The 57,671-nt window shown below is 33.8% G+C and carries 58 protein-coding genes, 3 tRNA genes and 1 pseudogene (2 of these 62 running past the window's edge); 39 read left to right on the top strand and 23 right to left on the bottom strand.

Features of this window, described 5'->3' with window-relative positions; all coding sequences use genetic code 11:
- The 3 genes in view from AD998_13085 to AD998_13075 are tightly spaced (at most 43 nt apart) and all read left to right on the top strand, a layout consistent with a single transcriptional unit that may run on beyond the window.
- Nucleotides 1-1,629 carry the 3' portion of a DNA topoisomerase I gene (locus AD998_13085; protein KOY88198.1) on the top strand. It extends 786 nt beyond the left edge of the window, so only the last 1,629 of its 2,415 coding nucleotides appear in the window; its start codon lies off the left edge, out of view; the stop codon is at nt 1,627-1,629.
- Nucleotides 1,630-1,672: 43 nt separating this feature from the next.
- A complete protein-coding gene (locus tag AD998_13080) occupies nt 1,673-2,722 on the top strand; it encodes an alpha/beta hydrolase (GenBank protein KOY88197.1) in 1,050 nt (349 codons plus the stop codon).
- Nucleotides 2,723-2,751: 29 nt separating this feature from the next.
- Nucleotides 2,752-3,264: a hypothetical protein gene (locus tag AD998_13075; protein KOY86952.1), complete on the top strand. Its 513-nt coding sequence runs from the start codon at nt 2,752-2,754 to the stop codon at nt 3,262-3,264.
- Nucleotides 3,265-3,306: 42 nt separating this feature from the next.
- Here AD998_13075 and AD998_13070 read toward each other — a convergent pair whose 3' ends face one another.
- Both AD998_13070 and AD998_13065 read right to left on the bottom strand, forming a co-directional pair.
- A complete protein-coding gene (locus AD998_13070; protein ID KOY86951.1) occupies nt 3,307-3,873 on the bottom strand; it encodes a thymidine kinase in 567 nt (188 codons plus the stop codon).
- A gap of 39 nt (nt 3,874-3,912) precedes the next feature.
- Nucleotides 3,913-4,971 carry a 1-alkyl-2-acetylglycerophosphocholine esterase gene (locus AD998_13065; GenBank protein ID KOY86950.1) on the bottom strand — a complete coding sequence of 353 codons (1,059 nt, stop codon included), beginning with the start codon at nt 4,969-4,971 and terminating at the stop codon, nt 3,913-3,915.
- 111 nt (nt 4,972-5,082) lie between these two features.
- Here AD998_13065 and AD998_13060 point away from each other — a divergent pair, with 111 nt between their 5' ends.
- The 6 genes from AD998_13060 (at nt 5,083) to AD998_13035 (ending at nt 11,866) form a co-directional block, all read left to right on the top strand.
- A complete protein-coding gene (locus tag AD998_13060) occupies nt 5,083-5,805 on the top strand; it encodes a hypothetical protein (GenBank protein ID KOY86949.1) in 723 nt (240 codons plus the stop codon).
- Nucleotides 5,806-5,899: 94 nt separating this feature from the next.
- Nucleotides 5,900-5,972, top strand: a tRNA-Gly gene (locus AD998_13055).
- Nucleotides 5,973-6,023: 51 nt separating this feature from the next.
- Nucleotides 6,024-6,112, top strand: a tRNA-Leu gene (locus AD998_13050).
- Nucleotides 6,113-6,252: 140 nt separating this feature from the next.
- Complete coding sequence (locus AD998_13045; protein ID KOY86948.1) at nt 6,253-10,086, top strand: hypothetical protein; 3,834 nt, start codon at nt 6,253-6,255, stop codon at nt 10,084-10,086.
- A gap of 17 nt (nt 10,087-10,103) precedes the next feature.
- A complete protein-coding gene (locus AD998_13040) occupies nt 10,104-10,817 on the top strand; it encodes a hypothetical protein (protein ID KOY86947.1) in 714 nt (237 codons plus the stop codon).
- Nucleotides 10,818-10,888: 71 nt separating this feature from the next.
- Nucleotides 10,889-11,866 carry a hypothetical protein gene (locus tag AD998_13035; protein ID KOY86946.1) on the top strand — a complete coding sequence of 326 codons (978 nt, stop codon included), beginning with the start codon at nt 10,889-10,891 and terminating at the stop codon, nt 11,864-11,866.
- A 14-nt stretch (nt 11,867-11,880) separates the two neighbouring features.
- Here AD998_13035 and AD998_13030 read toward each other — a convergent pair whose 3' ends face one another.
- Nucleotides 11,881-12,540, bottom strand: a complete 660-nt coding sequence (locus tag AD998_13030; GenBank protein ID KOY86945.1) for a hypothetical protein — start codon at nt 12,538-12,540, stop codon at nt 11,881-11,883.
- A 73-nt stretch (nt 12,541-12,613) separates the two neighbouring features.
- On the opposite strand from AD998_13030, the gene AD998_13025 reads away from it, so the two are divergent.
- The 9 genes from AD998_13025 (at nt 12,614) to AD998_12985 (ending at nt 22,472) form a co-directional block, all read left to right on the top strand.
- Entirely contained in the window at nt 12,614-13,534 is a 921-nt protein-coding gene (locus tag AD998_13025; GenBank protein KOY86944.1) for an aspartate carbamoyltransferase, read from the top strand.
- 108 nt (nt 13,535-13,642) lie between these two features.
- Nucleotides 13,643-14,869 carry an alanine dehydrogenase gene (locus AD998_13020; GenBank protein KOY86943.1) on the top strand — a complete coding sequence of 409 codons (1,227 nt, stop codon included), beginning with the start codon at nt 13,643-13,645 and terminating at the stop codon, nt 14,867-14,869.
- A 120-nt stretch (nt 14,870-14,989) separates the two neighbouring features.
- Nucleotides 14,990-15,661, top strand: coding sequence for a Clp protease (locus AD998_13015; protein ID KOY86942.1), 672 nt, complete (start codon nt 14,990-14,992; stop codon nt 15,659-15,661).
- Between the two features lie 100 nt (nt 15,662-15,761).
- Nucleotides 15,762-16,997, top strand: a complete 1,236-nt coding sequence (locus tag AD998_13010) for an ATP-dependent Clp protease ATP-binding subunit ClpX (GenBank protein ID KOY86941.1) — start codon at nt 15,762-15,764, stop codon at nt 16,995-16,997.
- Between the two features lie 82 nt (nt 16,998-17,079).
- Nucleotides 17,080-18,363, top strand: a complete 1,284-nt coding sequence (locus AD998_13005) for a hypothetical protein (GenBank protein KOY86940.1) — start codon at nt 17,080-17,082, stop codon at nt 18,361-18,363.
- Nucleotides 18,364-18,384: 21 nt separating this feature from the next.
- Nucleotides 18,385-19,164, top strand: a complete 780-nt coding sequence (locus AD998_13000) for a short-chain dehydrogenase (GenBank protein ID KOY86939.1) — start codon at nt 18,385-18,387, stop codon at nt 19,162-19,164.
- Nucleotides 19,165-19,223: 59 nt separating this feature from the next.
- Nucleotides 19,224-20,240 carry an acyl-CoA reductase gene (locus AD998_12995; protein KOY86938.1) on the top strand — a complete coding sequence of 339 codons (1,017 nt, stop codon included), beginning with the start codon at nt 19,224-19,226 and terminating at the stop codon, nt 20,238-20,240.
- 57 nt (nt 20,241-20,297) lie between these two features.
- Entirely contained in the window at nt 20,298-21,665 is a 1,368-nt protein-coding gene (locus AD998_12990) for an AAA family ATPase (protein ID KOY86937.1), read from the top strand.
- Between the two features lie 63 nt (nt 21,666-21,728).
- Complete coding sequence (locus tag AD998_12985) at nt 21,729-22,472, top strand: CAAX protease (GenBank protein KOY86936.1); 744 nt, start codon at nt 21,729-21,731, stop codon at nt 22,470-22,472.
- 59 nt (nt 22,473-22,531) lie between these two features.
- Here AD998_12985 and AD998_12980 read toward each other — a convergent pair whose 3' ends face one another.
- The 3 genes from AD998_12980 to AD998_12970 form a co-directional block, all read right to left on the bottom strand.
- A complete protein-coding gene (locus tag AD998_12980) occupies nt 22,532-23,509 on the bottom strand; it encodes a hypothetical protein (protein ID KOY86935.1) in 978 nt (325 codons plus the stop codon).
- 20 nt (nt 23,510-23,529) lie between these two features.
- Nucleotides 23,530-24,288 (bottom strand): exodeoxyribonuclease III, encoded by a 759-nt coding sequence (locus AD998_12975; GenBank protein ID KOY86934.1) that lies wholly within the window; start codon nt 24,286-24,288, stop codon nt 23,530-23,532.
- A 70-nt stretch (nt 24,289-24,358) separates the two neighbouring features.
- On the bottom strand, nt 24,359-24,871 hold the full coding sequence (locus AD998_12970) for a hypothetical protein (GenBank protein ID KOY86933.1): 513 nt from the start codon (nt 24,869-24,871) through the stop codon (nt 24,359-24,361).
- A 324-nt stretch (nt 24,872-25,195) separates the two neighbouring features.
- Between AD998_12970 and AD998_12965 the strand changes: the two genes are divergently transcribed.
- The 9 genes from AD998_12965 to AD998_12925 all read left to right on the top strand — a co-directional run bounded on the left by AD998_12965 (nt 25,196) and on the right by AD998_12925 (nt 31,975).
- Entirely contained in the window at nt 25,196-26,266 is a 1,071-nt protein-coding gene (locus tag AD998_12965) for a peptide chain release factor 1 (protein ID KOY86932.1), read from the top strand.
- A gap of 91 nt (nt 26,267-26,357) precedes the next feature.
- A complete protein-coding gene (locus tag AD998_12960) occupies nt 26,358-26,546 on the top strand; it encodes a hypothetical protein (protein ID KOY86931.1) in 189 nt (62 codons plus the stop codon).
- Nucleotides 26,547-26,552: 6 nt separating this feature from the next.
- Nucleotides 26,553-26,756: a hypothetical protein gene (locus AD998_12955; GenBank protein ID KOY86930.1), complete on the top strand. Its 204-nt coding sequence runs from the start codon at nt 26,553-26,555 to the stop codon at nt 26,754-26,756.
- Nucleotides 26,728-27,843 (top strand): alanine dehydrogenase, encoded by a 1,116-nt coding sequence (locus tag AD998_12950; GenBank protein KOY86929.1) that lies wholly within the window; start codon nt 26,728-26,730, stop codon nt 27,841-27,843. The genes AD998_12955 and AD998_12950 overlap by 29 nt, the downstream gene beginning before the upstream one ends.
- A gap of 54 nt (nt 27,844-27,897) precedes the next feature.
- Nucleotides 27,898-28,824 (top strand): GTPase RsgA, encoded by a 927-nt coding sequence (locus tag AD998_12945; GenBank protein ID KOY86928.1) that lies wholly within the window; start codon nt 27,898-27,900, stop codon nt 28,822-28,824.
- 215 nt (nt 28,825-29,039) lie between these two features.
- Nucleotides 29,040-29,669, top strand: a complete 630-nt coding sequence (locus AD998_12940) for a hypothetical protein (GenBank protein ID KOY86927.1) — start codon at nt 29,040-29,042, stop codon at nt 29,667-29,669.
- Nucleotides 29,662-30,309, top strand: a complete 648-nt coding sequence (locus AD998_12935; GenBank protein ID KOY86926.1) for a hypothetical protein — start codon at nt 29,662-29,664, stop codon at nt 30,307-30,309. Before AD998_12940 ends, AD998_12935 begins: the two co-directional genes overlap by 8 nt.
- A 59-nt stretch (nt 30,310-30,368) precedes the next feature.
- A complete protein-coding gene (locus tag AD998_12930; protein KOY86925.1) occupies nt 30,369-31,256 on the top strand; it encodes an ACP S-malonyltransferase in 888 nt (295 codons plus the stop codon).
- A gap of 86 nt (nt 31,257-31,342) precedes the next feature.
- Nucleotides 31,343-31,975 carry a translation factor Sua5 gene (locus AD998_12925; protein KOY88196.1) on the top strand — a complete coding sequence of 211 codons (633 nt, stop codon included), beginning with the start codon at nt 31,343-31,345 and terminating at the stop codon, nt 31,973-31,975.
- A gap of 39 nt (nt 31,976-32,014) precedes the next feature.
- Here the strand turns inward: AD998_12925 and AD998_12920 are convergent, their stop codons facing one another.
- Nucleotides 32,015-32,509: a polyketide cyclase/dehydrase gene (locus tag AD998_12920; GenBank protein KOY86924.1), complete on the bottom strand. Its 495-nt coding sequence runs from the start codon at nt 32,507-32,509 to the stop codon at nt 32,015-32,017.
- 198 nt (nt 32,510-32,707) lie between these two features.
- On the opposite strand from AD998_12920, the gene AD998_12915 reads away from it, so the two are divergent.
- Both AD998_12915 and AD998_12910 read left to right on the top strand, forming a co-directional pair.
- The gene (locus AD998_12915) at nt 32,708-33,037 is read left to right on the top strand and encodes a hypothetical protein (GenBank protein ID KOY86923.1); all 330 of its coding nucleotides are present in this window, start codon (nt 32,708-32,710) and stop codon (nt 33,035-33,037) included.
- Nucleotides 33,038-33,128: 91 nt separating this feature from the next.
- Complete coding sequence (locus AD998_12910; GenBank protein KOY86922.1) at nt 33,129-33,611, top strand: hypothetical protein; 483 nt, start codon at nt 33,129-33,131, stop codon at nt 33,609-33,611.
- Between the two features lie 7 nt (nt 33,612-33,618).
- Here AD998_12910 and AD998_12905 read toward each other — a convergent pair.
- Nucleotides 33,619-33,693: transfer RNA gene (locus AD998_12905), tRNA-Arg, on the bottom strand.
- Between the two features lie 93 nt (nt 33,694-33,786).
- Between AD998_12905 and AD998_12900 the strand changes: the two genes are divergently transcribed.
- The 4 genes from AD998_12900 to AD998_12885 all read left to right on the top strand — a co-directional run bounded on the left by AD998_12900 (nt 33,787) and on the right by AD998_12885 (nt 40,246).
- Nucleotides 33,787-34,620 carry a hypothetical protein gene (locus tag AD998_12900; protein ID KOY86921.1) on the top strand — a complete coding sequence of 278 codons (834 nt, stop codon included), beginning with the start codon at nt 33,787-33,789 and terminating at the stop codon, nt 34,618-34,620.
- 48 nt (nt 34,621-34,668) lie between these two features.
- Nucleotides 34,669-38,085 (top strand): hypothetical protein, encoded by a 3,417-nt coding sequence (locus tag AD998_12895; GenBank protein KOY86920.1) that lies wholly within the window; start codon nt 34,669-34,671, stop codon nt 38,083-38,085.
- 117 nt (nt 38,086-38,202) lie between these two features.
- Nucleotides 38,203-39,402, top strand: a complete 1,200-nt coding sequence (locus AD998_12890; protein KOY86919.1) for a hypothetical protein — start codon at nt 38,203-38,205, stop codon at nt 39,400-39,402.
- A 79-nt stretch (nt 39,403-39,481) separates the two neighbouring features.
- Nucleotides 39,482-40,246, top strand: a complete 765-nt coding sequence (locus AD998_12885) for a hypothetical protein (GenBank protein ID KOY86918.1) — start codon at nt 39,482-39,484, stop codon at nt 40,244-40,246.
- A 20-nt stretch (nt 40,247-40,266) separates the two neighbouring features.
- On the opposite strand, the gene AD998_12880 is transcribed toward AD998_12885, so the two are convergent.
- From AD998_12880 to AD998_12860, 5 genes are all read right to left on the bottom strand, one after another.
- Nucleotides 40,267-41,523, bottom strand: a complete 1,257-nt coding sequence (locus tag AD998_12880) for a hypothetical protein (protein ID KOY88195.1) — start codon at nt 41,521-41,523, stop codon at nt 40,267-40,269.
- 22 nt (nt 41,524-41,545) lie between these two features.
- Complete coding sequence (locus AD998_12875) at nt 41,546-43,921, bottom strand: hypothetical protein (GenBank protein KOY88194.1); 2,376 nt, start codon at nt 43,919-43,921, stop codon at nt 41,546-41,548.
- 175 nt (nt 43,922-44,096) lie between these two features.
- Nucleotides 44,097-45,122: a hypothetical protein gene (locus AD998_12870; protein ID KOY88193.1), complete on the bottom strand. Its 1,026-nt coding sequence runs from the start codon at nt 45,120-45,122 to the stop codon at nt 44,097-44,099.
- A gap of 445 nt (nt 45,123-45,567) precedes the next feature.
- Entirely contained in the window at nt 45,568-46,338 is a 771-nt protein-coding gene (locus AD998_12865) for a short-chain dehydrogenase (GenBank protein KOY86917.1), read from the bottom strand.
- An 84-nt stretch (nt 46,339-46,422) separates the two neighbouring features.
- A complete protein-coding gene (locus tag AD998_12860; GenBank protein KOY86916.1) occupies nt 46,423-47,079 on the bottom strand; it encodes a hypothetical protein in 657 nt (218 codons plus the stop codon).
- 152 nt (nt 47,080-47,231) lie between these two features.
- Between AD998_12860 and AD998_12855 the strand changes: the two genes are divergently transcribed.
- The gene (locus AD998_12855) at nt 47,232-47,744 is read left to right on the top strand and encodes a hypothetical protein (protein KOY86915.1); all 513 of its coding nucleotides are present in this window, start codon (nt 47,232-47,234) and stop codon (nt 47,742-47,744) included.
- A 40-nt stretch (nt 47,745-47,784) separates the two neighbouring features.
- On the opposite strand, the gene AD998_12850 is transcribed toward AD998_12855, so the two are convergent.
- From AD998_12850 to AD998_12815, 8 genes and pseudogenes are all read right to left on the bottom strand, one after another.
- Nucleotides 47,785-48,324 carry a hypothetical protein gene (locus AD998_12850; GenBank protein ID KOY86914.1) on the bottom strand — a complete coding sequence of 180 codons (540 nt, stop codon included), beginning with the start codon at nt 48,322-48,324 and terminating at the stop codon, nt 47,785-47,787.
- A 17-nt stretch (nt 48,325-48,341) separates the two neighbouring features.
- Nucleotides 48,342-48,842, bottom strand: a complete 501-nt coding sequence (locus AD998_12845; GenBank protein KOY86913.1) for an ATP F0F1 synthase subunit B — start codon at nt 48,840-48,842, stop codon at nt 48,342-48,344.
- 113 nt (nt 48,843-48,955) lie between these two features.
- Nucleotides 48,956-49,204: an ATP synthase F0 subunit C gene (locus AD998_12840; GenBank protein KOY86912.1), complete on the bottom strand. Its 249-nt coding sequence runs from the start codon at nt 49,202-49,204 to the stop codon at nt 48,956-48,958.
- Nucleotides 49,205-49,247: 43 nt separating this feature from the next.
- Nucleotides 49,248-49,772 (bottom strand): hypothetical protein, encoded by a 525-nt coding sequence (locus AD998_12835; GenBank protein ID KOY86911.1) that lies wholly within the window; start codon nt 49,770-49,772, stop codon nt 49,248-49,250.
- Nucleotides 49,773-49,781: 9 nt separating this feature from the next.
- A complete protein-coding gene (locus AD998_12830; protein ID KOY86910.1) occupies nt 49,782-50,873 on the bottom strand; it encodes an ATP synthase F0 subunit A in 1,092 nt (363 codons plus the stop codon).
- Between the two features lie 20 nt (nt 50,874-50,893).
- Nucleotides 50,894-51,100, bottom strand: a pseudogene (locus AD998_12825) (hypothetical protein).
- Between the two features lie 202 nt (nt 51,101-51,302).
- Nucleotides 51,303-51,512 carry a hypothetical protein gene (locus AD998_12820; protein KOY86909.1) on the bottom strand — a complete coding sequence of 70 codons (210 nt, stop codon included), beginning with the start codon at nt 51,510-51,512 and terminating at the stop codon, nt 51,303-51,305.
- A gap of 111 nt (nt 51,513-51,623) precedes the next feature.
- On the bottom strand, nt 51,624-52,595 hold the full coding sequence (locus AD998_12815; GenBank protein ID KOY86908.1) for a deoxyhypusine synthase: 972 nt from the start codon (nt 52,593-52,595) through the stop codon (nt 51,624-51,626).
- A 116-nt stretch (nt 52,596-52,711) separates the two neighbouring features.
- Between AD998_12815 and AD998_12810 the strand changes: the two genes are divergently transcribed.
- The gene (locus tag AD998_12810; GenBank protein ID KOY86907.1) at nt 52,712-53,368 is read left to right on the top strand and encodes a hypothetical protein; all 657 of its coding nucleotides are present in this window, start codon (nt 52,712-52,714) and stop codon (nt 53,366-53,368) included.
- On the opposite strand, the gene AD998_12805 is transcribed toward AD998_12810, so the two are convergent.
- Nucleotides 53,365-54,150: a nicotinamidase gene (locus tag AD998_12805; GenBank protein KOY86906.1), complete on the bottom strand. Its 786-nt coding sequence runs from the start codon at nt 54,148-54,150 to the stop codon at nt 53,365-53,367. The genes AD998_12810 and AD998_12805 overlap by 4 nt on opposite strands.
- A gap of 18 nt (nt 54,151-54,168) precedes the next feature.
- Nucleotides 54,169-54,627, bottom strand: a complete 459-nt coding sequence (locus AD998_12800; GenBank protein KOY86905.1) for a hypothetical protein — start codon at nt 54,625-54,627, stop codon at nt 54,169-54,171.
- Nucleotides 54,628-54,805: 178 nt separating this feature from the next.
- Between AD998_12800 and AD998_12795 the strand changes: the two genes are divergently transcribed.
- The 4 genes from AD998_12795 to AD998_12780 form a co-directional block, all read left to right on the top strand.
- A complete protein-coding gene (locus AD998_12795) occupies nt 54,806-55,570 on the top strand; it encodes a 3-deoxy-manno-octulosonate cytidylyltransferase (GenBank protein ID KOY86904.1) in 765 nt (254 codons plus the stop codon).
- Between the two features lie 24 nt (nt 55,571-55,594).
- Nucleotides 55,595-56,485, top strand: a complete 891-nt coding sequence (locus AD998_12790) for an ABC transporter ATP-binding protein (protein ID KOY86903.1) — start codon at nt 55,595-55,597, stop codon at nt 56,483-56,485.
- 3 nt (nt 56,486-56,488) lie between these two features.
- A complete protein-coding gene (locus AD998_12785) occupies nt 56,489-57,295 on the top strand; it encodes a hypothetical protein (protein KOY86902.1) in 807 nt (268 codons plus the stop codon).
- A 357-nt stretch (nt 57,296-57,652) separates the two neighbouring features.
- Nucleotides 57,653-57,671, top strand: partial view of a hypothetical protein gene (locus AD998_12780; protein ID KOY86901.1) — the start only. It continues 1,307 nt past the right edge of the window; only the first 19 of its 1,326 coding nucleotides appear in the window; its start codon is at nt 57,653-57,655; the stop codon falls past the right edge of the window.

The raw sequence follows: 57,671 nt of genomic DNA, 5'->3' as shown, positions 1-57,671 counted from the left end.
AGTTTTTCGGTGCAACAAACCATGACACTTGCTCAAAAACTCTATGAAGCGGGTAAAATAACTTATATGCGTACCGACTCAACAGCCCTTTCACAAGATGCTATTAAATCGGCTACAGCAGAAATAGAAAGTTTATACGGAAAACAATTTGTACAAACACGCCAATACAAAACTAAATCCGAATCGGCTCAGGAGGCTCACGAAGCCATTCGCCCAACGGATTTTTCGGTACACCAAGCAGGAGCAGATAACAATGAAAAACGTTTGTACGAACTGATTTGGAAAAGAGCTATTGCATCACAAATGGCTGATGCTCAGTTAGAAAGAACGATTGCAACGATTGATATTTCTACCAATAAATCAATGTTGTACGCTGAAGGTGAGGTTATTAAGTTTGAAGGTTTCTTGAAAGTATATTTGGAAGACAAAGATGATGATGGAGAAGATGAAGAAAATAAAAAAATGCTTCCACCTATCAAAGTTGGACAGATTCTAAATCTTTCAGAAATGAAGGCTTTAGAACGCTTCACAAGACCCGCAGCTCGTTATACAGAAGCCAGTTTGGTAAAAAAACTTGAAGAATTAGGGATTGGAAGACCTTCAACGTACGCACCAACCATTTCAACAGTTCAGAAAAGGGGATATGTGGTAAAAGAAAATAGAGATGGGAAAGAGCGAAAGTATCAAGAATTAACCTTAAAAGTCGATAAAATTACGACCAAAACCAAAACGGAAATCACAGGAGCGGAAAAATCAAAACTGTTTCCAACAGATGTGGCAATGGTAGTTAATGACTTTCTACAATCTCATTTTGAAACAATTATGGATTACTCTTTTACTGCCAAAGTAGAAAAAGAGTTTGACGAAATTGCAGAAGGAAAGAAAAATTGGGCAAAAATGATAGATGGATTTTATCAGAAATTCCATCAGAAAGTAGAAGAAACTCAGGATATAAAACGTAGTGAAGTAAACACAGGTAGAGAGTTGGGTACACACCCCGATACAGGTGAAAAAATATTTGCCAAACTTGGTAAATATGGAGCTTATGTGCAAGTTGGGGAGGCAACAGACGATAAAAAACCTGCTTTTGCTAAACTTAAAAAAGGACAATTTTTAGAAACTATCACTCTTGAAGAAGCTTTAGATTTGTTTAAATTGCCCAGAGATATAGGCACTTACGATAATGAAACCATGACAGTTGCCATTGGACGTTTTGGTCCTTATGTCAAACTTGGAAGTGCATTTTATTCTCTTACCAAAGACGATGATCCTTACAGCATCACAGAAAGCAGAGCCATTGAAATTATTGAGGCGAAAAGAAAAGCGGATTCAGAAAAAATGATTTTGACATTCGATGAAAACCCTGAAGTTCAGGTACTCAATGGACGTTATGGAGCTTATATCAAGGTTGGAAAACAAAATGTACGTATTCCTAAAAATAAAGACCCTAAAACACTTACTCTGGATGAATGTTTGAGTCTTGCTGAAGAACAAGCAGGTGATTCTAAAACAAAAACAGCCACCAAGAGTTCATCTAAAAGTACTACGAAATCTACTACCAAAACAACAAATGCTAAGGTTACTACAAAAAATGCAAGTAAAACTACTACAAAAAAGAGTTCTAAATAATTTTTTTGTATATTGAAATAAAATGTATAAACAAACCAATTCTATGGCAAAAAAAGGAACACCTGTCGCAAAAAAAAATCCAAATGAAAGGCACTTGTCTGTGGCTTTACAAGGTGGAGGTTCTCATGGAGCTTTTACTTGGGGAGTTTTAGATAGACTCTTAGAAGAGGAAGACCTTTGTTTAGATGGTTTTTGTGGAACAAGTGCTGGGGCAATGAATGCTACGGTACTTGCTTATGGTTTGATGTTGGGAGGTAAAGAGAAAGCTAGAGAGCTTTTAAGAACTTTTTGGGAAAAAATATCTCATTCATCTCGAAATTCTGTTTTACAACCTACTTGGCTCGATAAAATGACAAGTAAAGGTAATATGGATTACTCACCAGGGTTTCTGTATTTTGAGTTTCTTGCTATGTTTGCTTCACCACAACAATTCAATCCCACAGACATCAATCCTTTGAGAGATGTTTTGTTGGAAATTGTAGATTTTGAAAAATTAAAATCTTGTAAGCAAACTAAATTATTTGTATGTGCTACCAATGTTCGTACAGGCAGAGCCAAAGTATTTGATTTGAAAAATATTTCTGTTGATGCTGTGATGGCTTCGGGGTGTTTACCTTATATTTTCAAAACAGTAACCATAGATGGTGAAGACTACTGGGATGGAGGTTATATGGGAAATCCACCTATGTTTCCGCTTATTGATGATACCAGTTGCAACGATATTTTAATAGTCCAGATAAATCCTATCAATATAGAGGAAAGCCCTACAGAAGCCAATTCTATCAAAGACCGTGTCAATGAAATTAGTTTCAATACACCTTTGATGCTTGAAATGCGTAAAATCGCATTCATAGATAAACTTTTGGATATGGGAATCAATCCTGAGGGGAAATTCAGAAAAATATATATGCACATGATTAACCCAGAACGTGACATAGCGGACTTTAATGTTTCAAGTAAGCTGAATGCAACTTGGGAATTTATTGACCACTTGTTCCAATTAGGTAGAGAATATGCTGATAAATGGCTCAATGAAAATTATGATGATATTGGACAACGTTCTACTTGTGATATTAAAGAAACTTTTTTATAATCGCAATCTCAAACAATCAAATCAAAATTATGGACAGAGACTTTCCCTTGAATCCCCAAAACTATGACTTAGATAATATGTTCTTTGAGGCAGATAATCTGATTAAAGACAATAAAATTGGAGATGCTTATCAAACATTACTTAAAATTGTAGAAATAGACCCCACGTATGGTCGAGCCTATAATCATTTGGGTTGGCTATTTGAAACAAAATATAAAAACCTTGATAAAGCGGAAGAACATTACAAAAAGGCTTTACAACATAGTCCAGAATATTTGCCTATTTACCTCAATTATTCTATTTGTCTTTCAACTATGGCAAAATATGATGAATTGAAAGTATTTTTAGACAAAGCTCTAAATGTTTCTGGAGTAAATAAAGCATCTATTTACAACGAATATGGTATTATGTATGAGATGCAAAGTGATTTCCCAACAGCTATTGAATACTACCAAAAAGCTGTAAATCACTCACTCAATAACAATGATATCAATATTTATCAAGAATCTATCGAGCGTTGTGCAAGAAAAAGAGGAAGATAAAAACAACCATAAAAAAAGCCCAAATTTCTATTTGGGCTTTTTTTATGCTTTATGAAAACAACTTCTACAACGAGCTTCGTATTTTTCTGTTTCTCCTAAAAGTACTTTTTCCTCAGAATGCACCAGACGATATGAATAATTGGCAACCCCACCACATTGCATACAAATAGCATGTACTTTGGTTACATATTCGGCAATAGCCATAAGTGTGGGCATCACTCCAAAAGGACTTCCCTTAAAATCCATATCTAAACCTGCTATAATCACTCTTTTCCCTGCATCAGCAAGTTTTGTACAAACCTCTACAATTTGTTCATCAAAAAACTGAGCTTCATCAATACCTACTACATCACAATCGCTTACATACAAATAAATTTCTGAGGATGTATGTACTGGCGTAGAACGAATAGAAGTAGAATTATGCGAAACAACATCTTCTTCGTGGTAACGAGTATCAATGGCAGGTTTAAAAATTTCAACTTTTTGTTTGGCAATATTGGCTCTTTTGAGCCTACGGATTAACTCTTCTGTTTTTCCTGAAAACATAGAGCCACAAATGACTTCTATCCAACCAGCCTCTTTCTGATGAATATGAGGTTCTACAAACATAAATAATGCTAAATGTTAAATGCTAAATTGTTCATTATCTTAACTCATTTCTCCACACAAAGAAATCTGTAATTTACTTTGAATTTCTTTATAAGAGAGATCTTGCCCGAGCAAATACATCAATTTGGTTACAGACGCTTCTGTGGTCATGTCTTTACCACTAATTACGCCAATTTGAGCCAAATGATGACTTGTTTCGTATTTTCCTTGCATCACCATGCCTCCATAACACTGCGAAATGTTGAGCAAAATTATATCTTTCTGAATGCTTTTTTCCAGAATATTCAAAAATTTTCTGTCAGTAGGAGCATTGCCAGAACCATACGTTTCTAAAACGATGGCTTTTAAAGAGGTATCCAACAACATTTTTTCAAGAAGATTCAACGACATTCCAGGGAATATTTTTACCAAACCAACATCACTGTGCATATTTTTGGCTACTTTGAAAGCCTTTTTCGGTAATGAATTGATTACATTGGTATTGTATTGAATATCAATGCCTACTTCTGCCAAATGAGGATAATTTTGTGAGCTAAAAGCATCAAAATGCCTACTCTCAACTTTTCTTGCTCTGTTGCCTCTCCACAGAAAATAATCGAAATAAATACACACTTCAGGGACAATGGCATTACCTTTTTCGTCTTTTGTTCCTGCAATTTCGAGGGCTGTAATAAAATTAGTTCGAGCATCATTACGAGCTTCACCAATTGGTAATTGAGCACCTGTAAAAATAACAGGCTTGGCTAAATTTTCCAACAAAAAGCTAAGAGCTGAAGCACTGTAAGCCATCGTATCTGTTCCATGCAAAATAACAAAACCATCAAATTGTTTGTAATTTTCTTCAATAATTTGAGCCAACGAAAGCCAATGTTGAGGCTCAATATTCGATGAATCCAATGGCTCATCAAACGAAATGACTGTAATTTCATAGTCAAAACGGCTCAATTCTGGAATTCTTTTTTGGATATTCTCAAAATTGAAGGGAGCCAATACGCCTTGTTTATTGTAGCTCATACCAAGTGTTCCTCCTGTATAAATCACCATAATAGAGGCTTTGTGTGGCTGTGGAGTGGCTGTATTGATGGTAATGCGTTTCATACGGGTTTGGACGTTGTTACAACAAAAGTTTTACAAAGAAACAAAAATATTTAAAAATTCTTGCGAAATATCTAAGAGATAGATATGTTTGGCTTATAACTATTGAAACCTATGTATCCTACATCTTTTATCAAACACCAAACTGACTTTGTCAGAATGGGACTGGAGCATTGGCTCTGGATTTTTTTTTATGGCGTTGTTTTTACCATTCTTTGGATTTGGTATGGAAGAAACCAAACTGACCCTAAAAAGCAACAAAAAATAGGCTTCTATCATGGATTGTTTGGCATAATCAGTTGGGGACTTACAACACTTGTCATTTATGATATAGATGGGCTTCAATTGACTTCTTTACTTCCTTTTCATGTCTGTTATTTTCTAAACCTTGTCTTACCATTTATACACAAGTATCGTTCTTTTCAGGTATTTGATATTTGTTATTATTGGGTAATGGTTGCATGCCTGCAAGGTGTTTTCACACCTGATTTGGAGGAAGCCTTTCCACATTTTTACAATGTTCGTTATTTTATTGTGCATATTGGGTTGGTACAAAGTATTTTGTATGCACTTTTTGTATATCGTTTCAAACCTACATGGAAAGGTATTTTGAAGGCTTTGCTGGCTGGCAATATTTATCTAGGCTTCACGCACCTCATCAATACAAATTTAGAAACAAATTTTATGTACACCATGCGAAAGCCACCCAACACCATATTGGATGCTTTAGGCGAATATTACCTTTTTGAAGCTCAATTTTTGGCTTTGGTTTTGTTTGGTGTAGTATATCTTCCATTTTTTTTCAAAAAAAGAGCATTGAAAAACAATGATTTGTGAATTTTTTTGAAAAAAAATGAAAAAAAGTTTTGCAAAAACTTGACATGAGTAATCAAACCCACTATATTTGTACCCACATTCAGCAACACACCAAGCGAAAGTAGCTCAGTTGGTAGAGCACGACCTTGCCAAGGTCGGGGTCGCGAGTTCGAATCTCGTCTTTCGCTCTTTTTTATTGCCTATACTTTAAGCAATAAACAACTACAAAAGTAGTTGAAACCGGAGTGGTGGAACTGGTAGACACGCAGGACTTAAAATCCTGTGGCACTCAAATGCCGTATGGGTTCGATTCCCATCTCTGGTACAAACGCTACAAAAGCAATTTTGTAGCGTTTTTTTATGACTCTTCTTTTTTTATTATCTTATTACAAAATATACATATATTTCTTGATATTTTTTTTGAAAAATAAGCAAAATTTACAAAATTGCATAAAATAAGCAATATTCATGTCAGACTTTGAGTACAAGGATTATAGTTCTAATGACTGGGGGCATTCTCAAGATGACCACTCTGACAAAGAACTATCCAAATACGTTGGAGATGGCTCTGAAAAAAAGCTTTCTAAAGAAGAGAAAAAACAAGCCTTAAAACTTCAAAAAGAAGCCAAAGCCAAAGCTCAATCAGAAAGAAGACAAAAAAGACTGGCTGAACTCCTTGCTATGGAGGAGACTGAAAAGAAGAATACTCCCCAGAATAAAAAACAAGAAAAGAACGATAAAAAACTTGTTCCTGAAGATAAACAACCACAAGAAACACAAACATCTGAAACTCCTTCTGGAGAAACTACTGAAAATAAAACTTCCTCTTCAGAACAACCCACACAAGAAGTTACTCCTAAAACAGAGGTAAAAGCTAAAAAAGAGAGTGAGAAAGAAAAAGCGAAAGACAAAGAGGGAGAAGACTCTGAAAAAAAGAAGCAAGCAGAAAAACCAGAAGATACTAAAGACAAATTAGAAGCTACTTCTCAGGAAAGCCTTGAACAGGCTGGTCAAAGGCTTACTGACCTCACTGACCCCAGCAAGGATGGAGGAGTAGAAAGAGTCCAGAATACCCTCACAGAAACCAAAGACAAGGCTTCTACTGAACTTTTCCAAAATTCTGAAGAAAAACTTCAAGGCAAGAAAAACAGTATTTTGTTCCTTAAAAAGAATGAACAACACAAAGAAACAGCCTCCACCAAAAGAAAGAAATCTGAGCAGGCTGTCAATGAGAAACCCACTGAAAAACAGGCTGAAGTTCAGAACAAGAAGGTAAAGGAGGTGGCTACCACCAAAGAACCTCTTTTGCAAAAAGAAGCTTCTCAAGACCTCTTGAGGCAAAAGATGAAAAATGCCATGCCCACCACCATGGAGCAGGTGGATGAGTTCAAGGAAAATAAAGATTTAGGGGAAGTCAATGAGATGGTGAAAGGGAAAATCACAGAAGAAACTGTGAAAGTCCAACAGACCTATCAAACCATTGAAAACCCTGAAAAAGCAGATACTCCCAAAGCAGGAACACCTTTGCCTCAAAAAACAGAACCAGCCCTTCCCACAAACGAATTGGGCTTGGGCAAGGATTTACTCACACCCATCTGTGATGAGACCTTAGATACCTCTCAGTTTACTGAAGAGGCTCAAAATCTTTTGGATAAAGAAGGAATCACCAAAGAACAACTCTCTGAAGTGAAATCTGGAGATTTGTTGGAAGCTAAAAAAGAATTAGACACCATTGATGAAACTGCCAAAGTAGAACCTTCCAAAATCAAAAAGACTGAAAAACAAGAACATGCCTCTATCAACCAACAACTTAAGAGCAAAGAACAGACTGAAAAAGACAAGATGCGAAAAGAGCGTGAGGCTGGTCTTAGAAATGCTCAATCCACACAAAAAGATACCAAAGATACTTTAGAGAAGAAAAAAGAAGAAGTTTCCAAAAACATCAATGGCATTTATGAGAGGGTCAATAAGTCTGTTTTAGACCGTCTGGCTCGTTTGGAAAAGGACATCGTCAGAAAATTTGATGCTGTCCAAGCCAAAGCCATGCAAGATTTTGAGAAGAATGTCAATAAGAAAATTGATGCCTACAAAAAAGAAAGATATGGAGATAGTTGGTTTTCTTGGAAGAAAATCAAGGATTGGTGGACAGGTATTGACAATCATCCAAGAGTAAAGCAAATTTTTGAAGAAGAAACCAAAACTTTTGTTGAAACCATTGACAGAGCCATCAATGATTTGATGAATGAAAGTAAGAGGGTGATAGAGGGTTGTAAACAAGAAGTGGCTAAAGCCAAACAAGAAATTGCTGAATATGTAAAAAGCTTACCTCTGACACTGCAAGCCACAGGAAAAGAGGCTCAGGAGAAGATTAACAAACAATTAGAAGAATTAGACAAGAAAATAGACAAAGTTGCCAAACAATTGGAGGCAACCCTTCAAGAAAAACGCAAAAAAGCCATTGAAGCTCTCAATGAGAAGATTGAGAAGATGAAAGAGAATTTGGGAAGTGCTTTGAGTAAGGCTGGAAAATTCCTGCTCGATGCTGCTTTCAAATTCTTCAAGGCTGTTTTGGAGGGAATGGGTTATAGTATGGATGACATCATGCCTTACATCAACAAAGGCAAGAAAATCCTTACTTCCATTGTGACTGAGCCAGGTAATTTCTTTTCAAATCTTGGAAAAGGTGTGGGTGGAGGAATTTCTAACTTTACTACCAACATTGGAACACACCTCCAGACAGGTGTTTTTGACTGGCTCACAGGTTCAATGGGTGGAACAGGCATCCAACTCCCCATTGCTTGGGATTTGGGTGGAGTGATATTCTTTGTGAGTCAATTACTGGGTGTAGGTTGGGAACAAATCAAGATGAAGTTAGGTGCTCAGGTAGGACAAGAAAACATGGCTCATCTGGAAACTGCCATTGCTCAGGGTGAGGAGGGAATGGAAACTGTGAAGAAAGTTCAGAAAGAAGGGGTTTCTGGGGCTATGGAAGTGGTGCAAGACCAAGCCACTGAAATCAAGGAAACGGCAGTGAGTGAAGTGAAAAACTGGGCAATTACAGCCATTATTCAGGCTGCCATTCCTAAAATACTTTCGATGTTCAATCCTGCTGGGGCAATTGTACAGGCAATTCTTGCCATTTACAAGGCTGTGACATGGTTTGTGATGAATTTTGAGAGAATTATTCAGTGGGCAAAAGCAGTTTTTGATTCCATTGCTCATATTGCTTCTGGAGCGATTGGAGAAGCAACCAAGAAAGTAGAAGAAACGATGGGTAGAAGTTTGGGACTGGTGATTACCTTCCTTGCTTCTCAAATTGGATTGGGTAAAGTGGGTGATGCCATCAAGAAAGTCATTCAAAAAGTCAGACAACCCATTGAAAAAGTGGTAGATAAAGTTGTGAAGTGGATTGCTGATAAAGCAAAGAAACTGTTTAAAAAGGTGAAAGGGTTGTTTGGGAAGAATGATAAGAAAAAAGAAAAGGATAAAGATAACCAAGAACATATAGATAAATCGCCTGTTGAAAGATTAACTTTGGCAAAAGAAAGCTTATATAAGGAACTCCGACATAACCTATATACTCCAGAAAATGTTCAACCTTTTTTAGACAGATTAAAGAAAAAGTATTCCATTAAAAGATTAGAGATTAGAAAAGTAGGTGATAACAAAGCTGTGTTATTTGGAGAGATAAACCCCACAATAGAAGACTTTATAGAGGTAATTAGAGATGATTTTGCAGATGGTGTTCAAGAAATAGATGATAATTCAGAAGAATTATATTCTTTATTTCGTGCTATGACTATAGAAGAACTTGATGCAATGCGAATATCAAAAAAACTTACTATTAGAACACATGAAAAAGATAATAAAAAGAAAAAAGTAAAAAAAGGAGACCCAAAAGGACAACCATTCTTAACAACCGATGCTGAATATTCTAAAAAACTAATGAAACGCAAATGGGAATTGGGTGAAAAAGAAGGAAACGAAGCAACAAAAAAGATGTATGAATATTTGGTTCAAATAGATTTTATTAAAGGAACAGAAGAAATTTTACAAGATACTAATATAGCCCGATATGAAAGAGGTGACACTTCCACAAAAAATGCTTTTAGAAAACACGAAGCTCGAAAACCAGATGAAAGGGGGATTATAGTACTCAAACTTGAACCTAAAGCTGAAACAGGTAATGAGAAAGTACTAAATTATGGGATTACACCAAAAAATTGGTCTGAAACAGACCCTCTACAGATTGTTAATGCTAGAATTGCTAAAATAACTGTTATTGCAAGAATTAAGAACTAGCGAATAGACATAAAAAAATGGAGATTATAAAAAATATTATAGAAAAACTAAAAAATACTGAGTATAATTTTGATAAAGAATCAGAGTATTTAGATGAAATAGTCAATTTACCAGTAGAATTAGAAAAGGAAATTATTGATTACGTATCTTTCTTATCTGAAAATATAGATGAGGATAATGAATATTATTTTGTGTTTTTATTGGATGCTTTGCATAGGAGGGGAAGTAAGAAAGCTATTTTTGATTTAGGATCAAAAGCTATATTATCTGACGAATTTGAAGATAAAGAATTTTATGCAACTCTTTTAATTAAAAATGATTTTTTAGGCACAGAAAAAATTTTGATTAAAAGCTTAGAAATAATTGAATCCTTTGATGAATTTGGAGGGTATGCTCAAGAAAAAATATTAGAGTATTTGATTGAAAAAGAAGTAGAAGAAGCCTATCCTCAAGTAATTAAATGTTTATCTGATGTAGCCGCAAGAGTTAGGGCAACAGCACTCCATTTTATAAGAAAATTTGATAAACAAGAATCAAGCTTGTATTTGGTAGAAATGCTTGAAGCAGAAGATTGGGAATATAATATTCTATTTATTTTAGATTTATTGAAAAAATGGAAAAAAGCAGATTTTTTACCTCAAATAATAGAGTATTCCAAAGAGGAATGGGTTAAAGAGAATATAGAAATTAATGATGCTTTTAAAAATCTTATAAATCATCTCTCTACATAATCTTTTCACTCTGTCAGGTATTGATAAATATTTACTCAAACATAAAAATTATTAAGCAAAAAATAGAATCCATGTACCTCTCCAAACTTCTTTACTTGCAACCTTCTCAAAATGAGGAGGTAGAGGCTTCTGAGTGGCAGTTACGAGTGTGTAACTGGTTTGTGGAGGAGTTTGGAGTGGAGTTCAATTTTTTTGATGATACCTATTTTATTCAAGATATAGAAAACATGATTAGTCGTGTTTCTGTAACTTCAGAAGGTGTAGATATAGACCTTATTACCAACAAAGAATTAGATTTTTTTGCATTGGGCATAGATGTAAAAAATGAAGCCTACCAAAGTTTTGCCCAAGAAATTTATGAGAATATAGAAGGCTATACCTTAGAAGAAATTATTGAAAGCATTCAAGAAACAGAGCCAGATACTTATGCCATAAGCATACGAAAAATATGGCTTATCAATGCAAGTCTCAATGGTGTAAAAGTGCCAAATTATACAGTGGTGCGTTTGCTTCAAGAAGAGTTGCGTTCTTCCAATCCAACCAATAGAATAAACGCCATGTATGCTGTGTTTGTAAACCCTTTGTACAGAAGGTATTTACTACCAATTATTCAGGATTTAGCACAAAACGATACAGACCGAGAAGTACAAAAACATGCTCAAGAAGTCATTTCACAGTTTACAAAAGAAGAAATCCATGAAGTATTGGTGCTTTCTGCTCAAAAATTAGAGCTTTTAAGCCCCTCAAGTCCTTACAAGCTCCCACCCGAAATTTTAAAAATCCATACTGAAGATATTATTGAGCAAAAAGAGCAAATTGTTCTTGCTAATATTGTTTCTTATTATCAAATCTCAAAAATTGACATCAGGGAAATATACAAAGTAGAAAATGTACGCTTATTTGTAAAGAGTATCAACAAATCCAAACAACTTTATACTTTTGAAAATCTTGAGCCTTTTATGGTAGTTTGGGATGAAAAAGCCCAACACTTCCCAAAAAAAATGCAAATGATTGTGGCAAAGGCATCGTTGTACGAGAATGTACAATAATATTTGAAAAACATTTATTTCTCAAAAACACTCCATTGTTGTTTGAGCCAATCAAATTGTTCTAAAGCACTAAAGTTCTTTTTGTAATCGTAAAAAGAAGAGGCTTTAAAAGCATAGCCTAAATACAAATATTTCTTTCCTAAAGTTTTAGCAAATTCTATTTCTTTGAGTAATGTATAAATTCCTAAACTGTACGAATAATAGGTAGTATCGAACATAGCATACACACTCGAAAAAGAAAATTCGGCAACATCTACAAAACTAACAGCAATAAGTTTTCTTTTGTTGTAGACAGCTACTTCATAGGTGTTTGTGGGATATTTTGCAGGGTTTTTAGATAAAAAAGAATAAATATTTTCAGGAGTATTATGAACAAAACGCTGTTTGTGCAAATTAAAAAGCTTCTTTTTGGTAGAAGTGATGGTGGCTTCCTGAAAAACAGTTCTAAAAACTTCGTTTTTCTTGAGTATTTTTCTCTGACTTTTAGAAAATTCAAAACGTTCAAGGTTAATTCTTAGAGGAATAATCTGCGAAAATTCTTCTGTTTCAGGAATCAAGCCATTGTCATATCTAAAAAAATACGTCCCAAAATGCCTCCAAGCATGAGCCAAAAGATAATCCAATTGTAAGGGAGTAACTGCTTCTGCAAAGAAATATTCGTTGATTGACTCCATAGTTTGTTAGTTTTAAGCGAAAATATTTTCTTTTGGTGAAAGTAGGTTTATATTTGCACAAAAAAATAAAAAAATGCTTTCTACTCCTCATCTTTTAGGCATAAAAAATATCCAAAAGGAAGATATAGAACTGATTTTTGAAACTGCTCATAATTTTAAAGAGGTCATTAATCGCCCTATTAAAAAAGTACCTTCTTTAAGAGATGTTACCATTGCCAATGTTTTTTTTGAAAACTCAACACGAACACGCCTTTCTTTTGAACTTGCCGAAAAACGACTTTCTGCTGATGTAATCAATTTTTCTTCTTCAAGTAGCTCTGTGAAAAAAGGAGAAACTTTACTCGATACGGTCAATAATATTTTGGCAATGAAAGTAGATATGATTGTGATGCGACACAGTAGCGTGGGTTCACCTCATTTTTTATCGAAGAGAGTAAAAGCTCAGATTGTAAATGCAGGAGATGGCACACATGAGCATCCCACACAAGCTCTTTTGGATGGATTTTCAATCAAAGAAAAATTGGGAGAAGTAGGAGGGAAAAAAATAGCCATTATTGGTGATATTTTACATTCGAGAGTGGCTCTTTCAAATATTTTTGCTCTGAAAAAATTGGGTGCAGAAGTAATGGTTTGTGGGCCTACAACCCTTATACCCAAATACATAGAAAGTCTGGGTGTGAAAGTAGAAACTGATGTTCGTAAAGCTCTTGCATGGTGTGATGTAGCCAATGTGTTACGTATTCAGCTTGAAAGACAGCAAATTAAGTATTTTCCATCTCTCAGAGAATATACGCTCTATTTTGGAATTAATAAGCAAATGCTTGAAGGCCTTGATAAGCAAATTGTAATTATGCACCCTGGACCTATCAATAGAGGAATAGAACTAAGTAGTGATGTAGCTGATTCTGAGCATTCTATTATCTTAGACCAAGTTGAAAATGGTGTGGCGGTACGTATGGCAATTTTGTATTTATTAGCTGAAAGAGGACTTTAAAATTAATAAAAATAAGAAGTGTTTTGAATAGCTATTGAAAACTGATAATGACATTCATTGTTTTTTGCAAAAAAAATGTAACTTTGTAGATGTTCAAACTTTTTTTCTATGAGTAAGCAACTCAAATCAGCCGATTTTGAGCAATTAGCCAAAGAGCACTATTTCTATCCTCAAGAACAACTCGCTGAGTTAGAAAAACATCATCATTCTTTAAGAATTGGAATTCCCAAAGAAAGTGAACCTTTTGAACATCGGGTAGCACTTACTCCAGAAGGTGTAGCTGTTTTAGTTGCAAACGGACACGAAGTAATAGTAGAAACAGGAGCAGGTGAAGATGCTCATTTTTATGATAGAGAATATGGAGAGGCTGGAGCAAAAATAGAATACAACAAAGAGCAAGTTTTTGCTTCTGAAGTTGTCCTAAAAGTAGAAGCTCCTACACTTGAGGAATTAGAAATGTTAAAGCCGAATAAAACGCTCATTTCTACACTTCCTATGGCAAAAATTACTTCTGAGTTTTTGCAAGAATTGAACAAAAAACGCATTACAGCTATTGCTTACGAATATATCCAAGATAAAGCTGGAGGAATGCCAGTGGTAAGAGCTATGAGTGAAATAGCAGGTAGTACAGTAATGCTGATTGCTGCAGAATATTTGAGTTCTGTAAATAAAGGACGTGGAGTAATTTTGGGAGGTATTACGGGCGTTCCACCTACCAAAGTCGTGATTTTGGGAGCTGGTACAGTTGCCGAATATGCTGCAAGAGCAGCTTTAGGCTTAGGAGCTGAAATAAAAATATTTGATAATCACCTTTATAAATTACGTAGACTCAAATACGCATTGGGACATCAGGTCTTTACATCCACACTCAACACACTTGCTCTTACAGAAGCTCTAAGTCGAGCAGATGTAGCTATTGGTGCTGTCAGGGCTGAAGAAGGTAAGACACAATGTATTGTTACAGAAGAAATGGTAGCCCAAATGAAGCCCAATTCTGTGATTATAGATGTAACCATAGACCAAGGAGGCTGTTTTGAAACTTCTGAAATAGCAACACATCAGAATCCTGTATTTAAAAAACATGGTGTCATTCATTATTGTGTACCCAATGTTGCTTCAAGAGTAGCTCATACATCAAGTATTGCATTAAGTAATATTTTTGTACCAATTCTCATGAAAACAGCCGATTATGGCGGTTTTGAGAAAATGATGCTCAATCATAAATGGGCAACCAAAGGAGTTTATGCATATCGAGGCAAAATTACGAATGCGGCCATAGGTCGTAAATTAGAGATGCCTTACAGCGATATAGCACTTTTATTAGCGGGTTTATAACGCTGAAAAAAATTATCAAATTATTTGTGTCTTACCTGCGAATATGTTTAAATTGAACCAACTTAGTAACATAAGTGTTTAGTTCAATAGAATCATATTCATAAATCAACACTCGTATATATGTTTTCATCTGATGAATTTAGAAAATTTGCTGTAAAGCATCAAGGAATCAATGGTTTAGCTTTTGACCAATATGTAAATACTGTAACAAATCTTACCCCCAATATCATAGAAGAACGTCGCATGAATGCTGTTGCAATGGATGTTTTTTCTCGTTTGATGATGGATAGAATCATTTTTTTGGGCGTACCCATTGATGATTATGTAGCCAATATTGTAGTAGCTCAGTTATTATTTTTAGAGTCCGTAGATGCCAAAAAAGATATTTTGATGTATATCAACTGTCCTGGAGGCTCTGTATATGCAGGTATGGGAATGTATGATACTATGCAATACGTTCGTCCTGATGTAGCTACCATCTGTACTGGTTTGGCTGCTTCTTTTGGTGCTGTACTTCTTACAGCAGGTACAAAAGGTAAACGTACTTCATTAAAACATTCAAGAATTATGATTCACCAACCTTTGGGTGGTGCAGGTGGAAAAGCCTCTGACATAGAAATTACTGCAAAGCAGATTTTAGAGTTAAGAGATGAATTAAATGAGATATTGGCACATCATAGTGGAAAAACTGTGGAGCAAATAGCTAAAGACTCAGACAGAGATTACTGGATGAGATCTGATCAGGCTTTAGAATATGGTTTGATTGACGAAGTACTCATTCGCAAACCTTAATCAATACATTTTTAATTAAAACTTAAAACTTTCTATTATTTGGTGCAAATATACAGCATTTTTATCGTATATTTGCACCTATATTTTAATTTAATATACTATGGCACAACCTCTTAGTTGCTCATTTTGTGGAAGAACCAAGAAAGATGGAGCTTTTATCATTACAGGTGTAAAGGCAAATATCTGTGAGCAATGTGTGATGCAGGCTCACCAAATTGTTACTGAGGAGTTTAAGATGAATAAACCTGCAACACCCTCAAAATTAAACTTAATGAAGCCCATTGAGATAAAGAAATTTTTAGATCAATATGTAGTAGGACAAGATGATGCTAAAAAAGTTCTTTCAGTGGCAGTTTACAATCATTATAAGCGTTTATTACAAACTGAAAATAAACAATATAAAGAAGATATAACGATTGAAAAATCGAATATCATCATGGTTGGACGTACAGGAACGGGTAAAACCTATTTGGCTCGTACTCTTGCCAATATGCTACAAGTACCTTTTGCCATTGCTGATGCTACTGTACTTACAGAGGCTGGTTATGTTGGAGAAGATGTGGAGAGTATTTTATCACGCTTATTGCAAGCAGCTGATTTTAATGTAAAAGCAGCTGAAAAAGGTATTGTTTATATTGATGAAATAGATAAAATAGCTCGTAAATCTGATAATCCTTCTATTACACGCGATGTGAGTGGAGAGGGTGTTCAGCAAGGTTTATTAAAACTTTTAGAAGGTTCGGTAGTGAATGTACCTCCACAAGGTGGTAGAAAGCACCCAGAACAAAAAATGATAGCCGTAAATACTGAAAATATTTTATTTATTTGTGGAGGTGCTTTTGATGGGATAGAACGTATTATTGCTAGTCGAATGAATACCAATCCGATTGGCTTTAATAATGATAAAAACAATTTGGTAGATGATACAGAAGCTCTTTTGCAGTTTGTTACGCCACAAGACCTTAAAACCTTTGGCTTGATACCAGAACTCATTGGGCGTTTGCCTGTGGTTACATATCTTGACCCACTTTCTAAAGAAACGTTAAAGAAAATTCTCTTTGAACCTAAAAATGCTTTGGTAAAACAATATCAAAAGCTCTTTGAAATGGAAAATATTCAACTTTCTTTTGATGATAGTGCATTGGATTATATTGCAGAAAAAGCTATTAATTTAAAGTTAGGAGCTAGAGGGTTGCGTTCTATTTGTGAGGCTATTATCAATGATGCCATGTTTGAGTTGCCTTCTCAGAAAGATGTAAAATCTTTAGAAATAGATGTAGAATATGCTACTGAGAAATTTGAAAAATCAAAGCTTGCAAGACTAAAAGTTGCATAAATAAGAAACATTCAAAACACATTTAAGTTGATAACTTAGATGTGTTTTTATATAAAACACTACTCAAAGTTATTTTATCAACATGAAATTTTCTTCTGATAAGTTCAACATCTTGTATTTAGATGATGAACAAAGCAACTTAGAAATTTTTAGAATTTCTTTTAAACGCGATTATAATGTTTTTGCCGTAACAGAGCCTGATGAAGCATTTGATGTACTTAGAAATCAACCAATTCATGTGATTCTAACTGACCAGCAAATGCCAATTATGAAAGGAACAGAATTTCTAGAAAAAACGCTAGAAGGTTATCCTGATGCAATACGCATGATTCTAACAGGCTATGCAGATATTAATGTGGTTATGGAAGCTATCAATAAGTGTGGTATTTATAAATATATTACAAAGCCTTGGGAACGAAGTGATGTAAAATTAGTGATTGATAAAGCCCTTGAAACCCATAAAATTAGAATGGAGAACAAGTGGATGATGGATAATTTGGAGAAAAACCTAACCAATTTAGAAAATAAATATTTTGAACAACTTAAACAAGCTAAAGAGTATTCAAGAAGACTTGAAAAGAAGAATCAGGAAATCAGTGCTATTCGTAAAAAAATAGATAATAATATTCATTATGCCAGTAAAATACAACATGCTCTCTTGCCAACAGAAGAAGATTTATCAGGTTTTTTTAAAGATTCCTTTGATATTGTAGCTCCTTTAGATGTGGTTTCTGGGGATTTTTACTGGTTCTCAAAAATATCAGATACTGAGGCTTACTTAGCTGTAGTAGATTGCACGGGACATGGTGTTTCAGGTTCACTCATGAGTATTATTGGACATAATCTTTTCTCCAAAGCTATTAGAGAACATAATTTAAGAGAACCTAAAGATATTTTAGAAGATATTCATCAAGAGTTAAGCAATCATATTTTTGGAGGAACTACTAATACTGATGGTATGGATGCTGCTCTTTGTTACTTTAAAAAATTGGATGATGATCAATATAAACTTGTATTCTCAGGAGCAAAACGACCACTTTATGTTATTGAAGATAATTTTCTTTTAGAAATACAAGGTAGTCGTAAAAGTATTGGAGGATTGCAAATACATCCAAATGGTGAATATACCCAACATACTATTTATTTACAAAAAGGCGATCAAATATATCTATTTACAGATGGTTGGACAGATATAGCCAATGAAGATAGAAAAAAATATGGATTGAAGCGTCTCAAGGAATTGATTGCAAATACAAAAGATTTGCCTGCTGAAGAGCAAAAAATCATGATGATGCAAGATTTGGCAGAGTATAAACAGGATACTCCACAAAGAGATGATATTTTATTAGTTTCAGTAAGGCTTTAATAATACAAACTTTTATTTTTCATGCAGATTCATTTAACAGGAAAAACAGCTTTGGTAGCAGGTAGTACACAAGGAATAGGCAGAGCCACTGCCATCGAACTATCCAAAGCAGGAGCAAGTATTATTTTATTGGCTCGTAATGAAGCCAAACTTCAAGAAACAATACAAGCATTAGATACATCTCAAAATCAGCAACATCAATATCTTGTAGCTGATTTTTCAAATTCTGAGAGCTTAAAAACCAGTTTAGAGAAACTGCAAACAGATATTCATATTCTAATCAACAACACAGGTGGGCCCCCAGCAGGGCAGGCTATCAGTGCTCAAACACAAGAGTTTATACAAGCATTCAACAATCACCTGATTTGTAATCAGATATTGGTTCAGAAAGTATTGGACTCCATGAAAAAAGCTCAATATGGTAGAATTATCAATATTATTTCTACTTCTGTAAAACAACCTATCAAAGGACTTGGTGTTTCCAACACTATCAGAGGGGCAGTAGCCAATTGGGCAAAAACACTTTCAGTAGAGCTTGCACCCTTTGGTATTACTGTTAATAATGTACTTCCTGGAGCTACATTGACAGGTAGATTGGAAGCAATCATTGAAAAAACATCTCAAAATAAACAAATTTCACAAGAAGAAGCCAGTCAAGAAATGCAGAAAGAAATTCCTTGTGGCAGATTTGGAACACCCGAAGAAATAGCCTATGGAGTAGTTTTTTTGGCTTCTCTGCAAGCAGCATACATCAATGGTACAAACTTGGTGATAGATGGTGGTAGAACGCAAAGTCTATAAAACAATAAACAATGAATCATATTCATTGAATAATGATAACTGATAATTGAAAATAAACTGTGTTAGATTTACAAAAAAGAATACAAGCCTTTGAAAAATTGGGAGAATATCTGAAAAATCTCTCTTCTGATGAACTTCAACATCTCAAATCGTTAGCCAGATCCAAGAATAATTGGTTTACTCCTGAAAGCATTGATAAAGCTTTAGAAGGAATCCAAACTTATTTAGATAAAACTGATTTGGAGCAATGGACAACCAAATATCCTAAAATCTCAGAGGTAACACCCAAAAAAGTAGCCATTGTGATGGCAGGAAATATTCCTGCTGTAGGTTTTCACGATTTTTTGAGTGTCCTCATATCAGGGCATACAGTGCTTGCTCGACCCAGTAGTGAAGATGAGGCAATTATCAAGAAAATTGGACAAATTCTTATTGAAATGGAGCCACAATTTGCAGAACGTATTGAATTTGTAGAAAAAATCAATGCTGCTGATGCTATTATTGCTACAGGAAGCGATAATACAGCTCGTTATTTCGAATATTATTTTGCAAAAAAGCCTCATATTATCAGAAAAAATAGAGTAAGTGTGGCTATTTTGGATGGCTCAGAGACTAAAGAAGATTTTGAAAACTTAGGAAAAGACATTTTTACCTATTTTGGTTTGGGTTGCAGGAATGTTTCTAAATTGTATGTTCCTGAAAATTATAAATTTGATCCCTTTTTTGAAGGAATTCAAAGTTTTGAATTGATGGCCAATCATAACAAGTATTTTAATAACTACGAATACAACAAATCAGTTTATTTACTAAAACCTATTGTTCATTTTGATAATGGCTTTTTGTTACTCTCAGAAAGTTCTGAGATAGCTTCGCCTGTGGCTTGTATGTTTTATGAGACATATCAGAACAAAGAAAATTTACAAGAAAAGCTTTCCAAACATCAAGAAAAAATACAGTGTATAGTTTCTAAACAAGCGTCATGGAAGGATAGTTATGCATTTGGGGATGCTCAAAATCCACGCCTTTGGGACTATGCCGATAATGTTGATACAATGGAATTTTTGACTTCTATTTAAAAAATGTATTTTTGAATTAAATTTCTAAATACTCACTACTAATATCTCCTTACTAAAATGCGTATCCTGATTGTAGATGATGATGAAGATATATTGTTGGCTGCCAAAATGTTTCTTAAAAAACATGCCAAAGAGGTAGTCATTGAATCCAATCCAAAAAAGATACCTTTTTTGCTCAATCAGTCACGTTATGACGTGATTTTGCTTGATATGAATTTTACGGAAGATACTACTTCTGGTAAAGAGGGTTTCTATTGGCTGGAACAAATCCTGACTCAAGACCCACAAGCTGTAGTAGTCATGATTACAGCCTTTGGGGATGTAGAGATGGCCGTAAAAGCTCTTAAAATTGGGGCAACTGATTTTGTCCTAAAACCTTGGCAAAACGAAAAATTGCTGGCTACTATTTTGGCTGCTGCCAAACTCAAAGCATCTTATAATCAGGTAGAAACACTCCAAAAAACCAATCAACAACTCATAGAAGCAACCAGCACCAGTGGTGATATTATTGGAGAAAGCAAGGCAATACAGAAAGTGTTGCAAATGATAGAAAAAGTAGCTAAAACAGATGCTAATATCTTGATTCTTGGTGAAAATGGAACTGGTAAAGAGCTTATTGCCAAAGCGATACATAAGCAATCTGCTAGAGTTAAAGAAACCTATGTGGGTGTAGATATGGGGGCTATCAGTGAAAACTTGTTTGAAAGTGAGCTTTTTGGACACAAAAAAGGAGCTTTTACAGATGCCAAAGATGATAGAATGGGACGTTTTGAACTTGCCCATAAAGGAACACTTTTTTTAGATGAAATTGGAAATTTACCTTTTACACATCAGTCAAAACTACTTGCTGTATTGCAAAACAGACAGGTAACGCCTGTTGGTGGCAATAAAAGTACAGCTATAGATATTCGTTTGATTTGTGCAACAAACCTCAATATTCATCAGGCAGTAACAGAAGGAGAGTTTAGACAAGATTTGCTGTATCGTATCAACACGGTTGAATTGTATTTGCCACCACTCCGAGAACGTGTAGGAGATGTACCTATTTTGGCAAAGTATTTTCTTGCTAAATATGCTAAAAAATACCACCGAAATGCTCCTAAATTAGCAGATTCGGCACTTAAATTTTTGGAAACTTATACGTTCCCTGGTAATGTTCGTGAGTTGGAGCATGCTCTCGAAAGAGCTATGATTATGAGTGATGGGGATTATTTGGAACAAGATGATTTTCAGTTCTTAACTGTTCAGAAAGCCCCTGCACTGACTATTCAGTTGGATAACAACACCATGAATCTGGATGAAATTGAAAAAGATATGATTCAGAAAGCTGTGGACAAACACAATGGCAATATCTCCAAAGCAGCCAAAGAACTCGGACTTACAAGAGCCTCTTTGTACAGAAGGCTGGAGAAATATGGGTTGTAGAATTTATTAATAGAAACCTTTTTATTATCTCATGATATAAATCGAAATAAGAAATACTAAAGTATGGACAGAGAATTGAAATCGTTTTGGAATAAGTTTTTTGATTTTAATTGGAAACTTGGAATTTTTCTAATTCTCATTGTATGTATTCCTCGATTTATTTTGGTGCTAAATGCAAACTCTTCAGGAAACTATGGTTTTATTGGACTAATCATGACAATTTCTGCAATCGCACCATTCATTTTTTTGACCAAATATGGACGCAAAGAGATAGGTATTACAAAACCGAAAAATTACAAATGGTTATTCATTGCTTTTGCTTGTGGACTAATTGCAAGTATAACCCTTCACTTTATTGGACAAATCCTGTATGATAATTCATATCAAAATTGGTATCAATATGTTGGAAAATCATATAAAATTCCAGCAACTATTAATCAAACTGATAGAAATGTAATGTTTATTATTATGGCAATTATAGGAATGACTTTTAGCCCAATTGGAGAAGAGCTATTTTTCAGGGGAATAGTTCATTCAAGTTTTGCAAAATCCATAGGCGAAAAAAAAGCATCATTAGTTGAAAGTTCAGCATTTGCATTAACTCATATTTCACACTTTGGTTTGGTGTTTATCAATAATAAGTGGGATTTTTTTACTATTCCAACTATAATTTGGGTGACAAGCATGTTTTTGGTGAGTTTGTTATTCTTTACTTTCCGAAAAAAAACAGACTCAATTTTAGGAGCAATCTTTTGTCATTCGGCATTTAATTTAGGTATGATTTATTGCATATTTTATCTGCTATAATCAAATAAAATTGTATATTGCTTGTTCTTAGTATTAATCATAAAACATAACAGTAAGAACTAAAAAATAGGCAATTTCCTGTATGCCCATTTGCGTTCATCTACATCACGTTGGGGAGCAAATGAAAGACTGATTTCGTGTCCGCCACCCAAACCATTTAAACCACCAATCACCATTCCATAGCTGTAATTTAAACGAAAACCTTCATGCTTAATGCCTGTTTGGATATTGATAGAACTACTTCCTTGTGTTTGGATGGGCAAATTTCTATACCAAATCCCTGCCTGAAAAACTTCTGTTTCAAAAAAAGCACCTGCATCAAGCAAATGAATTCCTCCCTGACTTCTAAAAATAAGAGCAGGGCTAACAAATTGTCTTTCAAATTCATTAATGGGAATTTTGATGCCCAAATGTCCCGAAAGACGCATGGGTACTTTATACTGTGTTCCCAAAAAATCGAGAGTGGGTTGGCTTAGATGATGAGCAGAAAAACCTATCCAAGCATATTCGTTGTATGCTAAAAAACCTGATGCAACATCCAAATAATCAATGCTTTGAGAAGCTAAAACATTGTCTTGTGTAGGATTGTTGGTTACGCCTGTTTGGCTTAATTGGTCGCCATAAATCAGATTAAAATAATTTAAGTTTTTGCTACCATATCCCACACTCAAACCCATCTTGATACGCCAATATTCGCCAGCAGGCAATAAATATGAATACAAAGCATTGACTTGCAGACTTCTAAATCCACCACCACTACCCACACCAATTCTATCAGACTGAATAAACATACCAATACTGTTTCTTTGTGAAGGTAAATTATAATCCAATCCGAAATAACTGGAATTTAGCGTATTAGGAGAATTAGGATATTGAACTCTATACAAAAAGCTTGCCTTCCAAGCATCTGCTGTGCCTGTAAAGGCAGGATTGAGAGCTAGAGATGTGGAAGAAAACTGATTGGGATAAATATCTTGTGCTTTGATACACAAAACATTTATAAGAAGAAATAAAGTAATCAAAAACTGTTTCATCATGTTATTTTGAGATATTAAAACTAATCTTCCAATTCTATCATACTGGGAGCATGGTCAGAATGGTACGCTTCAGAAAGTATAACGGCTCGTTGTAATTTTGTCTCTAAATTCTTACTTACAAGCTGATAATCTATCCGCCAGCCCAAATTCTTACTTCTTGCACCCGTCCGAACGTTCCACCAAGTGTAATGGTGAGGTTCTGTATTGAGGTGTCGGAAAGTATCTAACAAACCTAATTCCAAAAATTCAGTAAACCAATTTCTTTCTTCAGGCAAAAAACCAGGGCTTTTTGCATTGGATTTCGGATTATGAATATCTATTGCCTGATGACAAATATTAAAATCGCCACAAATTATCAGATTTTTGTCTTTTTTTGCTTCTACAAAAGTATAAAAATCTTTCAAGAATTGTATTTTAAAATCTTGTCTTTCTTCACTACTAGAGCCTGAAGGTAAATACACACTCATTAGCGTAAAATCTTCAAAAACGGCTTGTAAAATTCTACCTTCTTTGTCATATTCTTCTATCTCACAACCTTTTATAATTTCTTTAGGAGTAGTTTTTGTAAGAATCGCTGTTCCACTATAACCTGCTTTTTCAGCTGGAAACACAATACACTCATAGCCTAAGTTTTCGAATAACGAATATGGAAATTGTAAACTATCAATCTTGATTTCCTGAAGGCAAATCATATCTGCTTGGGTAGCCTCCAGCCATTCCACAAAACCTTTTTTAATGGCAGCCCTGATACCATTAACGTTGTAAGTAATAATTTTCATGATATGTTTTTTTGCACAAAAAAAGGATTTTGCTATCAGCAAAATCCCTTCAATATATAATTTTTTTTGATTATCTCACAGGAATTGCAATTCTTGAAAGCTGACTTGATACTTTCAAACCGCTAGCATCTACAAGAGGATTATTCATTTCAATTTTCCATTTACCATCTCTCAAAATAAAGTTGATATGGCTACCTTGTTTAGCTAAACCGTTCTTTTCTGTAACAATCAAAGTGGATTTACCTTGCAGTTTTTGTTTAATAGCTGCTAAGTTTGCACTCTGAGGGTTGGGAATAAATAGAATATGAGGGTTTTCAATATTTGCCAAAGCTTTATATTGTTTTACTACAATCTTCTGAGAACCAACAGTTTTATTAGCAGTTGCATTTCTAAGTTGAGCTGTGATAGGTGATGTACCATAAACGGCAATCACAAAATCGCCAGACTGATAAGCTGCAGGCCATTGAATATATTTGGTAAAGTTATAAACATATACTGTATGCGACTTATAGTCCCCTAATTGAGCTTTTGCTACAAATGAGAATAGTATTCCTATTAATGTTAGAGTTATATATTTCTTCATCGGATTTTTTTTTGAAGCAAATATATATGATTTTTTAAAATGGCAAAATAGTTTTTTTCTAAAAATAGTATATTTATATGTTAAACATTTAATTTACAGAAAAAAATGAGATAATTCATAAAGATTAAAGCGAAAATAATTATTCTGTTTTTTATGATAAAAATAATTTTAGACACAAGCCAAAAATTTCGTATTTTTGCAAAAAATGATAAATTAAATTATTAAAGAAATAACAATGGTGTTCATTAGATACTGTTAGCTTCTGTGTAAGAGTTTCTTTTACAAGTTATTAGTTAATACAAAATTAAATATTGATATACTTTTATGATAGACAAATTAGAGGCCATTAAGGTACGCTTTGAAGAGGTAAGCAATCTGATTACAGACCCTGCTGCCCTTAGCGATATGAAGACTTATGCCAAACTGAATAAAGAATACAAAGACCTTCAGAAAATTGTAGATAAATACAATGAGTATATGCTCATTTTAGGAAATATTGATAATGCTAAACAAGTAATTGCCACTGAAAAAGATCAAGAATTTAGAGAAATGGCAAAATATGAGTTGGATGAATTGTTCCCTAAAAGAGACCAAGTAGAAGAAGACATCAAACAATTGCTGATTCCTAAAGACCCCAATGATAGCAAAAATGTTATTTTGGAGATTAGAGCAGGTTCGGGTGGCGATGAGGCATCTATATTTGCTGGTGATTTATTTGAAATGTATCAGCGTTTTGCACAAAGTCAAGGATGGCAATTTGAGGTACTCGACTACACTGAAGGCACTGCAGGTGGATACAAAGAAATTATTGCCAGTGTAAAAGGTGAAGATGTATATGGTAAAATGAAATATGAATCAGGTGTACACCGAGTACAGCGTGTCCCTGATACCGAAACGCAAGGGCGTGTACATACTTCGGCTGCTGCTGTTACGGTACTTCCTGAGGCTGAAGAAGTGGACGTTGAACTGAACCCTGGCGATATTGAACTTCAAACATCACGTTCTGGTGGTGCGGGAGGTCAAAACGTAAACAAAGTAGAAACCAAAGTACAACTTACACACAAACCCACAGGTATTGTCGTAATTTGTCAGGTAGAACGTTCTCAGCTTGGTAACCGTGAAAGAGCCATGCAAATGTTACGTACAAAACTTTATGAATTGGAGTTTGAGAAACAAAATCAAGAATTGATTAGTCAAAGAAAATCGCAAATTCGTTCTGGCGACCGTTCTGAGAAAATTCGTACCTACAATTATCCTCAAAGTCGTGTAACAGACCATCGTATCGGCTTGACAGTCTATAACTTAGATGCTGTAATGGCTGGTGATATTGGACAGTTTATTGAAGAACTCCGTATAGCAGAAAATGCAGAAAGATTGAAAGAAGGAGTAAGTTAATTATAAATGATGAATTATAAGTGATAAGAGAGTCTTTTGTAACTTATAATTCATCACTCATAATTTATAATTCACAACTCATCACTATTTTATGTGTGGCATCCGTTTTAATCACGAAGAATTTTCTCAGCAATGTTACGCTTGTGGAAAACTCTCTTTAGATGAAGAACTTACATTTTATACACAATGGGGTGTATGGTTGTGTGAAGACTGCAAAGAAAAAGCAGAGAAAGACTCTCATTTTTTAGAGAAAATCAAGAAAAGTAAGCAGATTCAATAATTTTAAATGCAATTATCTCATATTTTAGAGAAGAGAGTATGGAAGAAGGATTTTAGAGATTTCTTGCTCTCTTTTTCCTTCTTCTTTATTGAGAAAAGAAACTTCTCTTTGTCAATAAAAAATTCTACTTTATCACAAAATTATTATATTTGGGCTTTCAAAAACAAAACAACAAAATCTTATGATAGTTGGCGTACCAAAAGAAATTAAAAATAACGAAAACAGAGTAGCTTTGACACCAGCAGGTGTTGCAGAATTTCGTAAAAATGGTCATCAAGTGTATGTACAAAAATCGGCTGGCGAGGGAAGTGGTTTTACAGATGAAGAATATCGTTTGGCAGGTGCTACTGTTTTAGATACCATGGAAGAAGTTTATAACATTGCTGAAATGGTAATGAAAGTAAAAGAGCCTATTGAACAAGAATATAGCCTAATTAAGCCTCATCATTTGTTATTTACATATTTTCATTTTGCTTCTTATGAGCCTCTTACCAAAGCCATGATTGCAGGTAAAGCAACTTGTTTGGCTTATGAGACAGTAGAAAAAACTGATAGAAGCTTACCTTTATTAGTTCCAATGTCTGAGGTAGCAGGTAGAATGGCTATTCAACAAGGAGCCAAGTTTTTAGAAAAACCCTTGAAAGGTCGTGGTATTCTTTTAGGAGGCGTACCAGGTGTGAAACCTGCTAATGTGCTTGTTTTAGGTGGTGGTATAGTGGGTACACATGCAGCTCAAATGGCTGCTGGTTTGGGTGCTCATGTAACCATTATGGATATTAGCTTGCCTCGTTTGCGTTATTTGGATGAAATCATGCCTGCAAACGTTCAGACTATCATGTCAAACGAATACAACATTCGTGAGGCTGTAAAAGTATCTGATTTGATTGTAGGTGCAGTACTTATCCCAGGTGCAAAAGCTCCACATCTTGTGACTCGTGAAATGCTAAAAACCATGCGTCCAGGTACTGTACTTGTGGATGTAGCCGTTGACCAAGGTGGTTGTATCGAAACTTGTAAACCTACCACACACGAAGACCCTATTTACATCATTGATGATGTAATCCATTATTGTGTGGCAAATATGCCTGGTGCTGTGCCTTATACTTCAACAGTAGCACTTACCAACGCAACATTACCTTATGCAATTCAGTTGGCTAACAAAGGCTGGAAACAAGCTTGTAAAGACAACAAAGAATTACTTTTAGGTTTGAACATCATCAACGGAGATGTAGTGTATAAAGGCGTAGCTGATACATTTAATTTGCCTTTGGTAGATGTCAATAAATTCTTGAACTAATTTACTCACATACAAGCCCCTTATTGTAAGGGGCTTTTTGATAAAACATACTGAATGCAAGGAACAATCATCCGTTCTACTGGGTCTTGGTACGAACTCCAGACCGAAACCAAAAAAATCGTTACTTGCCGCCTAAGGGGCAAGTTTAAAACCAAAGACCTCAAAGTTACCAATCCAATAGCCGTAGGCGATAAAGTAGAATGGAATTGGGAAAACCAAGAGGAAAAAGTAGGTATTATTACTGATATCCTTCCACGAGAAAACTACATTATTCGTAAATCTGTTCATAAGACAGGACATGGACATCTCATTGCAGCCAATCTTGACCAAGCTATTATCATTGTTACACTTACATTCCCTCGTACATCACTAGGCTTTATTGATAGATTTTTGGTAACAGCTGAAGCCTACCGAATACCTGCTGTTGTTGTATTCAATAAAATAGATTTATTGGATGAAGAAGCAAGAGTATACCAACATGAACTTATGGAGATTTATGAGGAGATAGGCTATAATTGCCTAGAAACTTCTGTTTTGGAAAATGCAGGTATAGAAGAGTTTAGAAATATTCTACAAGGCAAAGTGAGTTTGATTTCAGGACATTCGGGTGTAGGTAAATCAAGTTTGGTGAATGCCCTCAATAACACCTTAAATCTCAAAACTTCTGAAATTTCTACTTTTGCCAACAAGGGCGTACATACAACTACATTTGCTGAAATGTTTGAGCTTTCAGAAGATACATATATTATTGATACCCCAGGAATTAAAGAACTTGGTATTGCAGAAATCGAACCTGATGAACTTTCTCATTATTTCCCTGAAATGCGTGATTTTTTGGGGCAGTGTAAGTTTGGAGGTAGATGTACCCATACTCATGAACCTAAATGCAAAGTAATTGAGGCTGTAGAAAAAGGTGAAATAGCTTTATTTCGTTATGAAAGCTATTTAAGCATGCTCTCTCAAGAAGATAATCGTAGATAGTGATAAATGATGAGTGATAAGTTTTGAAGTTATTAAAAATAATTCAAACGTTTAATAACAGTAAGATTTCCTTTTCTGCAAAAAAGAGCATTGGACTGAAAATTCAGCGAGGGCGGGTAGATTTTGTGTGTGGAAGCATTGAATTTTCTTGATTTTTTGGTTCTTTTGTATTAAGGCAAAAGAACAATAAACACCTTATTTATTGATACAGAGTTATGAAACAAATAGTTCTATCTTTGGTAGCTATTTTATTGCTATCTAACACAATTTGGGCTCAAAATGATAAAAAAGTAGCCATCAAAGAAATTAAAGAGCATCAAAAAGAGCTGAATAAAGCATACAAAGACCCTGAAAAAAGCCCTTTAGACCCAGCAGATTTAAAGAAATTTAAAAAACATGATTTCTTTCCCATCAATTTAGAATACAGAGTAAAAGCAAAGCTTATAGTTACTGAAAATGAAGGCTTTTTTGATATGGTTACGACCACTACCCGAAGACCCAAATACAGAAAATATGGCATCATTGAGTTTGAAATAGAAGGTAAAAAATATCAATTAAGTGTTTATCAATCACAAGATTTACAAGGAAAAATAGTGTATAAAGATTATTTGTTTTTGCCTTTCAAAGATTTGACAAATGGGATAGATACCTATAAAGTAGGGCGTTATATAGAGCTTGCCATTCCAAAAGAAGGCAATGAAATCATTGTAGATTTTAACAAAGCATACAATCCATATTGTGCTTATAGTAACGATTATTCTTGCCCAATTGTACCTTCCGAAAACCATCTGAATGTACGCATCCCAGCAGGAATACGTTATAAAAAGAAAAAAGAAGATGAATAAAACCATCTATTTTTTGAGTGGTTTGGGTGCAGATGAAAGAGTATTTCAGTATTTAGAGTTACCTAACTATACACTCAAACATATCCAATGGATAGAACCAACAGCATTTCAAGAAAGTATGGAAGATTATGCCAAAAGACTTCTAGAACAAATAGAAGGTGAGAACCCAATTCTTCTAGGGCTTTCGTTTGGCGGAATGATGGCAATGGAAATAGCTAAACAAATACCTACCTCAAAAATTATTTTAATATCTTCTGCCAAAACCAAATATGAAGTACCTTTTTATTATCGTTGGCTTGGAAAATTAAGAATAAATAGAATATTGCCAATAAGTATTTTAATGAATGTAAATATAATTACCTATTGGTTTTTTGATATGAAGACGAAAAGTGAAAAAGATTTGCTCAAAGCTATTGTAAAAGATAGTAGTAAAAATTTCTATGCATGGGCTGTAGATAAGATTCTACATTGGAAAAATACTACAATACATCAAAACTTAAAGCATATTCATGGTACTACAGATAGAATTCTACCATTGAAATTTATCAAAGTTGATAAAAAGATAGAAAAAGGTGGGCATTTGATGACACTCAATAAATCCAAAGAAATTAGCAAAGAAATCTTAGATTTTCTTCAATAAAACAAAGAATTTGAGTTTATTTGCCTGATTAAAAACATAAACAAAATTCAATTTTTTACATGAAAGCATACGTTTTCCCTGGACAAGGTTCGCAATTTAGTGGTATGGGTAAAGATTTGTACGAGAACAATCCCAAAGCCAAAGAAATTTTTGAAAATGCCAATGATATTCTTGGATTTAGACTTACAGATGTAATGTTTTCGGGTACAGACGAAGAACTGAAGCAAACAAAAGTTACACAACCTGCTATTTTTTTACACTCTGTAGTGTTAGCCCTAACAAGCCCTAATTTATTACCTGATATGGTCGCTGGGCATTCTTTAGGAGAGTTTTCGGCATTGGTTGCCAATGGTACACTTGCTTTTGAAGATGCTTTGCGTTTGGTTGCTAAAAGAGCTGAGGCAATGCAAAAAGCTTGTGAATTACAGCCCTCTACGATGGCTGCTGTTTTGGGTTTGGATGATGAAAAAGTAGAAACCATTTGTCAGGAAATCACCAAAGAAAATGAAGCAAATTTGGTAGTAGCTGCCAATTATAATTGCCCTGGGCAACTCGTTATTTCGGGTACTGTGGCAGGGATTGAGGTAGCTTGTCAGCGACTTAAAGACGCTGGTGCTAAAAGAGCTTTGGTTTTGCAAGTAGGTGGAGCATTCCATTCACCACTTATGGAGCCAGCTCGTCAGGATTTACAAAAGGCAATAGAAAGTACCAATTTTAAAAACCCTAATTGTCCTATTTATCAGAATGTAACAGCATCAGCAGTAAATAATCCTGCAGAAATACAGAAAAACTTGATAGCTCAATTGACAGCTCCCGTTCGTTGGACACAATCTGTACAAGCTATGACACTTGGAGGGGCAAAAGAATATATTGAGTGTGGACCAGGTAAAGTTTTACAGGGTTTGGTGAAGAAAATCAGCCCTGAGGTAATAGCCCAAAGTATATAAAAAATAAAGAAAGGTTGATAAAATTGCAGATACTTCTTAGAAGTTATCTGCAATTTTTGTATATTGTAGTTTATGATACAACTTTTATGAGTGCTTTATTTCTTGAAATTCATCCAAAAAACCCTGAAGAACGTAAAATCAAGCAGGTGATAGACTGCCTTCGAGATGGAGGAGTGATTATTTATCCCACAGACACCATTTATGGGATGGGTTGTGATTTGCATAACCAAAGAGCTATCGAAAAGATTTGTCAAATTAAAGGAATCAAGCCCAAAAAAGCCAATTTTGCATTTATCTGCAACGATTTAAGCCACATTTCCGAATATGCTCGTAGCCTTAGCAATGCTACATTCAGATTGATGAAAAAGGCTTTACCAGGGGCTTTTACATTTATTCTGGAGGCAACCAACAAAGTTCCCAAAATTCTAGATAACAACCGAAAAACCATTGGTATTCGTGTTCCTGATCATCCTATTCCACGCATCATCGTTGAAAAACTTGGAAACCCTCTTATTACAACATCCATCCATAATGATGAAGATGAGTACATTGAGTATACCACAGACCCTGAACTCATGTACGAAAAGTTTAAAAACACAGTAGATATTGTGATTGATGGAGGAGTTGGAGGCATCAAGCCCTCTACCATTGTAGATTGTACCAATGACGATTTTGAAATCATTAGACAGGGAGCAGGTATTTTAGAGGATTTTATGTAAAAAATCAATAATTATTTGAAAAGATAATTATGAAAAAACTCATTTATTGGATTCAGTATAGTTTTTAATTTCTAAATTCATTGTTTCAAAACCTGTGGGAGCATTTTTCATCATGGGTAAGTTTTTAATTATCAGAGATAAGATGCCTCTATATTCTTCTCTATTGATGAGTAAAGTTGTATTATTTCCTAAATTTTTGAGTTCAAAAAAATGTTCCCCATCAAAAATTCGTGGTAAACCTGTTATGGCAATCCAAGCAAATTTTTTATTTTCTTCCCAATGTGAAATCTTGGGTTTAAACTCATAAGGTGCTGTTCCTGAAACAGACAATTTTAGATGTAAATCACCATTAGGCTTGATGTCTCCGCCTAAATAAGCAAGTTGTGTATTCCAATGTTTATAGTTTTGAAAATCTATAATAACCTTCCAAACATTTTCGGGAGACTGGTTAATTACAATTTCTTTTCTTATCTCAAATTTTGTAAATGATAGTGCAAAAAGCACAAAAACAATTATTAGCAAAGCTATCCACATATTCTTTAGTTTTATTTTAAAAATCATTTTTGAAAGGAAATTAAGAGATTACGAATGAATTATTGAAAATATAATTATATGGTTCTTTGTACTTTTATATTCTATTGCAAAGTTGGATACATTACTTTATATTTGCAAGTAGTTACAAAAATGTGAAGTAGTAACATAAAGTAAATCTTTGTTGATAATCAGTTTTTTATGAAGAAAGAAAATTTTGAAAAAATCGAAAAACATTCTTGTCCAGTTAGAACAACCTTAGATATGATAGGAGGAAAATGGTCATTTTCTATTATTTATGCTTTGTTATATGGCACTAAAAGGTTTAAGGAATTAGAACGTTCTATTGAAGGTATCAATACCAGAATGTTGGTAAAAGAATTAAAATCATTAGAAGAGTGGGGTATTGTAAACAGACAGGCTTATGCAACTGTACCCCCAACAGTGGAGTATTCTTTGACTGAAAAAGGTTTAGAGTTACAACCCATTCTAACTGAAATTCAGAATTGGGGAGTTAAATATGTAAAGTAACTTATAAAGTACACCTACATGAATTTTAAAATTCAAACAAAAAGCCTACTCAAAAAGTATATGAAGAGCAAACTATAAAACACTTTATTTTATGGCACTTCATCAGCTTAAAAGAACTCAAATATTACCTATTTCTTTAGAAAAGGCTTGGGATTTCTTTTCATCTCCCTTTAATCTCAAAGAAATCACGCCTCCTGATATGGGTTTTGAGGTAAAACTTATTGAAGAAAATCAGAAAATGTATCAGGGAATGATCGTTGCCTATGAGTTACGTCCATTACTCAAAATACCCATTTCATGGGTTACAGAAATTACGCATGTCCAAGAACCTTATTATTTTGTAGATGAACAACGTTTTGGACCTTATAGCTTGTGGCATCATCAACACCATTTCAGAGAAGTAGAAGGAGGGGTAGAAATGATAGATTTGGTAAGTTATAAAGTTCCTTTGGGTATTTTAGGAGATTTTGCCAACTGGATTTTTGTTAGAAAGCGATTGGAGTATATTTTTGACTACCGTTACAAGCTTTTAGAATATATTTTTCCTACAACAATCGAAAAAGTGTATTCTTAGAAGTAATTTGTACCCACGAAGAGATTCGAACTCCCATCTTCAGAACCGGAATCTGACATTCTATCCATTGAACTACGCAGGCATTTTCATAAATTTGCTTACAAAAGTAATTTTTTTACACTAACTTAGCAAAAAAAATAAAAATATAGACTTTACACCCTTCCAACTATTTTATATGATTGCCGATAATGAAATAAAAGCTCTCATAGCACTTTTGGATGATGAGGATACAGAAATAACCCATCATGTAGAAAGCAAATTGCTTTCTTTGGGCGAATCTGTGTTGCCTTTTTTGGAGAGTGAATGGGAAAATAACATGAACCCCACACTTCAAACTAAACTTGAAAACTTAATTCATACACTTCAATTCCAAACAACGAAACAACGCCTTAGAGACTGGAAAGAAAATGAGCCTGATAATTTGTTGAGAGGAATGTGGGTGGTGGCTTCTTATCAATATCCAGAGGTTACCTACGAAGAGCTACAAGAAAAAATAGACCAACTCTATTATAATACTTGGGTGCATTTCAAAGATGGATTGAATCCCTACGACCAAGTAAAAATACTCAATTATGCACTTTTTGATGAGTATAAACTAAGTGCAAATACCAAAAATTTTCACTCACCAGCCAACAATATGCTCAATATTGTTTTTGAAGGCAAAAAAGGAAATCCTATTTCTTTGTGTGTTGTGTATATGCTTTTGGCTCAAAAATTAAAGTTACCCATTCATGGTGTCAATTTGCCTAATTTATTTATTCTTATTTATGATTGGGAGAATAAACCATTTTATATCAATGCATTTAATAAGGGTTTGGTTTTTACTAAAGCAGATATTGACAATTACATCGAACAACTCGGCTTACAAAAACAAGAAAGTTTTTATAGACCTTGCTCTCATATCGAAATTGTAAAACGTATTTTTAGAAATTTGATAGTAGCTTATGAACAACTCGGAGAAGCTGACAAAATGGATGAAATCCATGAATTGTTGGATATGTTGGAATAAAAAAGGTTACTAAATTGTTTAAAAAGGAATTTATCATAAAAATAAACTATGAGATATTTAGTTTTTATTTTCTATTTTATTGTTTTTCAGTCTTTTGCTCAAAATTCAGTACTCAGTTCGGGTAATTGGTATAAAATAGCCATTACAGAATCTGGAATACATAAACTTACTGCTCAAAATCTTCGTGATTTAGGAATCAATATAAATGAAATCAATCCTAAAAACATTGCTATTTATGGTAATGGAGGAGGTATGTTGCCACAAGCCAACAATACTGCTCGTATAGCCGATTTACAAGAAAACTCTATTTTGGTAGCAGGTGAAGAAGACGGCAGATTCAATGATTCCGATTATATCCTTTTTTATGCTCAAGGAGCTAATAAATGGAATTATAATGCTTCTAATCAAAGATTTATACACGAAAAAAATCTGTATGATGATAAAAACTATTATTTTATCACTATTAAAAGTTCGCAAGGGTTTCGTGTTCAAACACAAAATTCTGTAGCAGGAGCAACACAAACCATCAATACATTTGATGAATATTTTTTTCATGAAAAAGATGAAAAGAATATTTTGAGTCAAATTGGGCGAGGTGGTTCAGGAAGAGAATGGTATGGAGAATTTTTCAATGGCTCTAATCAAGTACAAGTCAATAATTATAATGTAGAGGGTATTGTGGCTGGCTCAAACCTGATTTTTACATCATCAGTTTTAAGTCAGGCTTTTTCCAATTCTACTTTTCAGGTAAACATCAATGGAAACACAGTTGGTACACATAATGTATCAGCTATTATAGATGCTACTTATGCAAGTAAAGGAGCTATCGGAACAGAAACATTTGTAATCAATAGTAATCAACTGCCACAGTTACCACAACTTAACGTAACTTATAGTTATAGCCAACAAGGAACAGGTACAAGAGGATATTTGAATTATTTTAGAGTACAATATGAAAAGCAACTTCAATTGTATGGAAATCAAACAAAATTTCAGTCCATCAAAAGTTTAAATGCTGGTATTTCAAATTTTACAGTAGGTAATACAGATGGAAATTCAAGAATTTGGGACATTACAAGCCCGTTAAATCCTGTAAATCAAGAATATAATTTATCTGGTAATCAAGCTGTTTTTGGAGTAAATACAAATACTTTGAAAGAATTTGTAGTATGGCAAGGAGCAGACTTTCCAAGTCCACAGCTTGTTGGAGGAATGGAAAATCAGAATTTGAGAGCATTGAATCCTGCAAACTTAATCATCATTACACATCCCAATTTCAGAGAACAAGCAGAACAGTTAGCCAGTTTTAGAAGAGACTATGATAAGCTATCTGTAATGGTGGTAGATGTATTTCAAATATACAATGAATTTTCATCAGGTAAACAAGATGTATCAGCCTTGCGAGATTTTGTAAAACACATCTATCAAAAGAACCCAACAGAAGTGAAATATTTATTACTTTTCGGGGCTGCTTCTTACGATTATAAAAATCGTTTAACTAATAATACCAATTACATTCCTATTTATGAGTCAAGAGAGTCGTTGCATCCTATTTATAGCTACTCATCGGATGATTATTTTGGATTTATGGAAGCAACAGAAGGAGAATGGCTAGAAACATTCAATAATGTTCCTACTTTCGACCATACCATAGATGTTGCTGTGGGACGTATACCTGCCCGAACAGCTCAAGAAGCTCAGGATGTAGTAGATAAACTGATTCATTATACCAATAAAGAAACTTTAGGTAGCTGGCGAAAAAATGTAGTTTTTTTGGCTGATGACGGAGATGTAAACCAACACCAATCTGATGCAGATAAATTGACAGACAAGGTAGAAACAGTTTATTCTAATTATAATATTGAAAAAATCTATTTAGATGCATTTCAGCAAGTTAGTACAGGAGGGAGTGAACGTTCGCCTGCTTGTAAAGATGCTTTTACAAAATCTATTGAAAAAGGTGCTTTGATTATCAATTACACAGGACATGGTGGAGAAGTTGGTTGGATGCAAGAAGAAGTCTTGAGGACCCCCGACATCAAAACATGGAAAAATTATAATCATTTGCCTCTTATGATTACAGCAACCTGCGAATTTGGTAGATATGATGAGCCTTCCATTGTTTCAGGAGCTGAAGTAGCTGTTTTACAACCTAAAGCAGGAGCAATAGGCTTAATAACCACGACTAGACCAGTATTTTCAAGTACCAATTTTATACTCAATACTCAAATCTATAATTTTATTTTTGAACCTATTTCAGGAAAAATGCCTCGATTGGGAGATGTGATGCGTTTGACTAAAAATAACAGTTTAAGTGGTTCTATCAATAGAAATTTCTCGTTATTGGGAGATCCTTCCATGCGTTTGGCTTATCCAAAAGAAAATATAGTTATTACAAAACTCAACAACAAAGATATATTAGTATCTCAGGATACTCTTAAAGCATTGAGTAAAGTAACCATTGAAGGCGAAATTAGAGATGAAAATGATGCCATTATCCCTAATTTTCAAGGTGTTTTGGAAACCATTATTTTTGACAAACTAAACTTAAAAACTACTCTTGGAACGCAGTCATCTCCTAAATTTAATTTCTCTACACGAGAAAATAGACTGTTTAATGGAAAAGCAAGTGTGAAGAATGGGAAGTTCTACTTTGAAACGGTTATTCCCAAAGATATTGTTTATGCTTATGGAGAAGGAAAAATAAGCTTTTATGCCTCTGATACCACTCAAAACAGAGATGCTGGCTCAGGAAAAACAGATATAATTGTAGGAGGGAGCAACGCAAACCCTATAGCAGACAATACACCTCCAAAAATACGTTTGTTTATGAATGATACTACATTTGTAGATGGTGGGCTTGTGGGACAAAACCCTATTTTGCTAGCAAAAATCTATGATGAAAATGGTATCAACATTTCATCAGCAGGGGTAGGACATGATATTACAGCTTATTTGAACGATAGCACAACCTCTCCAAGAATTTTAAATAATTTTTATACTGCAAACATAGATACCTATAAAAGTGGAGATGTATTGTATCAGTTTAGAAGTTTACCCAATGGCAACTATACACTTACACTCAAGGCATGGGATACTTATAACAATTCAGCAGAAGAAAAAATTAGTTTTATAGTAGCCTCAACGGCTCAAATGGCCCTTAAGAATGTGTTTAATTACCCTAATCCATTTAGTGATAAAACAATTTTTAGTTTTGAACATAATAGATTTGAAGAAGATTTGGAAGTTGAAATACAAATCATAAATTCGCAAGGGAAAAAAGTATGGGAAGCAAAAAAAGCTTTGGAGGCAAATACTTCGGTAGTAAGACAACTAGAAATCGTTTTAAAAGAAAATGGCACGGATTTTGCTAATGGAGTCTATATTTACCGCATTTCCGTTCGTTCTCTAAAAGATAACAGCCAAAATACAGTTACCAATCGGCTTGTAATATTGAAGCAATAAAGCATAGTAAATCAAATAAGTACAAAAAAATATATTTTCAATCCTAAAAAATACAACCTTATGGAATGAATTTTACTAAATATTTGTATTTTTGTAAAATTTCTAATTAATAATTCAATGAAAAAAATAATTTTCTTTTGCTTTACAATCACTTTAAGTAGCTTATCATTTTTATCATCGGCTCAGGTGGATACAACAGGACGTCGCCCTATTACAACGGCAGTTCCTTTTCTTCAAATCTCTCCTGATTCTCGTGCTGCTGGGATGGGGGATGCTGGTAGTGCAGTTTCTGCTGATGCAAATGCTACTTTTTGGAATCCAGCAAAAATAGCTTTTTCTGATAAAAATATAGGTGTAGCCTTGTCATATACTCCTTGGTTACGCCAACTTGTAAATGATATGTCTATTTCTTATTTAAGTGGTTATTATAAATGGGATGACAGACATGCTGTAACACTTGCAATGACTTATTTTGACTTAGGTGATATTAATTTTACAGATGCTCAAGGTAATGGTATTGGAGATTATAGACCTAGAGAATTTGCGATTCGTTCACATTATTCTCGCAGATTGACAGATAATTTAGGACTTGCTGTAGGAGCATTCTTTGTAAATAGTAATATTGCGAACCTTTACTTTACATCAAGTGGTTCAACAGGACAGGCTCGTGCAGGTGTAACAGGTGGTGTAGATATTTCTGCTTTCTATAATAAAAAAGATTTGAATATTGGTGGTTTACAAACAGATTTGGCTTTTGGTGCAGCTATTTCAAACTTAGGAGCAAAAATATCTTATACAGGTGAAAATCAAAGAGATTTTATCCCTACCAACCTACGTTTAGGTGGTGCTGGTACTGCTCAAATTGATGAGTTTAATAAAGTTACATTGGCTTTGGATCTGAACAAATTACTTGTTCCTTCTCCTCCCTTAAGAGATTCGCAAGGAGTTATTGTGAGTGGTAAAAATCCTCGTGATATAAGTCTTTTGAGTGGTATTTTCTCTTCTTTTAGTGATGCCCCTGATGGTTTCAAAGAAGAAATGCAAGAGTGGATGGTCAATATTGGAGGTGAGTATAATTATAATGATATGTTTATGGCTCGTTTGGGTATGGCTTTAGAAAATAAAAACAAAGGTGATAGAAAATATGCTACTGTTGGTATTGGAGCGAGATATCAGATATTTGGATTAGATGCAGCTTACATGATTCCTTTCAAAAAAGGAAATCCTCTTGCAGAAACATTCCGTATTACTTTATCTTTAAATTTTGGAGGCAAACAGACAGCTTCTGCAACACCTGATACAGATTCTACAAATTAAGAGAAAAATTAAATCTTTTATAAAGACAACAAGGAGGCTAGCCCTCCTTGTATTTTTTTAAGACTTACCTCATACATTTATGTTTGCAATTATACAACGTAAAATAAAAAAATGGTTTGAACCTAAACTTGTTTTAGAAATTAAACCACTCAAAGAGCAGATTCATGTGGGTACAGAATATGGTGGTTATACCTTACCAATCAAACTCTTGAATGAAAACTCTATTTACTATGCAGTAGGAGCAGGGGAAGATATTTCTTTAGATATTGAAATTGCTAATAAATATAATCCTCATGTTTTTATATTTGACCCAACTCCAAGAGCCAAAGCTCATTTTGATACGCTTAAAGAAAATACAACCAAAGGAATTCTAACACCTTTGTATAAAAACTATACATATCCAACTACTCCAACTACTTTTCAAAAAATAAATTTTGAACTTTTAGGGCTTTGGAACGAAAAAACAACCATGAAATTTTTTGTTCCTGCCAACGAAACGCATGTTTCTCATTCGTTGCTTAATATGCAAAGTACCGAAAAATATATTGAAGTACAGGTAGATACACTTGAACATCTCATGCAAGAAAGAAGCCATCAAACTATTGATATGCTTAAAATGGATATAGAAGGGGCAGAATTTGCAGTAATTGATGATATTCTTGATAAAAAATTAGATGTAAAACTGATTTGTCTGGAATACCATAGGCAAGGAGAAAAACCCATTGAAAAAATACAAGAAAGCATCAATAAACTGCTGAAAAACAATTATATCGCTATTCAAGGAGATAAAAATATGTTGACGTTCTCGTTTTTGAGAAAAGATGTGTATGATCGTTTAAAATAAGTTTTTACTTCAATATTTGACTATAAAGATTTCACATAGTCTGTGAGTAAGGTAAAAACCTCTTTGTATTTGGTAAGGGGCAATGTTTCAGGCTTGTCATAAACATCGTGATACGCCTTGATACCTCCCATAGTATAAATAAAAAAAGCTTTTACTCCTTTTTCAGAAAAGAAATAATGGTCGGAATTGGCTGCTTTTCCACGTTTAACAACCTTTGGAAGCAATTTTTTAGCATCATTGAGTTCTACAAATTTCTGAAAATCTTTCTCGAAAACAGCCCCATTAACAATCGTAATGCCTTCATCTCCAGTACCTACCAAATCTAAATTGATAAGAACTTTTATCTTTTTCAAATCGAAAACTGGGTTTTCTGTATAAAATTTAGAGCCTATTAGTCCTGCTTCTTCAGCAGCAAAAGCCATAAAAACAACAGTATAAGCAGGTGGATTTTGGGCATAATAATGAGCAAGTTCCATCAGCATACTGATTCCGCTTGCGTTGTCATTTGCACCAATAAAACAAGCTCCACCCATGTTGCCCAAGTGGTCGTAATGCCCTGTAAAAACTACCATGCTATCAGATTTGGAAGTGCCCTGAATGTAGCCAATGATATTCTGCGTTTGGTATTTTTCAATAAATTTAGCCCTAATGTTATAACTGATTTTCTTGGCTTTGTAGTCCCAAGATGAACGGAGAGCCATGACTTCAGCTTTTTCATCTTGATTTGTTGAAACGCTGGCAGTCAGTTTATCGTGCAGAGAAACCCAAAGAATCGTTTCATGGAGTATTTTTTGGGTTTCTTGAGAATTAAGTTTTGAGAATTGTTTTTCGTATTTAGCTGGATACACAAAAGCTTTTTTTCTAAAGTCTTGTTTGAAAAAAGCCGATTTCCTTTCAGGATTATCAAATATTAAAGTATCCAAGTAAATAATGGAAGCTTTGCCAAATACAGAAGGCGAACCACTACCTACAATAAAATCTTCTCCAATTTTTAATTTCTTTTTTCCTAAAGAAATCTGAATGGGTTGTGGAAATGTATTAACACTCAAATTAAATGGCTGAAAATAAGAATTATTAAAAGTTTTTAAACCTATTTTTTGCCATTCTTGAGCTATCCATTGAGCAGCAATCGAATCGCCTTTGCCTACATAGCCTCGTCCATTAAATTTAGGAGAACAAAGAGTCATTAAATTACTTTTTACTCTTGTAATATCTTGAGCAAGAGAATTTTGTAAAATAACAAATAGACTAACCAGTAAAATAGATTTTCTACACATAGTTACAATTTGATTTTTGAAACTATAAATTTTCCTTTGGAGTATGCTCATTCTGAATCTCTTGTTCATTCTGTTCAATATACTCATCTTCTGTCTTTTTGGGCTTTTGCTCATCAAAAGAAATAAGTAACGCAGGTAAAATAGTAAGGTTTGTAAGCAATGCTACAAACAATGTAATGGAAGTAAGTGAACCCAAAGCGATTGTTCCACCAAACTCTGAAGCAATAAAGGTAGCAAAACCAGCAAACAGTACCACAGAAGTATAAATCATGCTAAAGCCTGTTTCTCTGATACTGACCATAACAGCATGAATATGATCTGTATCCTCATCCAATTGCATTCTATAATGAGCTAAAAAGTGAACAGTATTGTCTACGGCAATTCCAAGGACAATACTAAAGATAATCATGGTACTTGGTTTGAGAGGGATTCCCAAAAAACCCATCAGACCTGCTGTTACAAGCATGGGTATAATGTTGGGAATCAGAGATATAATGATAATTTTGAGGTTGGTAAACAGAAATGCATGAGCAATAGCTACTAAAAATATAGCCATGAGCATCCCTGAAAGCAAACTATCTATCAAATATTTATTGCCTTTTACAAAAATAGCAGATGTGCCTGTAATAGAGACTGTTGCATCAGTATTCTTAAAGATTTCATCAATAGCAGGGCGAACCTGTGTATTGATAAGTTTTGCCATTTCAATAGAACCCACATCCGCTACTTTAAAAGAAATTCTCATTTTCTGTTCTAAGGAATCAACAAAAAAGCGTGAAATATTATCTTGTCCATCAACGGGTTTTGAAATATATTTTTCTAAGAAAACAAAATTTCTGGCATCAGGAAGTGCATAAAAAGCAGAATCTCCATTAAAATATACCTGATTGATGCTTTTTAGATAATCTACAATAGATAGAGGTTTTCCAATTTCTGGAAGGCGAGCCAATCTTTTTTCTAAAGAATCTATTTTAGGCAATAAACCCTTTTTTCTTAACCCTTTAGGTCTTTTAGTATCAACCACAAGCTCTAAAGGCATAATACCTTTAAAATTAGATTCAAAGAATTTCAAATCACTTCTTACACCACTGGTTTCAGGGAGGTCATCAACTAAATATGCAAGAGGTTTGAGTAAAAACATTCCTCCAATACTAATAATCACAGCAATAATATTAACAGCATAAATGGTTTTACGTCTTTTGAGAGACAATCGAACCAAAAACTCCAATATTTTTTTCATGTACTTAAACTCCAAATGCTCCACAGATTTGGTATTGGGAGCAGGTAAGTACGAATAAAAAATAGGAATGAGTAAAATGCTCAAAACAAATGTAATACAAGTGTTTAAACTAATTACAAGACCAAATTCTGATAAAATCTCTACATTACCAAATACAAAAACAATGAAACCAATGGCTGTTGTAACGTTTACAATGACAGTTACAAACCCAATTTTAACAATCACATTTTTAAGGGCAATATTTTTATCCTGATAATCTAGATATTCTTGTTGATACTTGTTAATCAAGTAGATACAATTTGGAACGGCAATGACGACCAAAATAGGAGGCATTAGACCTGTAAGGGCTGTGATCTGATAATTGAGTAAGTCCATTGTACCCAAAGACCACAAAACAGCAGCTACAATCACCAAAAAAGCTATGAGAACGGGCTGCCAAGACCTAAAGAAAATCAGCATAACCACACAAGTAACAGCAATTGAGATGAATAAAAACAATTGTAATTCATTTTTGACTTTGCCTGTTACGATACTGCGTACATAAGGTAAACCTCCAAAATGGACTTTTACACCAGTTTCTTTTTCAAATTTTTCTGCAAGAGCTATAATTTTTGGAGTAAGAGCAAGTCTTTTGGCAGAATTGAGATAATCTTTTTCTATAGTAATACCAACAAGAGTAGCCAAATTATTTTTGTTGAATAACTGCCCTTCATAGAGTTTAATATTTCTGATAACAGCCAAATTTTTATCCAATTCGGCTTGTGTTGTAGGCATCTGATTAAAAATGGGGCGAGAATAGAAGCGTTTGAGGGAATCATCTTTCATGATTTCTTTGAGAGCAGCCAATGAAAGAACCTGATTGACACCTTCTATTTTACCTAATTCTTGGCAGAATTGATAATATTTCTGAAAAACACCGATTTCATAAATTTTTTTATCATGGAAGCCCAAAGCAAACACATTTCCATCTTCTCCAAAGGTTTTCTTAAAATTTCTGAAAAGAATCATGTCTGAATCTGTTTCAGGAACTACAGGTGTATATTCGTATTTTAAAGTTACTTTGGTAGCCAGAAACCCCATTCCAACAGTAGAGATAATAACTATAATAAGAATAGGTAAACGATACTTTAAAATAAAATCAGCAAATTTTGACCAAATATCTTTAATTGAACGTAACCTTCTGAGAAATACCTGCATGAATATAATATATTATAACAATAAAAAACGTTGCAAACTTACACTTTAAAACCAAAAAACAGAAATTTTTAAAAATAAAAAGAAGGTTTCTATAAAATAAAAAAGAAACCTTCTTTGAGAAAACAAATATTTTATACTATTGATTTTTAAGCATCCATTCTGCAATTTCTTTCCAGTTTTTACCCAATACAGAACGCCCCATAAATAAACCAATATGTCCAGCCTGTGCAAGCCCTTTGCCAATATTAGCTTTAGGTGTACCAATATACTTCTCAGCATCAAATACTTGTTCAGGAAGGGTAATATCATCTTTGTCGCCAGCCAACAGGTACATAGGACATTTGATATCTTTTGGACTTACATTTCTACCCAAAGCTACAAACTGGTCATTTACAAAGTTATTATTTCTGAAAAGCTCATCAATAACCTGCTCATACCACTTACCAGGTAAATTGATGGTGTTTTCGTACCAAATTTCAAAATTTTCGTAACGCTCAAGACCAGCCTCATCATTTTTAGCACCTTTTACCATTTTATATAAATTCTGGTATTTTTCGATATAATGTTGCATAGGATTCATATTCTTGAAACCTTGCACCATCATCTTACCATCCATTACACCTTGCCCCATTTTCACTAAATTCTTAAAAAATGTAGGATTGGCATTATCAACCGTATTTTCAAGGTGTCCATCTCCAGCTTTGGTATCGAATGGAGAGCCTGCAATTACCAAAGTTTTTACTTTTTGAGGGAAGCGAGCTGTATAAATAGAGCCAAACCAACCACCTTGACACAAGCCAATCAAATTCACATTATCACCAATATCATCTACAAATACATCTACTTGAGCCAAATAATCATCAATATCATAATATTGCATTTCTTTAGTGGCACTATGATAATCCAAACTGTACACATTTGGAATGCCATAATCCATCAAGTGGCGTATTAAACTTTGTTTTTCTGAAAAATCTGCAATGGTGGAATAATGTCCTGCAAATGGAGGAAGTACCAAAGTAGCAGACTTTGTTTTGTCTATGATAGGAGAGAACTGCCTCAAATCAAAGCATTTAAGTTTGCCAACTACCACATTGGGAGTAGTCCATTCTGGTTTTTTATTCAGAGCTACTGTCGCATAATCCATAAACTCTTTGAAATCCAAAAGATGTTGAGACATTTCCAAAACTGCGTCAGCAGTATTGCGGATAGGTTTTTGTAAATCAGCACTATCCAAATAATTTTGGATAGATTTATTTACTTCCTCTGAGCTTTTTTCCATAAAAGCCTTGCTCAAATCTTGCCACCATTGTTGCCACTCACCAAACTGCGAAGCTGAAAATAGTTCAAATGGATTTGAATTTGCTTTTTTAGAAGAATTAAATTTTTCACTCCATTGTTCTTGCCATTTTTCAAAGAAAGAACTATTAAAGAAATTGCCAAAAGGAGTCAATTCTCTTTCATTTGATTCTTTGGTATGGTTGTTACTTCCATTGACAGAAGAATCTTTTTTAGTAGTTTTAGTGCTTTTAGTTTCCATTTCTATGAAAAGTTAGTTGATACAAATATACAATTTTGAATAACAAGGATGTTAAGAGAAAATCAAATTTTTAAACACCCATAATATGATAGCCACCATCTACATAAAATACATCTCCAGTAATGTATTGAGCTTCTTCAGAAACTAAAAAAGCTGCCATTTTACCTACATCTTCAATAGTAGGCAATCGTTTGAGAGGGGTGGTTTCTTCTGTTTTTTTCATTAATTCATCAAAATTTGCTAAGCCTCCTGCTGCTCTTGTAGCAATTGTGCCTGGCGAAATAGCATTGACATTGATACCTTTTTCGCCCAACTCAAATGCCAAATACCTGACAGCACTTTCTAAGGCTGCTTTTACAGGTCCCATAATAGCGTAGCTCTGAACTACTTTTTCTGAACCATAATAACTCATAGCAAGTAAAGAGCCTTGCCCTACAGACAAAAGAGGTTCTGAGTGATGAGCCAGCCTAATAAATGAGTGGCAACTCACATCCATTGCCAATTTAAAGCCTTCTAAAGAGCAATCAAGCAATCTTCCTTTTAAATCTTCGAGAGGAGCAAAAGCTATTGAATGAATAAGAAAATCCAATTTGCCCCATTTCTGCTTAATTTCCTCAAAAACTTTAACGACTTCCTGCTCATTTTGTACATCCATCTGAGCAATAATTTCAGCATTTACTTCCTCTGCAAGTGGTCGCACAAACTTTTCAGCCTTTTCGTTGAGATAAGTAATGGCTAAACTTGCTCCATGTTGAGCTAAAGTTTTGGCACATCCATAAGCAATTGATTTGTCGTTGGCTACTCCAACAATCAGTCCTTTTTGATTTGATAAATCGAGCATAAAGTTTGGTGTTTCTTTGTGTTAAAGCTACATAAGATTTTCAATATGCTCTATGAGTTAAGTCAGTGAAAAAGAATATAATAATCACCAAAACCATTTTTTTTCAATAGCTATTTTAGTAGCTTCTTGTTTGTTTTTTACGTGAAGTTTCTCAAATATATTTTTTACATGTGTTCTTACAGTTCCATAGCTAATAAAGAGACGTTCACCAATTTCAGGATATGAAATGCCTTCTATTACTAACTGCAAAATCTCCATTTCCCTATTGGTAAGGCTTGTTTCTTGCTGTGTTTTTTTTGCTTGTGGTGGAGAAACACTAAAAAAGTTAAGAGCTTTTCGGGCTATGGAAGGAGACATTAAAGAGCCTCCAGCTTTTAGAATTTCAATAGCTTCAAAGATTTTCTCAATTTTCTCATCTTTAAGTAAATAGCCTCCAGCTCCTGATTTGATAGCCTCAAAAATTTTTTCATCATTGTCAAAAACTGTTAGCATCAAAACTTCTATTTGTGGAAATCGCTCTTTGAGACGGGCAGTTGCTTCAATTCCATTCATCTTATCCATTTCAATATCCATCAAAATCACTTCAGGAATATTATCCAATGTAGTTTTCTCTAATTTTTCAAGAACTTCTTTCCCATTTGAGGCTGTAAATACTACTTCTAAAGTGTCGTAGCGTACAATCCTCTCTAAAAGATTTTGAAGTAGTTTATAATTATCCTCAACAACTGCAATGCGTATCATAGGTAGTAAGTTTTAGAGTGTTTGGGATAAGAAAATTGGATAAAAAGCATCATATAACCTATACGCTGAAAGGCGTATTTTTTATAAAGATAAAAAATTTTGAAAAACTATAGAAATTACCGAAATTGGCTATTATTTTTAAATAAAACTATATGAAAATTAACCTCATTTTGAAATTTTTAGTATTAGTAGCTATTTTCACATTTTCTTGTAAAAAGAAATCAGAGCCTACACCCAAAGATTTATTAACTGCTCATATCTGGATAGGGGTGAATCTGAATTATAATGTAAATACCTTTGGTTTTTCAGATGCTCAGATTGTAAATACGGACTCAACAGCTGTGGAATTTACAAAAGATAACATAGTTATTTTTTATACCAGAGATGTAAATACAGGCTTGCTTACAGAAAGAAATAGACAGACTTATACATTAAGTTCTGATAGTAAAAAAATAGAAATTTCAAGTACAGATGGTTTGCTAAGTCCTGAAATACAGGCATCTTTATCTGTTTTTGGGATAACTGTTCCGACAAGCATCAATATTGAAAAGATTACAACAACTGAACTCATTTTAAAAGGTTCATTACAACAAAATATCAACATTCCTCAACTACCAATTCCTGTTCCTCTTACAGCTAATTATACATGGACTTACAGAAATTAAAGTAATAAAAAAGGTCTGAATTGAGTTCAGACCTTTTTTATTATAATGAAAATTCTTTTGCTATCAGTTTCATTTTAGTTCTAACAGAAGCATCAATTTGCTTATCGTTATCGAATGTGATTGTAAAACCACCAATCAAATCAGGATTCACTCTTTCTTTGAGTTTGATAGTCTTTCCAGTAGATTGTTCAATCAGTTTGATAACTTTACTACGAAAATCATCTGTAATAGGTGCAGCAGAAGTAAGAGTTACTCTTAAAATGCCTTTAAAATTTTCGTAAAGTGTTTCAAATTCTCTAGCTGCTGCGTACAAAACTTCTTCTCTGTTCTTTCTTGCAATAATTTCAAAAAAACTCATTGTAAGAGAGCTTAATTTCCCAGTAAATATTTTCTTTAAAATAACCTGCTTATCATAACTATACATGATAGGGTTACGCATAACAGCTTTTAAATGAGGGTTTTCATCAAGAGTTTTTTCAAAAAACTCCATATCATTATACACTTCATCTAATGAGCCTCTTTCATGAGCTAAATCTAAGATAGACTGTGCGTAGCGAATAGCTACACGACGTTCTGACATACTACTGACCATATTGCTTAGTTAGACTTAATTTCGTTAAGAAGTTGTTCTGCTAATGTTTTTTGAGCATCATTGTTTGAAAGCTCTTTTCTGATAAGTTTGCCAGCAATTTCTAAAGAAAGCTTTGAAATTTCTTTCTTCATTTCAGCCATTGCGGATTTCTTCTCACTACTGATAAGCTGACGAGCTTCCTCTAAAATTTTATTAGCTTCTTTTGTTGCATTTTCTTTTGCTTCCTCTACCAATTCTTTGGCTGTTTGTTGAGCTTTTTTAAGCATTTCATCTTTTTCTGCACGAGCTTGGTTCAAAAGTTTTTCGTTATCAGCAGAAATTTTAGCCATTTCTGATTTTGCTTTTTCGGCAGAAGCAAGAGCATCAGTAATAGAAGCTTCACGTTCTTTGATACCTTGTAAAATAGGCTTCCATGCAAATTTACCCAATACAAATAGCAAAAGTAAAAAGACTATGGCTTGCCAAAAAATTAAACCAAGTTCTGGGGTAATAAGATTAAGTAACATAATGAGTAGCGTAAATTGTAAAATTATTGAATAATAATAACTCCTAATTTCTAATGTTAAACTGTAAAAACTTCTGCTTTAGCCAATCGCTAAAACAGAAGTTTTGTGTGTGCTTAGGCTACTTTCAAAGCCATTAACAAACCAACTACTACGCCGAATAGAGCAGCACCTTCAATCAAGGCAGCAGCAACGATCATAGCACCTTGGATTTTGCCACTTGCTTCAGGTTGACGAGCAATAGCGTCCATAGCCTGACCACCGATACGACCGATACCCAAACCAGCACCTAATACAGCCAAACCAGCAGCTAAACCAGCTCCGATACCTGCAATCTCTGCTAAAAGCACTAAAAGTTGTAACATAAAAATTGAAATTAAGGGTTAAACAAAAAGGTTTTAAATTATATTATCGTCTGTCGTTTATATTATCTTTCCAAAGTAATTTCAAAGAATTGAAGTAATCATCACCAAAACTAATGACTCTTACTGTATCAAAACTAAATTCGTAGTCAAATTCACTATCAAGTAAGCCTTGTGGGTCAATAGAACTAATAAAAAAAGTATCTTCCTCTTGCTTTACTTCTCGTATTTTCCCAAAAAAGGTTTCACCTTCTATATCATCTTGAAAACCAACTATTTCATAATTATCTTCTACCCATTTCATAATCTCTTGGGTTGTTCCAAAAGTGAAATTTTGAGGTATTTGAGACTCATATTTTTTTAATTTGAGAACACGCTCTATTTGATAAGCTTCTGAATCACGTTCTCTTTTAACGATTTCATTTTTATTTAAAACTTTGAAGCCATCTATAATATAGTCTAATGGTAAAGTTTGAATAAGTACCCAATTTGGACTTTCTGCCAAAACAATTCCCCATGTACTATTACTTCCCCAATCTTCAAAGAAAAATTGCTCAACTACAATATTCATCCTATATTTTTATGCGTGATGTACTTCGTGTTTGCCATCATGGTGATGTTCCTCATGATGATGTTCTTCTACTGCTCCACCAAAATACATCGCTGAAAGTAAGGTAAATACATAAGCTTGTAAAAGAGCTACAAATAATTCTAAGCAGTTCATTACTACAGCAAATGCCACACTTACAGGAGCTACTGCATAACTCTTAAACAAAAATATTAGTGAAAGTAAACTCAAAATAATGATGTGTCCTGCGGTGATGTTTGCAAAAAGACGAACCATTAAAGAGAATGGCTTCGTAAATACACCAATCAATTCTACAAGAGGCATAATAGGCACCAAAGTTTTTAACCACCAAGGTACACCAGGAGTATTGAAGATGTGTTGCCAGTAGTATTTATTTGAGCTAAATAAAGTAACAACAAGTGTTAAGATAGCTAAAGTAAATGTAACAGCTATATTTCCTGTAAGGTTAGCTCCACCAGGCATCAAGCCTAATAAGTTGTTAAACCAAATGAAGAAGAATACAGTCATTAAATACGGCATGAAACGCTCATGTTTTTTACCAATATTTGGGACAGCAATTTCATCACGAATAAATACAAAAATAGGCTCAAAGAAGGATTGCATTCCTTTAGGAGCTTTACCAGCATTTTTCTTGTAAGCACCAGCAACACTAAAGAATACTACTAAAAGTAAAATAGCACTTATAAATAAAGAAGCTACATTTTTAGTAACGGAAAAGTCATATAATTTTCCACCATTTTCTAAAGTTATGTGGTCATGAGTCATCACATAAGTACCTTTTTCTCTTTTAAGAACTACAGCGTGTTCTTTTTCTCCCTTTTCATTTGTGATTTCTTTTTTCTCTGCATGATGAAATTCTGAAGAAGAAAATATATCAAGACCATTATCTGTATAAAGGATTACAGGCAAAGGAAGTGTGATATGAGTTTCACCAGCAGTTGCAAAATGCCACTCATGAGAGTCAGCAATGTGATGAAGAATCAAATCTCCAGCATTAAATTCTTTTTCTTCGTGTTGGGCAAAAGTATTAAGCGAAAAAGTAAGCAAAATACCAACTAAAAACAAGCGAATAGCAGCGTACATATCTATATATTGAGACAGAATTAAAAGTTTAAATTTTGGGCTTGTTGCTCTTCTTCAGGGCTTTTTCCTGAATTGGCTCGCAAGTTATATAATAACGAATAAATTTCAAACGATACAAAGCAAAAATATAAAATAAAAAATGTGCCTACAAACAAAAAAGGACTGATAACCCCTTGATAAACAGCAAAAAATATCACACCAATACTTAAAAACATTCTTACAAGCATTGCAGAAAAAAAGAAACCTTGAAAATATTCGGGGTCTTTTGTAAGTCCTTGGCTTGTTATAAATGTGGTCAATATAGATTGTACAGCAAAAAACAAAAGCAAATACCATTTGTATTCGTGTAATAAGGGACTAGCAAGTACAAAATCATCAAGAGCTAATAAAACGGCTAGTAAAACTGTAATCAATGAAATTTGTACTAAATCAGGTATTTTTTTTATCATCTTTTCCTTTTTTGAGATGCTTTAATTTTTTATCATCTACATTCTTATTCAAAAACTCATTGATTTTTTCAATATCAAGTGAGGAAACAATTTCTCCAAAAGCATTGATTTTTATATCAAAACCTTCTAATTCTTTATGAACTTTGGGGAGTTGGTTTTCCGTTTCTTCTGTTTTCTTTTTGCGAGGCATAGTTTTTTAGATTTAAGAATGAGGAAACAAGAGCCAAGAAACATGAAACAAGAATCAAAAATAAACATTTTATCTCAATAGCCTTGCTTTCTGACTCTTGGCTCAAAAAATCTATAATCCCATTACATACGCAAAAATAAGTGGAGCAACAATGGTTGCATCACTTTCTACAATGTATTTGGGTGTATGAATATCCAATTTACCCCAAGTGATTTTCTCGTTGGGTACAGCACCCGAATAAGAACCATAAGAAGTAGTAGAATCACTAATTTGGCAGAAATAGCTCCAAAAGGGAACATCATGCCACTCTAAATCTTGATACATCATGGGTACAACACAAATAGGGAAGTCGCCAGCAATACCACCACCAATTTGGAAGAAACCAACACCTTTACCAGCACTGTTGTTTCTGTACCAATCAGAAAGCCACACCATATATTCAATACCACTTTTCATAGTGGTTGCTTTCACATCATTTTTAATTACATAACTTGCAAAAATATTTCCCATGGTACTATCTTCCCAACCACCTACAACAATAGGCAAATTTCTTTCAGCAGCAGCTACCATCCAGCTATCTTTAGGATCAATTTCGTAGTATTGTTTTAAAACACCACTATTGATCATCTGATACATAAACTCATGTGGTAAATATCTTTCACCATTGGTATCAGCCTTTTTCCAAAGTTCATAAATATGTTTTTGTAATCTTCTGAAAGCTTCTTCTTCAGGAATACAAGTATCTGTTACACGGTTCAAACCTTTTTCCAATAATTCCCATTCTTGTTCTGGTGTAAGGTCTCTATAATTAGGGATACGTCTGTAATGAGAGTGAGCAACCAAGTTCATCAAGTCTTCTTCAAGGTTAGCACCAGTACACGAAATAATATCTACTTTCCCTTGACGAATCATTTCGGCAAGCGAGACACCAAGTTCGGCTGTACTCATAGCACCTGCCAGAGTAACCATCATTTTACCTCCTTCTGCAAGGTGTTTAATGTAACCGTTGGCAGCATCTTTTAAAGCAGCAGCATTAAAGTGTCTGTAATGGTGGTCAATGAACTGAGAAATAGGTCCTTTCATATAAGGGTTTATTTTATGGAGTTTATAATTTTCGGCAAAGATAAAAAAAAACAATTAATTGTAAGTTAAATATAAATTTATATCCTTTATTTTGTTCAAAATTTCTTGGAATTACAATGTTAAAAATTACAAAAAAAATTATTTGGAATATATTAAACTTCCTAAAACTAGGAGCTTATGTACAACTTACCTTAAAAAGTGGGTTAAAAGATGAAGGATGGTTTAAAAGCTTTTATACAAAGCAATCAGTTGATAATCATAAAAAACCTATACCTTGGTTTACTTATAGTGCTATTCATTTTTTACAGAACAGACTAAAACCTCACTTTGATATATTTGAATATGGATGTGGTAATTCTACATTATGGTTAGCTGAAAGAGTAAAATCAGTTGATGCAGTAGAAGGAGATAAAAATTGGGTGGAGTATTTGCGTCCAAAAATGCCTAAAACAGTAACCATTACATATCATTCTGTTCAAGAAGATGAAAATGGTAAATATGCTCAAGCTATTGCAGAAACTTCCAAATTATATGATATTGTAATTGTAGATGGAAGAGATAGAAATCATTGTATTATTCAATCAGAAAAGTATTTAAAAGAGGGAGGAATCATTATTTTAGATAATAGTGATAGACCTGATTATCAGAAAGGTACAGATTTTTTAAATGAAAGAGGTTATAAAAGGATAGATTTTGTTGGAAATACACCAATTGTAGCCATGAATTCCTCTACAACCATTTTTTATCAACCAAATAACTGCTTAGAAATCTAAATAAAAGTTTTAGAATTAATGAATGCTACTCCAAGAGCTTTGGCTTTTTTGTAAACTGGCTCACCTAAATACCCTAAACCTGCTACATCAGACATACAATCTTCTATAATTACCATTTTTTGAACTAGTTCAGGGGCAAAATCAATGGCTTGCTGGATGCTTGTAGCCACACAATGTGATTTGGCTTCACCAGCTACATAAACTTTCTCATATTGCAAAAGACTGTTAATCAGGTTTTTGTTTAATTGAGTTTCTACAACAGTTTCATCAGGAATTTGGGCTGCAAAGATACCAAAATGCTCAGAATATGGGTACATGCCTTTATAAAAAGCAATATAATCTTTTCCTGAAACCTTAGACCAAGCCAGTGTAGCTTGCATAATTCTTTCATCTATAGATGCCCCCAAAGACCCAATCAAACAATGAGGATTCCAAATAAAATGTATGAATTTTCCATCTTTTTCAAGTTTTTCTAAATATTCAAGGCTTTTCTCAGGCTCGAAACGAGCTTTCCATTTGCCTGTACGTACATCTTGGCTTATAATTTGTGTAAAAGGAGTAGGGTGTTTTTTGTGGTTATCTTCCCAAAAACTCGGATGAGCAATATCATTAATGGTGTGATTATCAATGCTTAAAAAAATCTGATGGAGTTGGAAAATATTATTTTGAATAAACTGAGACAATCGTTCCATATCTTTGTCTGCCCCTTGCACATATAAAGCCCCTTTAGGGTTGCAAAAATCATATTGAGCATCAATAATTAGCAGAGCATTTTTTTGCATATATCTAAAATTTTTAAATTAATTTTTGTTAGAAGCAGGAAGTTCTACAAATATTTTATTGACAATTTTCCAAATACCATTGATTTTATATAGAGACAAATAGTCAATAAACAGACGATCACCAAGTTGTATTTTGATTTTTACAACAGCCATTTTTTCTTCTACAATATCCAAAGACAAGATTTTGTAATAACTTTTCTTTTTCTGAGCATCTGTAAAAGGTGTTTTGGTTGCCCAACGCCTCACAACCACATCAAAATTTCTTGTCCAGAGGCTATCTTGAGAGAGCTTATTTTTACCAATCCCTTTCATATGCCCATAATCAAGTTCAAACGATTTCTGTAAAATAACAGAATCATTCTGAATATAGCCTTGAAAATAGTTGTCAAGGGCTTCTTTTATCAGTTTTTTATCCTGAGCCTGTACCAATAATCCAAATGAAAAAAACAAAAAGACGAACAAAACATTTTTCTTCATAAAGTTTTTAAAGTTAAATGAAAGACTCATCCAAATTTAAAGATTTTGGAAAGGGTGCAACAATAAACGAATATTTTTTTTTCCTGAGTATATGAAAAAATACATTTTATAAGGTATTCTTTGGTAAAAATATATTTTTGACTACTTTTGAAACAAAACCAATTATTACCATAATTTTATGACTTCCATTTTAGGAGTAATACCCGCTCGTTATGCTTCCACTCGTTTTCCTGCAAAAGCATTACATGAAATTAAAGGAAAATCAATGGTTCAGCGTGTATATGAGCAGGCTATTCAATCAAATTCTTTATCAAAATTGGTGGTCGCTACGGACCACAAAAAAATTTATGAGCATGTGATTGATTTTGGAGGAGAAGCAATTATGACATCCACCAAACATCCAAGTGGTACAGATCGTTGTTTTGAGGCTCTTCAAAAAATAGAAGGTAGTTTTGACTATGTACTCAATATACAAGGAGATGAGCCATTTATTCAACCAGAACAAATAGATACATTGGCTCATGTTCTGTTAGATAGAAAAGGTGTGGAACTAGCCACACTTATTAAAAAAATAGATGATGATGAAACTTTATTTGACCCTAATGAAGTAAAAGTAGTCATTGATGCTGAATGGGAAGCTGTTTATTTCAGTCGTCACCCTATCCCTTATTTACATCAAATTCCTAAAGAGCAGTGGCTTCAGAAATTTGACTTTTATAAGCATATAGGTATGTATGCTTACAGAAGTGATGTTTTGGAGAAAATTACACAACTTGATCCTTCTAATTTAGAACAAGCTGAGGGCTTAGAACAATTGCGTTGGCTTGAAAATAGTTTTAATATTCGTGTTACTATTACAGATATAGAAAGTTATTGCATTGATGTTCCTGAAGATTTAGAACATCCTGCTATCAAGGAGTTTATAGATGCTTTGAAAAATTAATACTCAATATTAAATTCAACTGATTTGGAGTCTGTTTTAACGATTAATCATTTATCTAAAAATTATGGAAAAATCAAGGCTGTAAACGACTTGAGTTTTTCTGTGCCTAAACAAAGTATCTTTGGAATTTTGGGACCCAATGGAAGTGGAAAAACGACTACTTTGGGAATGGTTTTAGGTGTAATTAATTCAACATCAGGAGATTATAGTTGGTTTGGAGAAAGCCCTAAAGCCTCTTTACGCAGAAAAATAGGAGCAATTTTAGAAACACCAACTTTCTATCCTTACCTTTCTGCTGTAGATAATTTGCTGATTGTTGCTAAAATAAAACAAGCTAACGAAAAAAATATTGAATCAGTACTGAAAACCGTAGGACTTTATGAAAGAAAAGACTATGCTTTTAGTACTTTTTCATTGGGTATGAAACAACGTTTGGCTATTGCAGCAGCCCTGATAGCAGATCCCGAAGTGCTTATTTTAGATGAACCCACCAATGGTCTTGATCCTCAAGGTATTGCAGATATACGAAACTTAATTAGAGATATTGCTAAACAAGGAAAAACCATCATTTTAGCCAGCCATCTTTTAGATGAAGTAGAAAAAGTTTGTAACCACATGATTGTCATGAGGTCTGGAAAGCTTTTGTATGAAGGCAAAGTGGCTGATTTATTGGGTAATCAAAATTCGTTTGAAGTAAAGTCTGATAGCCTTCAAAAACTGGAAGAAGTAGCTAAAAATTGGAATATCATTCATAAAATAGATAAAACAGATACCTCTTTGATTCTTGCTTGTTCTGATGATATAACAGGAGCAAGCCTCAATAAATATTTCTATGAACAAGGTGTTATTTTGTCTCAAATCAATGCCCATCATACAAGTTTAGAGAAGAAATTTTTAGAATTGCTCAACGATTAAAATATGATTCAACTGCTTCAAATAGAGTGGATTAAGTTACGCCGTTATCGTAGTTTTTGGATAATGCTTGCCTTGCATATAGGAGGTATTCTCCTAATAGCTTCTTCTTTTGATTATTTCATGACAAAGTTTATAAAAGGAGAAATAAGAAGGTCAGGAATACCTATTCCAAATTTGCCTATTACAGAGTTTTCAGATGTTTGGATGCATATAACATGGCTCTCGGTTTTTGTACGAGTTTTTTTAGGAATGTTAGTTATCACAATGATTACCAATGAGTTTACTTATAAAACGGCTCGGCAAAATATTATTGATGGTTGGGATAGAAAAGATTTTTTATGGGCAAAAGTTGCTCAAATAATTATTTTAAGTGGTCTATCAACTGTAGTGGTTGCGATAACTTGTACATTTTTGGGCGTAACAAGTAATATAGACTCATTGAGTTACTTTTTTGATAAGATTTATTATTTGGGGGTTTATTTTTTACAAGTATCTGTTTATCTGTGTTTTTGTTTGCTTTTAGGGATACTCATCAGACGTTCTGGGCTTGCTATAGTTTCTTTGATGGGGTATAGTATATTTGAAATTTACTTGCTTGGGAAAACCTACAACAAAGACCATTTAGAATGGCTTACTTATTTTCCTTTCAATACTCCCCTAAACGTAGTTCAACCTTCATTGTCAAAATATATTCCAAATTCTGGTGATTTTGTACAAACAATAAGCTTTATGAGCCTTATTCCAGCCTTTCTATATATTGGGATTTTTATAGGCTTGGTTTATACTTTCCTTAAAAACAAAGACTTGTAAAATACAAAACTTTAGTAAAAAAATAAAAAACTGATTTTTAGTATTTTGCGAAATTTTATGAAAGACAGATTATCTAAAAATTAAAAAAACTTTAAGAGTTTCTACTAATTTTATTATATTCGGCACAAAATGTGATAACTACGTAAACAGTAGTTTTTAGTATAAACCCTTTAATACACACAATTTTAATATGAAAAGACACATTTACACAATATTATTCTTACAAATATTGTCAATAGGTACTACTTATGCTCAATACCAATCAAAAGTTGTAAAGGTAAAGACAGAGGAGTATGAAGGTACAGTGGAAGCTTGTACAAATTGTAAGATTACAGCAGACCCTAATAAGACCTACAAATGGATAAAAGGAGGGAAA

It is taken from the genome of bacterium 336/3, assembly GCA_001281695.1.
In the GTDB taxonomy this organism is placed as follows: domain Bacteria; phylum Bacteroidota; class Bacteroidia; order Cytophagales; family Thermonemataceae; genus Raineya.
Note: the sequence above shows the minus strand (reverse complement) of the source record. Positions and strands in the feature narration are given on the sequence as shown.

Excerpts from the sequence above, each read along its gene's own strand:
- AD998_13040 (KOY86947.1), top strand. The coding sequence starts at position 10,104 with ATGGAGATTATAAAAAATATTATAGAAAAACTAAAAAATACTGAGTAT.
- AD998_12900 (KOY86921.1), top strand. The coding sequence starts at position 33,787 with ATGATTGCCGATAATGAAATAAAAGCTCTCATAGCACTTTTGGATGAT.
- AD998_12885 (KOY86918.1), top strand. The coding sequence starts at position 39,482 with ATGTTTGCAATTATACAACGTAAAATAAAAAAATGGTTTGAACCTAAA.
- AD998_12930 (KOY86925.1), top strand. The coding sequence starts at position 30,369 with ATGAAAGCATACGTTTTCCCTGGACAAGGTTCGCAATTTAGTGGTATG.
- AD998_13010 (KOY86941.1), top strand. The coding sequence starts at position 15,762 with ATGGCACAACCTCTTAGTTGCTCATTTTGTGGAAGAACCAAGAAAGAT.
- AD998_12855 (KOY86915.1), top strand. The coding sequence starts at position 47,232 with ATGAAAATTAACCTCATTTTGAAATTTTTAGTATTAGTAGCTATTTTC.
- AD998_12845 (KOY86913.1), bottom strand. The coding sequence starts at position 48,842 with ATGTTACTTAATCTTATTACCCCAGAACTTGGTTTAATTTTTTGGCAA.
- AD998_12800 (KOY86905.1), bottom strand. The coding sequence starts at position 54,627 with ATGAAGAAAAATGTTTTGTTCGTCTTTTTGTTTTTTTCATTTGGATTA.
- AD998_13015 (KOY86942.1), top strand. The coding sequence starts at position 14,990 with ATGTTTTCATCTGATGAATTTAGAAAATTTGCTGTAAAGCATCAAGGA.
- AD998_12865 (KOY86917.1), bottom strand. The coding sequence starts at position 46,338 with ATGCTCGATTTATCAAATCAAAAAGGACTGATTGTTGGAGTAGCCAAC.
- AD998_13075 (KOY86952.1), top strand. The coding sequence starts at position 2,752 with ATGGACAGAGACTTTCCCTTGAATCCCCAAAACTATGACTTAGATAAT.
- AD998_12815 (KOY86908.1), bottom strand. The coding sequence starts at position 52,595 with ATGAAAGGACCTATTTCTCAGTTCATTGACCACCATTACAGACACTTT.
- AD998_13030 (KOY86945.1), bottom strand. The coding sequence starts at position 12,540 with ATGGAGTCAATCAACGAATATTTCTTTGCAGAAGCAGTTACTCCCTTA.
- AD998_12895 (KOY86920.1), top strand. The coding sequence starts at position 34,669 with ATGAGATATTTAGTTTTTATTTTCTATTTTATTGTTTTTCAGTCTTTT.
- AD998_12955 (KOY86930.1), top strand. The coding sequence starts at position 26,553 with ATGCAATTATCTCATATTTTAGAGAAGAGAGTATGGAAGAAGGATTTT.
- AD998_12925 (KOY88196.1), top strand. The coding sequence starts at position 31,343 with ATGAGTGCTTTATTTCTTGAAATTCATCCAAAAAACCCTGAAGAACGT.
- AD998_12985 (KOY86936.1), top strand. The coding sequence starts at position 21,729 with ATGGACAGAGAATTGAAATCGTTTTGGAATAAGTTTTTTGATTTTAAT.
- AD998_12940 (KOY86927.1), top strand. The coding sequence starts at position 29,040 with ATGAAACAAATAGTTCTATCTTTGGTAGCTATTTTATTGCTATCTAAC.
- AD998_12840 (KOY86912.1), bottom strand. The coding sequence starts at position 49,204 with ATGTTACAACTTTTAGTGCTTTTAGCAGAGATTGCAGGTATCGGAGCT.
- AD998_12950 (KOY86929.1), top strand. The coding sequence starts at position 26,728 with ATGATAGTTGGCGTACCAAAAGAAATTAAAAATAACGAAAACAGAGTA.
- AD998_12810 (KOY86907.1), top strand. The coding sequence starts at position 52,712 with ATGTTAAAAATTACAAAAAAAATTATTTGGAATATATTAAACTTCCTA.
- AD998_12890 (KOY86919.1), top strand. The coding sequence starts at position 38,203 with ATGAAAAAAATAATTTTCTTTTGCTTTACAATCACTTTAAGTAGCTTA.
- AD998_12910 (KOY86922.1), top strand. The coding sequence starts at position 33,129 with ATGGCACTTCATCAGCTTAAAAGAACTCAAATATTACCTATTTCTTTA.
- AD998_12830 (KOY86910.1), bottom strand. The coding sequence starts at position 50,873 with ATGTACGCTGCTATTCGCTTGTTTTTAGTTGGTATTTTGCTTACTTTT.
- AD998_12835 (KOY86911.1), bottom strand. The coding sequence starts at position 49,772 with ATGAATATTGTAGTTGAGCAATTTTTCTTTGAAGATTGGGGAAGTAAT.
- AD998_13035 (KOY86946.1), top strand. The coding sequence starts at position 10,889 with ATGTACCTCTCCAAACTTCTTTACTTGCAACCTTCTCAAAATGAGGAG.
- AD998_12915 (KOY86923.1), top strand. The coding sequence starts at position 32,708 with ATGAAGAAAGAAAATTTTGAAAAAATCGAAAAACATTCTTGTCCAGTT.
- AD998_13070 (KOY86951.1), bottom strand. The coding sequence starts at position 3,873 with ATGTTTGTAGAACCTCATATTCATCAGAAAGAGGCTGGTTGGATAGAA.
- AD998_12980 (KOY86935.1), bottom strand. The coding sequence starts at position 23,509 with ATGATGAAACAGTTTTTGATTACTTTATTTCTTCTTATAAATGTTTTG.
- AD998_12785 (KOY86902.1), top strand. The coding sequence starts at position 56,489 with ATGATTCAACTGCTTCAAATAGAGTGGATTAAGTTACGCCGTTATCGT.
- AD998_13005 (KOY86940.1), top strand. The coding sequence starts at position 17,080 with ATGAAATTTTCTTCTGATAAGTTCAACATCTTGTATTTAGATGATGAA.
- AD998_13020 (KOY86943.1), top strand. The coding sequence starts at position 13,643 with ATGAGTAAGCAACTCAAATCAGCCGATTTTGAGCAATTAGCCAAAGAG.
- AD998_12820 (KOY86909.1), bottom strand. The coding sequence starts at position 51,512 with ATGCCTCGCAAAAAGAAAACAGAAGAAACGGAAAACCAACTCCCCAAA.
- AD998_13060 (KOY86949.1), top strand. The coding sequence starts at position 5,083 with ATGTATCCTACATCTTTTATCAAACACCAAACTGACTTTGTCAGAATG.
- AD998_12920 (KOY86924.1), bottom strand. The coding sequence starts at position 32,509 with ATGTGGATAGCTTTGCTAATAATTGTTTTTGTGCTTTTTGCACTATCA.
- AD998_13065 (KOY86950.1), bottom strand. The coding sequence starts at position 4,971 with ATGAAACGCATTACCATCAATACAGCCACTCCACAGCCACACAAAGCC.
- AD998_12795 (KOY86904.1), top strand. The coding sequence starts at position 54,806 with ATGACTTCCATTTTAGGAGTAATACCCGCTCGTTATGCTTCCACTCGT.
- AD998_13000 (KOY86939.1), top strand. The coding sequence starts at position 18,385 with ATGCAGATTCATTTAACAGGAAAAACAGCTTTGGTAGCAGGTAGTACA.
- AD998_12945 (KOY86928.1), top strand. The coding sequence starts at position 27,898 with ATGCAAGGAACAATCATCCGTTCTACTGGGTCTTGGTACGAACTCCAG.
- AD998_12880 (KOY88195.1), bottom strand. The coding sequence starts at position 41,523 with ATGTGTAGAAAATCTATTTTACTGGTTAGTCTATTTGTTATTTTACAA.
- AD998_12935 (KOY86926.1), top strand. The coding sequence starts at position 29,662 with ATGAATAAAACCATCTATTTTTTGAGTGGTTTGGGTGCAGATGAAAGA.
- AD998_12970 (KOY86933.1), bottom strand. The coding sequence starts at position 24,871 with ATGAAGAAATATATAACTCTAACATTAATAGGAATACTATTCTCATTT.
- AD998_12805 (KOY86906.1), bottom strand. The coding sequence starts at position 54,150 with ATGCAAAAAAATGCTCTGCTAATTATTGATGCTCAATATGATTTTTGC.
- AD998_13080 (KOY88197.1), top strand. The coding sequence starts at position 1,673 with ATGGCAAAAAAAGGAACACCTGTCGCAAAAAAAAATCCAAATGAAAGG.
- AD998_12960 (KOY86931.1), top strand. The coding sequence starts at position 26,358 with ATGTGTGGCATCCGTTTTAATCACGAAGAATTTTCTCAGCAATGTTAC.
- AD998_12860 (KOY86916.1), bottom strand. The coding sequence starts at position 47,079 with ATGATACGCATTGCAGTTGTTGAGGATAATTATAAACTACTTCAAAAT.
- AD998_12975 (KOY86934.1), bottom strand. The coding sequence starts at position 24,288 with ATGAAAATTATTACTTACAACGTTAATGGTATCAGGGCTGCCATTAAA.
- AD998_13045 (KOY86948.1), top strand. The coding sequence starts at position 6,253 with ATGTCAGACTTTGAGTACAAGGATTATAGTTCTAATGACTGGGGGCAT.
- AD998_12990 (KOY86937.1), top strand. The coding sequence starts at position 20,298 with ATGCGTATCCTGATTGTAGATGATGATGAAGATATATTGTTGGCTGCC.
- AD998_12850 (KOY86914.1), bottom strand. The coding sequence starts at position 48,324 with ATGTCAGAACGTCGTGTAGCTATTCGCTACGCACAGTCTATCTTAGAT.
- AD998_13025 (KOY86944.1), top strand. The coding sequence starts at position 12,614 with ATGCTTTCTACTCCTCATCTTTTAGGCATAAAAAATATCCAAAAGGAA.
- AD998_12965 (KOY86932.1), top strand. The coding sequence starts at position 25,196 with ATGATAGACAAATTAGAGGCCATTAAGGTACGCTTTGAAGAGGTAAGC.